Genomic DNA, 56,953 nt, shown 5'->3' with positions numbered 1-56,953 from the left:
CTTATGTTAAATATTCGACACATAGTAGGTGCAGTCCTTCTTTTTTGTAACGGATTAATAAAAATAATCAATGAAAGCAAAGATTTTTATGAACTCGAAAAAGGAGTATATGAACTCTGCCAACAAGTTTGTAACCAGATTTTCATATGGGCACTGGAGCAAATGGATACACGTTTGATGAATGAACGCGACCGTGAAACCCGGGAAGTAATAGGATTCAGGGAAAAAGATGCTATAAGCACCTTTGGCGAATTTACATATAGTAGAAGACGCCTTTACAGAAACAAAAAGACAGGTGAGACCAGGTTTTTGTTGGATGATCTATTGGGTCGGCCAATAAGGGCAAAGATAACTCCAAGGTTAAGAGAGATAGCAGTGAAATTGAATACGGAGATGTCCTTCAGGCGCGTTGCCGAAACTTTAAGCCAACTATTTTCCAATATCAGTACAATGACGATCTGGAAAATCGTTAAGGATTTAGGAGAAACTTTAAAACAAGAGAGTGAAGAAAAGAGAAGTACTTATTTTTTTAAAGTTCGTTTTGGCTCATTTTCGCCCATTTTAAATCATTACAGGAATGCTCTTATTTCCTATAAATTATTTACGTATGTATAAAAATAAAAGATAGAGCATACACAGTATTCTGTGTAGCCTATCTATTATCATAGTTTAGTTAATCGCCACCCAATTTTATCAATTATTTCAATCTTCATAACGTTTTATGTTTTATTTTATTTCGTACTATATAAATTAAGGAAACAGCAACAATAACGCCAAAAGATAATGCAATATATATTATTTCATTGTTATTTTTAATATTTACCGTTTTGTTATCATTTTTACTGACATTGGCGACACCACCACCGGTGGGCAACTCTTCGCCCCTTAAGACTTTTTCCATAAGAGGAGCAAATATTGCTTGAAATTGGTCTCTTGTGTACACTTTTAATAGTTCTGTGCCGAAACCTTTTTCCAAGGGTATAAAATATTCCTTGTTATCAGATAATGTATACAAAAAGTCATAACCCCGATTTAGATTTACAAGCATATATTTATCAACGGTCTCTATTCCTAAACTTTTGAGCAATTCAACAACTTTTTCTGGCTGACTTACAATATAGCTGATTTCTGGGTCCATATAACAGGGATACAATGTAACCTCCCAGACTCCATTCTCTTTTTTAAGCTGAACAGATGAAACAGGCGTATTATTTTTCTTGGTTAAAACAGGAACTTCATAATAATAAGGTGCATTTTGCAAAATATCTATAACTTTTTCTCCGTTAATAAAGCCTTCAAAACACGCCCTATTATTATCAAGAGTGGGCGAGGGAAAATCAACAACTTTATATGGTTGGCCAAGTATTAAGTCCTCTTCTGAACTTACATCTGTGTTTTGTATCACCTTAAAGTCTTTTTTAAATTTAATCAAATATTTTAAAGGTTGCATTCCACTCTTTAATAGACTATCCTTAACGACATTTTTTTCTTCAACATTACCGTCAAATTTTTCAATGACTTCTTTCATAGGTACATTAGCGGCATATGTGGTACTGATGCTAAGAGAAAATGCCATTAACACCGTTAAAATTAAACACATTATTTTTTTCATAATTAACACCCCTAAGAAAATATTAAGCTGTCAGACCACATTGAAACAAATTGTTTATATGATTCCATGTGAGAACCATCAGCAGGATCATTATAACCAACTTGATCCTCTGTTATTTCTGTTCCAGGCTTTGGTCCGTCAATATAATATCTTAATACAACAGCATGTTTACCAATGTCAAGTTGTAACCGTGCCAATATGGGAGCATTATTATTAAATTGATATTTAATTGCTGTTTCGCTACATACTCCATACGTTAGATATTTTGCCGGTTTTACTGGAGAATCTTTTACACCGAATTGTATACCCTTAATTATATCATCCCAGCCATCTGCATATGCTGGATACGTTCCTTTAACATAGTTGCAAATGTCCACTGTCCTATCTTTTACATCATCGTGATAATGTGCAGCTATCATGGAATCACAGACTGCCCAACAAACAATTTCATAATCCGACATACCAAACCCACCTTTTACCTATCTAATTGCCTTATTTAAATTTTAGTAAATTCTTCAAAACTATAATATTACTTTTTGAAAACATTTTCAAAGTTCGTATTTACCTAAATTTATTTGTTTTTCCTTAATTTATTTGTTTTTCTAAATATTGCTCGCATTTTCTCGCTTTATCTCCATTTTTCTCCTGTTTTTGTTTAAAATAGTTTTATCTCCATTTAAATTGCTTTCTATCTTAATTCACTTCGTTAGTTTCAATCTATGTTTTATATATCAAACCTTTTACGGTTTCTTCATGAAGAAATGGAAAGATGATACTTGAAATCGTTTTTATATGTATGTATAATTTAAGTTAAACAACCAAGTTTTTTGCCAGATAACTTAAATAATTTAATTAAAGAAAGAAGGGATGTCTATAAATTTTTTTGATTTAAGCAATGCGGTGATTTTGTGTCCGGGGGAAATGAGCCGCAGGAATCAAAAAGCCATAGATTTGTTGATAGATGAAATAAAAAAACGCACCGGTCTGAAAATGCAGCTTGTGAAATCCATGCCTTCAGAAGGGCTGCCGATCATAGAAATAAAGAAGGTTGATTCAAACCAATTGCATTCAGAACAAATCTTACCAGAAGGCTATTCTATTCAAATAAACAGAGATCAAGGCTGTATGCCGCGTGTTATCATCACAGGAAATGACGAAAGAGGGTTGCTGTTCGGCATAGGGGGTTTCCTTAGAAAGTTGCATATGACAGGAGGGAAAATAGAAGTCGATGCAGATCTGGATATAGTAACAGCACCACGCTATCCTTTGAGAGGGCATCAGTTGGGTTACAGGCCTAAAACCAATTCCTATGACGCATGGACCCCTGAATTTTTTGAGCAATATGTGCGCGACCTTATAGTCTTTGGAACCAATGCTATTGAGATATTGCCACCACGGACTGATGACGAAGATACAAGTCCTCACATGAAAGTGCCGAAATTGGAGATGATGTCCTTTCTTTCAGAAATGCTTGATTCCTATGGATTGGACGTATGGATTTGGTATCCTGCTATGGCATCAGATTATTCAGATTCTCGAATTGTGGAGAAAGAACTGGGTGAATGGGAGGAGATATTTAAAAATTGCAGACGAGTAGATGCAGTTTTTGTGCCTGGCGGAGATCCAGGCGATACCCCTCCGCACGTGCTATTTCCCTTCCTAGCTAAAGTATCAGAGAGATTACATAAACATCATCCATCTGCTCAAATATGGGTTTCTCCACAAGGATTTAGCGCTGAATGGCTTGATGAATTTTACAACATCCTGCGCAAAGAAAGTCCGGAATGGCTATATGGCGTTGTTTATGGGCCATGGATTCGCACTACTCTGCCAGAGTTGAGAGCAAAGGTCCCCTTAAAGTACCCCATACGACATTATCCTGATATAACCCATACCATAAGCTGTCAGTATCCTGTGCCACAATGGGATTATGCCTATGCGGTGACGCTGGGACGAGAACCTATAAACCCCAGACCCGTAGATGAATCCAAGATATTCAAGGCCTCATGTAAGTACACCATAGGGTTTATAACGTATTCTGAAGGCTGCAACGATGACGTAAATAAAATAGTATGGAGCTCATTGGGGTGGAATCCGGATGCTAAACTTATAGATATTTTAAGAGAATACAGCCGTTATTTTATAAGCGAGCGCTTTGGCGATTCGCTGGCCCATGGAATAATGGCATTGGAAGAAAACTGGAGAGGGCCGGTTATTGCGAAGAGTTCAATATACACGACTTTGATGCAATTTCAGGCGATGGAAAAAGAAGCGGGTGAAGAGCTTACTAAGAATTGGAGATTTCAGCAATTGCTTTATCGTGCATATTACGATGCTTATGTGCGGCGGCGATTGATATACGAGACAGAACTGGAAGAAGAGGCTATGGACAGGTTAAGAGAAGCTGAGAAAACAGGAGCTGAAAAAGCTATATCTGAGGCAGAAGCGATATTAAACCAGGCAGAGGAGAAAAAAGTTGGGGTGGATTGGAGGCAGAGGATTGAAGAGCTGGCAGCAGAGCTTTTCAAAAGTTGTGGGATGCAGTTGAGCGTAGAAAAATATGGCGCCATAGGAGAAGAAAGAGGGGCTACACTGGATACCGTGGATAGGGCTATTAATAATCGGCAGTACCTTAAAAATGCCTTAAAGAAATTGAAGCCCTTGGGAGATAAAGAAAAATTGGAAGGCATAAAGAAGATTTTACATTATGCCAATCCAGGACCTGGAGGATTTTATGATGATCTGGGCAATTTTATGAATGAATCGCACCTGGTCAGAAAATTCAATTATGAGGATGATCCATATTATCTCAAATCGCCGTTAGATGCTTTTTTGATAACTGAAGGCATGCCGATTTCGTGGCAGAGAATGGCTGAAACCCGTTATGGGGCGCCTCTTGAGCTGCATTATAGCGATCTGGACCCGGATGCTCGATATAGTCTTAAGATTATCTACTATGGGAGATATAAGGCTACGGTTTTTCTGACGGCCAATGGAGGCATACCAGTGCATGGGCCCATAGATATAGGTATGGCGCCCAAAGAAATTGCAGTGGATATACCTGAGGAGGCCACGAGTTCAGGAGAATTGACACTTGCGTGGAATTTAGTATCAGGTCGGGGCATACAGGTTGCTGACGTATGGTTGATAAAAAAATAATTGTGTTTTTAAACACAGATTATTGGAGGGGTGGTTACTGTGAAGGAGAGGATTATGTTAAATAAAATCGAACAAATAAAAGGTTACATGTATAAAAAAGCTATAGTATTAGATGAATGGCAGACAAGGGAAGGTATATACATCCAGCCTGGCCAGTATAAAGTCGAGGATGAAGAGTGGAAGACCATTAAGATAGGCGAAGAGTGGGTAGCAAAAGATGATACTACAAGGTGGTTTAAGAAGACGGTAGTGATTCCTCAAGATTTTGATGGGCAAAAGGTTGTGCTGGACATAGAGGTAGGCGGAGAGGGTCTTGTATATATAAATGGGGAGATAAGACAGGGTATAGTAACATATGTCCAGCCAAGGGATGAGAAACGCAGTCGCGTCTTGATAGCTGAAAAGGCTAAAGGTGGTGATACCTTAGAGATCCTGATAGAAGCCGGCCTAAATTATGGGGAATATGCCGGGTACAGGGCTCGGGGTATACCTTTTATGAAGTATACATTTAGAAAAGCGCTTTTGGCTGTTGTGGATCCTTTGGTGGAAAAATATTATTTTGATGCCAGGGTTACATACGACGCACTGGAGGTATTAAGAGGGAGCATATATAGTATGTGGTTGCCCAGAGAAGTGGTGCAGGCCCTGTCACTTTTAAGAAAAGATGATGTGCTTAGCTTGAAGGTTCTCGATGCCCTGGAGAGTTCGCTGGCAGCGGTAGACATAGATTTTGACAGAGAAAGGCTTGTATCCACATTGGAAGAAGCAGATAAGATCCTCATGGATAAATTAAATGCCATCCATTATATTCCTGAAGCGACAGTGCTTCTGGTAGGACATTCCCATATAGATACAGCGTGGCTGTGGCCATTAAAGGAAACAGTCAGGAAGTGCGCCAGAACATTTTCCAATACCGTCGCATTGATGGATGAATATCCTGAACATCACTTTGTCCAGAGCCAGCCCCAGCTTTATGAATATACAAAAGAGTATTATCCTGAGCTGTATAAGAAGATAAAAGAAAAAGTGGCAGAAGGCCGGTGGGAATTGATAGGCAACATGTGGGTGGAGTCAGACACCAACGTGCCATCAGGAGAATCGCTGGTAAGGCAGATACTATATGGCCGAAAGTTCTTCCAGAACGAATTTGGAAGGTTTTCCAGGATCCTATGGATGCCGGATGTATTTGGTTACAGCTGGGCATTACCTCAGATTATAAAGCGCTCAGGCATGGAATATTTTATGACGAGTAAGTTGCTAAATAACGATACAAATAAATTCCCTTATACATTATTCTGGTGGCAGGGCATTGATGGTACCAGGATACTGGCGTATTTGCAGCAGGTTTCATATAACGGCAATATAAATCCTAGGTACATAAATGACGCCTGGGCGAGATTCAATGAAAAAGCCAGCTTTAATGAGGCAATGGGCACTTACGGATTTGGCGATGGCGGCGGTGGTCCCACATATGAGATGATGGAATACAGCCGAAGGCTCAAGAATTTCCCTGGTCTTCCCAGGACAGAGATATCCAGTGCCGAAAAGTTTTTTGATGATGCCAGGGAAAGGGCTGTGGATTTACCGGTATGGAATAATGAGATGTACTATGAATTTCATAGGGGTACCTATACGAGCCAGGCTAAAAACAAAAAGAACAACAGAAAAAGCGAATTTTTATACAGGGATGCAGAAATCCTTTCATCATTGGCATTGCAGTACGGAAAGAGTTATCCTGCCAAGGAGATTGAATACGGTTGGAAGAAGATACTTTTAAATCAATTCCATGATATCCTACCAGGGTCATCGATACATCAGGTGTATGAACAGTGCGCTGAAGACTATCGCGAGATACTTGAGAAAGGCAGCAGGATAGAAAAAGATGCTCTTATGGCTGTGGTAGACAATATCAATACCAGCGGATGTAAGGGTATACCGCTAATTGTATTCAATTCCCTGTCATGGAATAGAACCGATGTAGTAAAAGCGATTTTAGAGGGTGACGTAGTAAAACAGCTATCACAAAGAAATGATCTGGTATTGGTAGACGAAAAAGGTAAAGAGGTTGCCTTTGAGTTGGATGGGTTGGGAGATGAAAAAGCGGCTATTATATTTGAGGCCGTTGATGTGCCCTCAATGGGATATAAAGTATATGAGCTAAAGGCTGAAGCCAAGACAAAGGAAGATGATTCATTAAATAGAGAGACAGCTATAAAGGTATCAAAGAATGCCCTGGAAAACAGATTTTTTGAAATTCAGCTGGATGATGATGGGAACATAAGGAGCATATACGATAAAACGGCCAAAAGGCAGGTATTGTCGCCGGGCGGTAGAGGCAATGTCTTGCAGATCTTTGAGGATAAACCTGAGAGGGAGAGTGCCTGGAATATTGATCTGGAGTACCAGAAAAAATCCTGGGAAGTCAACAATGTAGTATCTGTGGATGTCGTGTGTTCAGGTCCTGCAAGAGGTGTGTTGAGAATCGCTAAAAAATTCAGCAGCTCCACCATCACCCAGGACATCGTGATCTACAATACTATACCTCGCATTGATTTTGAGACAAAGGTAGACTGGCAGGAGACAGAAAAAATGCTGAAAGCGGCTTTTGATGTGGATGTGCTGTCACCAGAGGCCACCTATGAGATAGCTTATGGCAATATAAAGAGGCCCACCCATTGGAACACCAGCTGGGATAAGGCTCGATTTGAGGTTCCGGCTCATAAGTGGGCGGATCTATCCGAAGGAGGATATGGTGTCAGCATACTCAACGACTGCAAGTATGGATATGATATTAAGGATAATGTTATGCGTATAACGCTTTTGAGGGCTCCAGTATATCCTGATCCTGTTGCCGATAAAGGGTATCATGAGTTTGTGTACTCTCTTTACCCGCACCAGGGCGATTGGAGACAGGGAGATGTGGTCCATAGAGGGTATGAATTGAATGTACCATTGAAGGCCGTTATAGCTCGCAGCACAAAAGAAGGACTGTTGCCTGGAAGCTACTCCTTCTTGAATCTGGATAAGCAAAATGTAGTTATAGAGGTTTTAAAGAGGGCAGAGGATGGCAATGGGCTGATACTCCGCGTTTACGAATCCCAGGGGATAAGGGGCGATGTCACCATAACATGCAGTATACCGTTTAAAAAGATAGTAGAGTGTAATCTTATGGAAGAGGACGAACGGGACGTAGATGCTTGTGAAAATTCCTTTACATTTTACATTAAGCCCTATGAGATAAAGACATTCAGGATTTTATAAAGAATTTTATAACGACAGGAGAAACTTAATAAAAATGAGTGAAAAAAGGATTTTAAGAGGCGATATATGATGAAGGTTCAGGATCTGTATTTTAAGGTTTTCCCTAAGGTTGTTAGAGCTGACAAAGAGGCGATCATTAACATCAAACCCCTTTACGATCATGTTAGATTCAATGAAAATTCCACCTATGAGGTAGTTTATTTTCCTGTTGATAATAGATCTGTTTACTCGCAGGGAGAAAAGACAATAGTAAAGCCTGAAGATGGAATTATAAGTGTAAAGCGCCTCTTTGAAGGCGAACAGGAGCACATATTGTATTTATATGAAGTTGTGGGAGATAAGCCCCGGCTTGTTGCGGATTTCAGGATATACTCACTGAGAGAAGATTTATTTGAGCTGAAGCCCTACAAAGGAGATATGCACATTCATTCTAATTTTTCAGATGGCAAAGAAGATCCTGCACTGGTAGCAGCTGCGTGCAGAAAGATAGGCTTAGATTTCATGGCTGTAACGGACCATGGGAAGTATGCGCCTTCAATAAAAGCGCAAGAAGCCTTTGAGAATGTCGATATAGACCTCAAGATATATAGAGGCGAAGAAGTACACCCTCCTCAAAATCCAGTGCATATGATTAATTTTGGAGGTTGCTTCAGCGTCAATGACCTTTTTAAAGAAGATGTTTATATGAAGGAAGTAAAGGAAATAGAAAAAGCTCTGGTAGGTTTTCAAAATGATGAGACCAGGTACCAGTACGCTTCTTGTAAATGGTGTTTTGATAAGATAAGGGAAGGGGGCGGTCTGGGGATATTCTGTCATCCTTATTGGCTGGTCAGCGGTGGATATAATGAATCTACCGCTATAACGCACCGGCTTATGGAAGATCAGCCTTATGATGCGCTGGAGTTATTGGGTGGCTATTTTAAGCATGAGATGGAGTCAAATGTGCTGCAGTTAGCCTTATACAGTGAATACAGATCAAAGGGTAAGGACATACCTATTGTGGGTGTTAGTGATGCCCATGGCTGTTTTACCGGTTACTTATTTGGCTGGTATTATACGATAGTTCTGGCAAAGGATTCTTCATTAAATAGCCTCATAGAAGGCATAAAGGGATTAAACAGTGTGGCTGTTGAAGAGGTAAAAGATGAAACGCCCAGGATATATGGGCCGTTAAGATTGGTAAAATACGCGTACTTTTTGTTTAGAGAAGTGCTGCCACTACATGATGCCATGTGTGAACAGGAAGGCTCCCTTATGATGAGGTATCTGGAAGGAGACGAAAAGGCAGCTGAAATGCTTAAGAATCTAAAAGGGCAAACAGAGAAGCTTTATACTGAGTTGTGGTCCTTTTAACCACGCATATAGGGCATATCGGGATTGAGCCGATATGCCCTATGTAGTTAGGTATTTATATGTAATTTTATAAAGTGCCGTCTTTTAAGAATTTTTTAGTAAAGCTCTTGCGGTGAAGATATGTTATTCCATATTGTTTAATAGCCTCTATATGTGCTTTGGTGCCATATCCCTTGTTGTTCTTAAATCCATATTGAGGAAAGTCCTTATCATATTCCACCATGAGCCTGTCTCTGTACACCTTTGCTATTATTGATGCTGCAGCTATTGATACGCTCTTTTGATCTCCCTTTATAATGGGAATCTGGGGTATGGATATATCAAGTTTTATGGCATCAGTAAGGATGATGTCGGGTTTTACACGCAGGTTTTCTATGGCCATTATCATAGCCTTCTTTGTAGCGTTTAGTATATTTATTTCGTCTATTACATCCTGATGTACTATACCGATTCCTATATCCAGCGCATGCTTTTGTATTTCCAGGGACAGTTGCTCTCTTTTAGATGGAGACAATTTTTTTGAATCGTTTAGACCTTCTATATAAAGTTTATGGGGCAAAACAACACATGCTGCGACCACAGGACCAGCTAATGGACCTCTGCCAACTTCGTCTACCCCTCCTATAATTTGATATCCGCTATTTCTAGCCTGTGTTTCATAATACATCATGGCATCAAGCCTGTCCTTTTCTTCTGCTTTCAAAAAAATCACCCTCTCATCAATTGCATTCGACAAAATTTCTTTAAATCCTTCTGAATTCCACACTAAAATCCTGCTGTATTAATGGTATAATAGAAGTCGAACTTTTAATATAAAGGTGATTTTAATGGGAGATGAAAAATACATTCTTTTATTGAATTTATGTAAAGGAGTAGGTCCAAGGCGTTTTTTTGCTTTGATGGATCACTTTAAAACAGCTCAGAATGTTTTTAATGCTTCTTACAGTGAATTACTTGAGGTACCTGGAATAACTGATGAAATATGTAATAATATAATTAGAAACAGGGATTATGACATCGACTTTTACATTAAAAGGATGAATTTAAAGGGAATAAATTATGTCACATTCTATAGCGATGATTATCCGGAGCTTTTAAAAAATATATTTGATCCGCCACCGGTTTTGTTCTATATAGGGGATATTTCTATTCAGGGTATTACTATTGCAGTAGTTGGTTCTAGAAAGCCTTCATATTATGGAATAAAAGCAGCGAATAAGATCGCAGGGGATCTGGCGGCTTCAGGTGTAATCATAGTGAGTGGTATGGCAAGAGGGATAGACAGCACTGCGCAGTGGGCGGCGGTGAATGCAGACGGGAAAACCATTGCTGTTTTAGGCTGTGGTGTTGATGTGATATATCCACCAGAAAACAGGGGACTGTATGAAAAGATTATAAAAACAGGGTTGGTGATATCTGAATATCCCCCTGGAACTCAACCTATAGCAGGATATTTTCCGCAGAGGAATAGGATTATAAGTGGCATTTCTAGAGGTGTGCTGGTAATTGAGGCAGGAGAGAAAAGCGGCTCGCTGATAACCGTGCAGATGGCTTTGGAGCAGGGGAGAGATGTGTTTGCTGTCCCGGGCAATATCTTTAGTGCTATGAGCGTCGGATGTAATAGACTGATAAAAGACGGAGCAAAGCTTGTAGCGTCAGCGCAGGATGTAATGGAGGAGTACCAGTGTTATGATGAGATAGACGGCAGTTTTGATGACAAAAATAAAAGTGAAAATGACTTGACCGCTGATGAGAGAAAAATTTATGATGTGATAAGGTCTCTGCAGGCAATGAATATAGATGAACTGGCAGCTGTAGTAGATATGCCTGTAGAGAAAATAAATTCGATTTTAACCATTTTAGAATTAAAGGGGAGAATAAGGAGATTACCCGGTAAAAATTTCGAAACATTATAGTTTGGATTTTAATTATTCTTTTGATATAATATACACTTGTATTGATCGAGGTGGTATTATGAATAAAACACTGGTAATAGTTGAATCACCGGCTAAAGCTAAGACCATAAGTAAGTATTTAGGCAGAAATTACAAAGTGGCAGCATCTATGGGCCATGTAAGGGATTTGCCCAAGAGCAAAATGGGTATAGACATAGAAAATGATTTTGAACCCACATATATAACTATAAGGGGAAAGGGAGAAATAATCGACAAATTAAAAAAGGAAGCAAAGGCTGCTGACAAGGTATATCTGGCAACAGATCCTGATAGAGAGGGCGAAGCCATTTCATGGCATCTGGCTCAGATTTTAAATATCAATCCAGAGGATCCCTGCAGGATTGAGTTCAATGAAATTACCAAAAACACTGTTAGGAATGCCGTGAAAAACCCCAGAGCTATAAACCATGACCTGGTAAATGCTCAGCAGGCACGGAGGGTACTTGACCGATTGGTGGGCTATCTTATAAGTCCGCTGTTGTGGGAAAACGTCAAATACGGGTTAAGCGCAGGAAGGGTTCAGTCGGTAGCGGTTCGCATAATATGCGACAGGGAAAACGAAATAAAAGAATTTAAACCCGAAGAGTATTGGACTATAACAAATGTGTTGAGCAACGGTGCGAAGGTTTTTGAAGCCAAATTTTATGGGACGGATTCAGAGAAAATCGATCTTAAGAACCAGGAACAGGTAAATGAGATAATAGAAGAGCTAAAGAATGCCCAGTATGTTGTGACAAATGTAAAACGTGGAGAAAAAAAGCGCAACCCGGCACCTCCTTTTACAACCAGTACGCTACAGCAGGAAGCGTCCAGAAAGTATGGCTTTACGGCTAAAAAGACGATGTTACTGGCCCAGCAGCTTTATGAAGGCGTTGAGATTCAGGGAGAAGGATCTGTCGGGCTGATAACCTATATAAGAACCGACTCCACCAGATTATCGGATGACGCTAAAAACGAAGCTTATAAGTTTATACAGGAACAATACGGCAGTGATTATGCGGGGGAGTATAAGGTCAAGGTCAAAACTTCTGGGAAAATACAGGATGCCCATGAAGCTATAAGGCCTACGTCGGTTTTAAGGAAGCCTGAAGATGTTAAATCGTCGTTGAGCAGAGATCAGTACAGACTGTATAAGCTCATATGGGATAGATTCGTGGCCAGTCAGATGGCACCAGCGGTATACGATACGCTTACTGTGGACATAAAAGCAGGCAAGTACCTGTTCAGAGCGTCAGGATCCACCATAAGATTTCCTGGCTTTATGCACGTGTATTTAGAGAGCACAGAGGATGCGCCAGAGGAAGATAACAGCATGATACCGGAGCTCAAAGAGGGAGATATTTTAAAGCTTATAGAAATAAGACCGCAGCAACATTTCACACAGCCACCCCCGAGGTATACAGAAGCTTCCCTGATCAAAACGCTGGAGGAAAAAGGCATTGGCAGGCCCAGTACTTATGCTCCTATCATTTCCACCATACAGGAAAGAGGGTACGTGGTCAAAGAGGGCAAGGTGCTTGTACCTACAGAATTGGGCTATATAGTTAATGACATAATGCTTAAATATTTTAAAGATATCGTAGATATCGGTTTTACGGCCGATATGGAAAGCAAACTTGACGCTGTAGAAAGCGGTCAGATCCAGTGGAAGGATATAATCAGAGAGTTTTATGAGCGTTTCAGTCAGGAGCTCAATGATGCTAAAGAAAAAATGGGTTCATATACTATACAGGATGAGGAGACCGATATAAAATGCGAGTTATGCGGAAGAAATATGGTGATAAAACACGGCAGATATGGAAAGTTTTTAGCCTGTCCAGGATATCCGGAATGTAAAAATACTAAACCTTTCTATGAAGAAGCAGGCGTTGCATGTCCTGAATGTGGTGGAAGAGTGCTTATTAAGAAAACCAGGAGAGGCAGGACGTACTATGGGTGTGAGAACAACCCTACCTGTGGCTTTATGACATGGGATAGACCTACGGGTGAGAGGTGCCCCAAGTGTGGTGGCATTCTGGTTGAAAAAGAGTTAAAAGGCGAGAAAATGATAAGGTGCAGCAACAAAAACTGTGATTACCAGGGAGATATCAAATAATAAGAAAATAAAAAAGATTTTATAAATATTGCAAATTGTGCTGATTTGTGTTAATATTTATGTTGTTTGAAATCAAGGGGGTGTGATTTTGATAAAAGCTACGACGATTGTCGCGGTTAAAAAGGGCGATAGCGTTGCTATGGCAGGTGACGGCCAGGTTACTTTTGGTGAGAATACCATATTAAAACATACAGCTAAAAAGATAAGAAAAATATATCATGGCAAGATATTGGTGGGGTTTGCGGGATCTGTTGCCGATGCTTTTACCCTTTATGATATGTTTGAAGAAAAGCTTGATAAAGCTGATGGCAATTTAAGAAAAGCTGCGGTTGAACTGGCATCTGAATGGAGATCTGATAGGGTGTTGAGAAAATTGGAAGCCCTCTTGCTGACGGCCGATAAAGAGCAAATACTTTTAATATCCGGCAGCGGCGAAGTTATACAGCCTGATCACGACGTCATTGCTATAGGTTCGGGAGGCAATTACGCTTTTGCCGCGGCAAAGGCGTTGATTGAGAATACGGATTTATCGGCGAGAGATATAGCAGTAAAAGCCATGGAGATAGCGGCAGCAATATGTGTATATACCAATAACAACATCAGCGTGGAAGAGCTTTAAAGCTTGAAAGGGGGACCAATTTTTGAAAAAAGAACTTACTCCAAAAGAAATTGTTCAGGAACTGGATAAATACATTATCGGACAGACTGAGGCTAAAAAAAGCGTAGCAGTTGCTCTCAGAAATAGGTACAGGAGATCGTTGCTGCCCGACGATTTAAAGGAAGAAGTGACACCACATAATATCATCATGATAGGACCGACCGGTGTAGGCAAAACGGAGATAGCCAGGCGGTTAGCAAAACTGGTGGGAGCACCTTTTGTCAAAGTTGAGGCGACCAAGTACACAGAGGTCGGTTATGTGGGCAGGGATGTGGAATCCATGGTAAGAGACCTGGTAGAAGCGTCTATAAGGCTTGTAAAAGAAGAAAAATTAAATGAGGTGAGCGATAAAGCTGCGAAACTGGCTGAAGAGAGGCTGATTAAGGAACTGGTGCCTTCTAAAAAGCGAGCAAAACCGCAAACCAATCCCATGGAATTTTTGTTTTCCTTTGGGGCTCAACAAAGTGAAAATGAAGAATTTGTAGACGAAGAGATCCAGCTTAAGAGAAGACAGGTAATGGAAAAATTAAGAAATGGCGAGCTGGAGGATGAGCTTATAGAGATTGAAGTTGAAGATACGTCCATGCCGTCCATCGAGTTTATGACGAATCTAGGGCCAGAGGAGATGAATATCAATTTCCAGGATTTATTTTCAGGTATTTTAAATAGAAAGAAAAAGATAAGAAAAGTGATGGTGAAGGAAGCAAGGCGTATATTCCAGCAAGAGGAAGCGCAAAAACTTATCGATATGGATGAAGTAATATCAGAAGCTATTAGAAGGGCAGAGCAGGAAGGAATTATATTTATCGATGAGATCGATAAGATAGCGGGAAGGGAGTATTCAACAGGGCCGGACGTTTCAAGGGAAGGAGTTCAACGGGATATACTGCCTATTGTGGAAGGCAGCACTGTTATGACCAAGTACGGACCTGTGAAGACGGATTATATCCTGTTTATTGCGGCTGGAGCCTTTAACGTTTCAAAAGTTTCTGATTTGATACCCGAGCTTCAAGGAAGATTTCCTGTGAGGGTTTATCTGAACAATCTGACAGTCGAAGATTTCAAGAGGATATTGACAGAGCCTGAAAACGCGTTGGTTAAACAGTACAAGGCGCTGATGGCCACAGAAGGTATTGATGTAAATATAACTGATGAAGCCATTGAAGCCCTGGCTAAGATAGCTTATGAGATGAACGAACAGTATGAAAATATAGGTGCCAGGAGATTGTATTCAATAATGGAAAAGTTGTTTGAGGACATTTCTTTTAATGCTCCTGATGTGGATAAGGTTATAACGATAGATAAGGACTTCGTAGAAAAGCAATTAGACCAGATAATGCCGCGAAGTGATATAAACGATTTTATACTTTGATGAGGTGGTTTACTAATGAGTGATTTACTGGAAAAAACACGAAAGGTCAATAAAATACTGCAGAAGTCTGGCGGACAGCCTGTGGACTTTAATGACATAGCCCGGATCCTTAACGAGGTGCTTAATGCCAATGTGTATATAGCAAGTCGAAGGGGCAAGATATTGGGACAGATGACATTATTTGGCGTACCGGATAATTTTATTGTTGAAGGTAATAAGCTTATGGATGAATATAACACAAAACTGATGGAGATAGATGAGACTAGAGAAAACGTCATGGTAAAGGATAAATTTATTACCGTTGTCCCTATCAGCTGCGGCGGCGAAAGGCTGGGTACGCTTTTGATGACCCGAGACGAGCGATTTACAGATGACGATCTGGTGCTGGCTGAATATGGAGCTACTGTGGTAGGTATGGAAATACTCAGATCAAAGAACGAAGAAGTTGAAGAAGATGCGCGAAAAAGAGCTGTGGTACAGATGGCAATTGCCACACTGTCCTATTCTGAGCTGGAAGCCATTCAGCACATATTTAAGGAATTAAACGCCAGTGAGGGTTTACTGGTAGCCAGCAAGATAGCTGATAAGGTAGGTATAACCCGATCGGTTATAGTAAATGCGCTGAGAAAGTTTGAGAGCGCTGGTGTTATAGAGTCAAGATCTTTAGGTATGAAGGGTACATATATTAAAATATTAAACGATAAACTGCTTGATGAATTAAATAAAATTAAATAGGTAAAAACCAGGGGCCACGACAGCTATGGAAGGTCGTGGCGCTTTTTGTATCTTTGAGTATAAAAAAATGTTTCAAATTGTAGCAGATGATTCAACATGTAAACACATGAAGGAATTATAGAAGTTATGTCGAATACTAATATTCATAAGGGGGATCAGGTTATGTTTGCTAATTCAATAAATATTTTGTCAGATGCGTTAAATGCTGCCTGGATTAGAAATCAGGTTATCTCCAATAATATTGCTAATGTGGACACGCCTAATTTTAAAAGATCTATTGTGAAATTTGAAGATATCCTTGCAAGTGCTTTAGAAGGCAAAAAAGTTGTGGGGTATACTACAAATCCCAGGCATATACCCATAGGCGATGGCGTCAATGTGCAGCCTGTGATAGAGAAAGTAGATGACACATCATATCGAATGGATGGCAATAACGTCGATATTGATAATGAAATGGTTCAGCTGGCTAAGAATAATTTATGGTACGATTCGCTGATTACGCGTTTATCCGGGGAGTTCAACAGCATAAAGTCTGTCATAAATAGCGGGAGGTGAGAGATTTGTTTTTAACCGCTCTTGATATAAGTGCGACGGGATTGAGTGCTCAGAGATTGAGAATGGACGTTATATCTGACAATATAGCCAATGTAAACACCACCAGGACAGCCAATGGCGGGCCATATAGGCGAAAGGTTGTGGTATTTCGTGAGAATCAGAATACGGCATTTGATAGGATTCTCGGTAATTTAAGGGAAAGTTTTGATGGAGCGGGGGTGTCCGTGGATTCTATTCAGGAAGATCGATCTCCGTTTAAGAGGATATACCAACCGGGCAATCCCGACGCTGATGCTCAAGGGTACGTTTTAATGCCAAATGTAAATATCGTGACTGAAATGGTTGATATGATATCTGCTACAAGGGCTTATGAAGCCAACGTAACTGCAGTCAATGCTACGAAAGATATGGCGATGAAAACATTGAATATTGGCAAATAGAGGTGAATTGAGATGATCCAGCCTGTGTCGACGATAGGATTAAATGGAGTATATAATGTAAGCACTACAGGTACTTTAAGCGATGTCAAGAATAATGATGTCAATTTTTCAGAGATTTTGAGCAAAGCCATAAAAGAAATCGATAATTTGCAAAAGATATCATATAATGACGATATTTTGTTGGCTGCAGGTAAAATATCATTGCCTCAGGTCATGATAGATGCAGAAAAAGCAAATGTTGCGTTACAGATGGCATTGAGCATAAGAGATAAAATCGTAAGTGCCTACCAGGAAATTATGAGGATGCAGATATAGTAGCTGGATGGGAGTTAATATGAAAGATATATTAAATAAATATGGTGCTCAACTAAAAGAATATTGGAATAACCTGAATAAATCCCAGAAAATAAAGATCGTATTGATTCTGGCTATTACTCTTGCATCGGTATCAACTCTTATGGCAATTGTGACAAGGCCTCATTATGTGGTCCTCTATAGCGGGTTAAGCCAAAAAGATGCTGGGGCCGTGGTAGAAAAGCTAAAAAGCGATTTTAAAATACCCTATAAGATAGAAAATGGCGGCAGTACAATATTGGTTCCGCAGCAATACAGGGATGAGATAAGGATGCAGCTGGCCACGCAGGGTCTTCCGCAAAGTGGGTTTACCATTGATGATGCTTTTAAAAACTCTTCTCTGGGCATGACGGATATGGAGAGGCAGAAGCGATATATATATTTTCTCCAAAACGAAATCGCCGATGCGATAAGGACTATAAATGGCGTGCAGGACGCTCAGGTACTTATAGTAGTACCCGATGACAGCACTTTTGTCTTATCCAGTGATAGGCAGGAGGCTACGGCCGCTATTAAGGTTACATTGCAGCCAGGTGCAACTTTAAACAGACAACAGGTCAACGGTATTGTTCAGTTCGTATCAAAGAGCATACAGCAGTTAAAGCCCCAGAATATAACACTGATAGATCAAAATGGGACCATATTGAATTCATCGGATAATGGCGAAGGTTATGACATAGGCGCAGTGAATTCACAATACGAGCTGCAGCGAGAGATTGAGACAAATATAAAGAATAATGTGCAATCGCTGCTGGAACAGGTATTTGGTCCTGGCAATGTGGCAGTAAGGGTCAATGCAAGGTTGAATTTTGATACTCAAAAAGAAAATTCCGTCGAGTATTCGCCTGTAGTAGACACCAACGGTATAATAAGAAGCATACAGGATATAAAAGAAACTCAATCCAACGGCAACGGAACTGGTGGTCCAGTGGGGGCGTCATCCAATGGTACAGCTGGAAACACCCAGGTGACGGGAAATCCGTCCAGTAGCAATTATACCAAGACGGATAGGACTATAAATTATGAGATCAATGAGATAAGAAGGGAGATACAAAAAGCTAAAGGCAGTATTCAGAATTTATCTGTGGCCGTGGTGATAAACAAAAACAACCTGTCTCCTGCAGTAAAACAACAGGTGGCACAGCTGGTTGCCAATGCTACAGGTGCCAGAGTTAATGATGTAATGGTGGATTCTATACCTTTTAACAGAAGCCTTGCCAATCAAATGGCTCAACTGGCACAGCAACAGGCTATGGCGAGAACGCGGACGAATATAATCTTTGGGATTTTAGGAGCGGCATTATTGTTTGGTGGTATATTTGCGTACAGTTTTTTAAAGAAGAGGAGGACCTCAAGTATTCAGCCGCAGGTTGCGGCTCCTCTGGAAGCTGATACCGGGATATCTGAAGACAATGTTCTGGTGGACAAGTTGAGTCAGACTAGCGTATACAGAAAAGAGCTGGAGAAGCTCATAAAAGAAAAGCCCGACGTTATAGCACAATTGATAAAGACGCTATTGCAGCAAGATTGAGGTGATTTGAGCGTGGCAAAAAGTTTTAGCGGAAAGGAACTGGCTGCAAAGGTGCTTATAGCCCTGGGGCCGGAATATGCTGCGGAAGTGTTTAAGCACCTGGGAGAGCAGGAAATAGAACAGCTCACGCTGGAAATAGCCAATATTAGGTCCATATCTGCTGAAGAAAAAGAGGAGGCACTCAAGGAATTTTATGACATGTGTCTGGCGCAGGGATATATCAATGAAGGGGGAATTGAGTATGCCAGGGAAGTACTGGAAAAGGCCCTGGGCACTCAGAGGGCGTTGGAGATAATAAACAACCTTACATCGTCCCTTCAGGTAAAGCCTTTTGACTTTATGAGGAAGGCAGACCCTTCACAGATCTTAAACTTTATACAAAATGAGCATCCACAGACAATAGCTCTTGTTCTATCCTATCTCAGGCCCGAACAAGCTGCTATGGTGCTTTCGGCTTTGCCCCATGAGAAACAGGCTGATATAGCATATAGGATTGCTAAAATGGATAGGACTTCTCCTGAGATCATAAGGGAAGTGGAAAGCATATTGGAAAGAAAGCTTTCTAATATCGTGGTGCAGGATTATGCTGTAACCGGTGGAATTCAAACTATTGTCAACATCCTTAATGCTGTAGACAGATCCACTGAAAAGAATATCATGGACAACCTTGAAGTGATGGATGTGGATCTGGCGGAAGAAGTTAAGAAGCGAATGTTTGTATTTGAAGATATTGTAACCCTTGATAACAGGTCTATCCAGAGGATTTTGAGGGAAGTGGACAATCACGATATTGCGCTGGCGCTTAAAGGGGCCAGTGACGATGTGGCGAGAGTCATATACAACAATATGTCCAAGCGTCTTGCAGATATGATCAGAGAGGATATCCAGTACATGGGTCCTGTAAGGCTGAGGGATGTGGAAGACGCTCAACAGAGAATTGTCAGCATCATCAGGAAGCTGGAAGATGCTGGAGAGATCATCATTTCAAGAGGCGGTGGTGATGAGCTAATTGAGTAAGATTATAAAAGCTCCAGCGGTCGAGTACAGAGAGGTATACTATGTAACTCCATTGGTGGATAGAGGCGATGACATTAGGGCAGATGATGAAAAAGAGGACAACGAGCTTTCAGAGGCTAAAGCCCAATATGAACGGATAGTAAGTGAAGCCTTATCGCAAAAGGAAAGAATATTACAAGAGGCTGCTAAGATAGCTGAAGCGCAAAAAAAGGAGTCAGAACAGAGAGGATACCTGGAAGGAAAAGAAAAAGGTTATAATGATGGCTATTTAGAAGGCTACAAGAAAGGACTGGAAGATGGAAGAAAGGAAGCTCAGGCCATTGTAAATGAGGCAAACAGATTGAAACAACAGGTTGAAGAAGAAAGAAATAGATTGCTGAGACAGTTAGAAGTGGATGTAATAGAACTTGTATCCAGCTGTGTAGAAAATATCATAGGTGATATGGATTATAGAGAATTGTACGAAAAGGTGGTTCATGAAGCTATAACCAGATTAGATATAAGGGATACGTATGAAGTGAGGATTAGCGAAGATGATTATAAGCTATTAGATAGAGAGTATATCAATACATTACATTATAAAATAATTGCCGATCCTATGTTGAAGCACGGTGATATAGTGATAGATACTCCCAATGGCAGTATTGACTGCAGTATGATGACGCAGATAGATAATATTAAAAAAGAGCTAAGGAGTATATTGCTTGATGAGTAGGAGTATAGAGCTGGATAAATATAGCCGAATTAAAAATAAATTGTTCTACGATTACATAGGCTATGTGACGCAGGTTGTAGGGCTTACCATAAGGTGCAATCTGCCTAGAGCTGAGGTAGGCCAGTTATGTGAGATCGTAAAGGGCGATGGGCGACATGTGCTGGCAGAAGTCGTAGGTTTTGAAGAAAAGGGAGTTATTTTAATGGCGATTGGGGATACGGAGGGCATAAGGCAGGGTTGCCCTGTTAGATCCTTTGGTGAGCCGTTAAAGGTGCGTGTAGGGGCAGAGCTTAAAGGGAGGATTTTAAATGGGCTGGGGAAGCCTATTGATGGCAATGGCGATATCATCATGGGAAGTTGGAGGCGAATCCACGCTGTTCCTCCTAATCCTCTGGCAAGAAAGCCCATAAAAGAGCCGTTTTTTACCGGGATAAGGGCTATTGATGGTCTTATAACCTGCGGCAAAGGCCAGAGGTTTGGCATTTTTGCGGGAAGCGGTGTCGGTAAGAGCACCCTTATGGGTATGATAGCGAGGTCTTCGTCAGCTGATGTAAATGTCATTGCGCTGATCGGAGAGCGGGGACGAGAGGTCAATGACTTCATAGAGAAGTCGCTGGGGCCTGAGGGCATGAAGAAATCGGTGGTCGTCGTATCAACTTCAGATGAGCCTGCGATGCTGAGAATAAAAGCTGCGTATACAGCTACAGCTATAGCCGAGTATTTCAGGGATAATGGCTGCGACGTGATGTTCATGATGGATTCGGTCACCAGGTTTGCCATGGCTCAACGCGAAATAGGATTGGCAGTAGGGGAACCTCCTGTTTCAAAGGGCTATACTCCTTCGGTTTTTTCAGTGCTTCCAAAGCTCATGGAGAGGACCGGCAACGGAGATGTGGGTTCGATAACCGCTCTTTACACCGTTTTGGTAGATGGAGATGACTTCAACGAACCGGTTACAGATGCGGTCAGGAGCATATTAGACGGCCATATAGTGCTGTCAAGGAAGCTGGCTAATAGCAATCATTATCCGGCAATCGACGTGCTGGCCAGTGTGAGCAGGGTTATGTCGGATGTGGTAACGGAAGAGCACCTGGAACTAGCGGCGAAAATAAAGAACATCATGGCTGTATACCGGGATTTTGAAGACCTTATTTCCATAGGGGCTTATAAAAAAGGAAGCAATCCAGAGGTCGATTATGCAATAGAGAGAGTGAATAAAATAAATGACTTTTTAAGACAAAAGGTTAATGAGATAACTGATCCGGCGGATATTATAGAGCGGATGAAAAAGATAATAGGTGATTGATATGGGATATGTGTTCAGGTTGAAAAAAATTGCTGATTTAAATGTTCAGCGGCAAAAAAAATTAAAAATTGAATTTTCCAGAGAGATGATGAGATTACAAGATGCTGTGGAGCTTTTAAATACATATATCAGCAGAGAACGAGATATAATGGATTATTTAAAACGAATGGAGAGCAACTCTTCTTTGAGTGCTCTTGAGTATCAATACTCGTATAAAAGCCTTGAAGGTGTAAGGGGAGATATTGCGGCGCAGTATGACGTGGTAAGAAAAATACAGGAAGATGTGGACAGAATACGACAGGAGCTTGTCAAGATATCACAGGATGTAAAAATGTTGGACAAACTGGACGAAAAGTGCTATAAAGAATATATAGGCAATTTGACCAAAATAGAGCAGAAAAATATAGATCAATTTATCTGCAATAGATATAAAGTAAAAAAGGTGATATAAATGAAAAAGGTCGCTGTAACTCTCTCTATTGTAGCAGTAATTGCATTGATTTCGGGAGTATTGGTCTATTTTAACTTTTTTAATTTAAAAACGACGATCGTAAAACAATTTTCGTCAATACCCGTTGTTAAAAATATTGTAGCATCTAATTCACTGTCCTCTGCTCAGGATAAGATAAATAAAGAAATGGATTATATAAGAAACGAAAAGATAAAGTTGCAGCAGAAAGCAGACCAGCTCAATGCTAAAGAAGCTGCGTTAAAGGCAAAAGAGGATAGCCTGGCCAAATTGCAGAAATCTCTTGATGAACAGAAAAGTATGTTGCAGTCGCAGTCGGTACAAATAAAAGACCTTGTAAAATACTATGAAAACATGGATCCACAAGCAGCTGCCGGCATACTGGAAAAAATACAGGATAGCAATAAAGTGGCCATTATATTAAAGAATATGCAAAAGCAAGCAGCTGCTCAGATTATGGAAAATATGAATCCGGATACGGCGGCTAAGATCACTCAGATCATGATGGGTCAGATTGGACCGTAAAGAGGTGAGCAAATGATAAAAGGCGGATTGGTTTGTACTGTGAAAAACGATAAAATGTCGACGGTTGCAGCCAAAGATTTACAGGGTATCACAGTTAAAGAATACACGGAACCAAATATTAGCTTTAGAAAGATTTTGACATTGTCCATGGATAACCAAAAAGGTGATTCAGGTGATTCTATAGAGGATTTTGTTAATATCCTTAAATCTCATGGAATAGAGATCATGTCTTTAATAGGATTATTATTTAATAATAATAGTATTGACAATAAAATGCCATTAATAGAAAAGATGCTGACAGATAACGGCATTGAGGTAAATCAGTCTCTAAGAAATATCATATTGAAATTTATAGAAAATCCTGAGCTTTTGTTAGAAGTGACGGAAGATTTTTCGCAATTTAATAGGCTAAGCGGTGAAATGTCACAGGTTACTAATAGCGAATTTCAAAAGCGGCAGAGCGAGGATGTGCACAACGATGATAAAATTACCGCTAAAGGAACAGACATGCCATCGGATTCTGTGATTAGATTGGACAAGGATATACTGGACGCTGAGGGTCAGCAAACACCCAAAGTACATATTGAGATAAAAGGGAATCAGCAAAATGAAAAGAGTGAGATATTATTGCATCAAGGGACTAAAGAGATTTTTTTGGAAGACATAAAGGGCGAAAATAAAAAGCAAGGTGAAACGCAATATAAGGGCATCTTTGGTGGAGACAGGGTTTTAAAGGTTGTTCAGGATTTCATTCAGGATTTCAAAGCGGTAATCGATGATAAGACGGCTCCTATTGTAAATGTCTTAAAAAATCAAGGTAATATTTTGCAACAGAGTCAAGAAAGTGTGTTGCCGGTAAAGGCACAGGATGTGATCTCACAGATAGTGAACGGCGCAAGAGTATCTATAGATATGGGTGCCAGCAAGTATAGCGCTGATATAAAATTAAAGCCGGACTATTTAGGAAATATTTCCTTGAAGATTGAAATAGATAAAGGAGTTATGATAGCAAAGTTTGAGGTACAGAATTATCAGGTAAAGCAGATTATTGAGTCAAACCTTGTACAACTGAGGGATGCACTCCAGAGCCAGGGTATAAACGTTCAAAACATAAATGTGACGGTAGATACGGGAATGGGAGGACAGCTAGCCCAGGACCATGGCAATAACCAATGGAAAGAAACTGGAAGATACCGCTTTAACGAGGGTAAAGTGGCGGCGAGGAATTTTGATGATATGGTTATCGCTTTTAAAGGTGAGTCTGGTATAAATTATCTCGTATGAAGGGAGTAAGATAAATGAACGTCAATTCAGTAAATTCATCATCTTATTCAGTGGAACCTGATACATCGGTTCAAAATAATCAAATACTGGGTAAAGATGATTTTCTCAAATTGCTCATAACTCAGCTGAGCAACCAGGATCCGTTACAGCCTGTGGATGACAGAGAGTTTATCGCTCAAATGGCGCAATTCAGCGCTTTAGAGCAGATACAAAACATTAATGTCAATATGGATATGATGAGAGCTACAGCTCTCATAGGGAAGACCGTAGATGCGGGAAGTATAAGTGGGATTGTGGATGGTGTATCTATTGCCGGTAGCAAGGTGTACTTATCTGTTAATGGCAATTTAATATCCATAAGCGATGTAAAGAATGTAAAATAAAAGGGGTGGATATAAAATGATGCGTTCAATGTTTTCTGCGGTATCGGGTTTAAAAGCAGAACAGGCAGCTATGGATGTCATTGGAAATAACGTGGCTAATGTAAATACTGTTGGATTTAAAGCGAGTAGAGTTACTTTTAAGGATGTAATGAGCCAGCTTATAAAGGGTGCGTCGATGCCTCAGGACAATAGAGGCGGTACCAATCCGCAACAGGTAGGATTGGGTGTGGCTATAGGCTCTATTGATACGTTGTTTTCTCAAGGGAGCAGTCAGAGAACTGATAATCCGTTGGATGTCATGATAGATGGAAATGGATTTTTCACTGTAGGGGATCTTACTGGCAGTAAAAGCTATACAAGGGCAGGCAATTTTGGGGTGGACAGCAATGGCAATCTGGTTACAGCAGGTGGACTTTATGTGTACGGTTGGCAGGCCGATAGCACGGGAAAAGTGGATACCTCAGGGAATCTTGTTCCGCTGAATTTATATAACAAAATATCAAAGGAGGCAAAAGCCACTCAAAATATAACAATTGGCGGGAACTTAAACGCGAACCTTGCTGTTAATGACTCCATGACATATAACGAGATGATCTATGATTCACAGGGTAGGACTCATATTATCAATTTAAAATTTACCAAAACAGGTAATAATACCTGGAATTTAGAGGTTACCTCCTATGATCCGGCTCTGGGAGCTACGCTAAATCAGAACGGCACTATAACACCGGTCCAGATATTACAGCCCACGCAGATTTCATTTGATGCCAATGGCAATTTGATAAATCCTAACCCGAATCAGAATAATGGAAGATATATTATAAATTTAAGCGTGTCAGACAGCGATGGCGCTGCCAGTCCACAGAATATCAACCTCGATATAACACCACTTACCCAGTTTGCAGGGGTTGGCAATGAGAAAGATACTATAAAAGAAGTAAGCAAAGACGGCAATCCAGCGGGGACGATGGAGGGATTTAAAATCGATCAATATGGTAACATCATTGTCACCTATTCAAATGGTCAAAATTTCATTATAGGACAGCTGGCTATTGCCAGTATAAGTAATCCTATGGGTTTGGAAAAGGTTGGTGATAACCTTTATAAGTTAACCCCGAATTCAGGTGAGGCAGAATATGGGGCCGCAGGTACCGGCGGTCGAGGAGTATTAAATCCAGGCTCGCTGGAGATGTCTAATGTGGATCTGGCGCAGGAGTTTACAAATATGATCATAACACAGAGGGGATATCAGGCTAATTCCAGGGTTATAACCGCATCAGATACTATGTTACAAGACCTTATAAATATCGTAAGGTAATCAAGGTGATATTCTTTGATAAAAGTCAACAGGTTAAATGGTAAGGAATTTGTCATCAATGCCGATCTCATAGAGTGCATTGAGGCCACGCCTGACACAGTGATAACCCTTACAACAGGGAATAAGTACGTGGTACAACAAAGCCTCGACGAAGTTATAGAGATGGTATTAAATTATAAAAGGCAAATAAATGGATGCTTTAAGGTGGTGGAATAGTTGGATGTAGCATCGCTTGTAGGTTTAGTAGCCGGTTTCACAGTCATTATCTGGTCAATAATGATGAGCGGCAGTATTGCCACCTTTATTGATATTCCATCTGTATTGATAACAATAGGTGGTACTATTACGAGTACTCTGCTTTCCTGCCCGATGTCAGTAATTATCCAGGCGTTTAAGTCGGCAAAAAGGGTATTTTTTCAAAAATCAATGAAATCTGAAGAGATCATAGAAAGGATAATTCAACTGGCTAATGTAGCCAGGAGGGAAGGCCTGTTAGCGTTGGAGGATGAAGCTAATGGGATTGAGGATGAATTCTTAAAAAAAGGCATACTTTTGGTTGTGGATGGTACGGACCCGAAACTTGTAAGGGATATTATGGAAACGGAGTTAACCTTTATTGAGGAAAGGCGTAAGGCTGAAAGCGGGGTATTTAAAACAATGGCTACTTTTGCCCCTGCCTTTGGAATGATAGGAACTCTTATCGGCTTGATAAACATGCTCAAGAATCTTAACGATCCATCAAAGGTTGGTCCGGGTATGGCGGTTGCCCTTATAACCACCTTTTACGGTTCAATACTGGCATATGTGTTATTTATACCTATAGAGAAGAAAATGGACAGCAGGAGCAAGGAGGAGTCATTAATAAGAGAAGTGATGATTGAAGGCATTTTGTCGATACAGGCAGGTGAAAATCCTAGAATAATAGAGCAGAAATTAAGGGCATTTTTTGATAGACCCAAAAGAAGACAAGCAGATGAACAATTAGAGGGTGAGCTGGATGCGCAAAAATCGCAGGTTTGAAGAGGATGAAGGAGTTTCCAATGAATGGCTCAACACTTACGCGGACTTGATGTCGCTTCTTTTAACATTTTTTGTTTTGCTTTTTTCAATGGCTACGATAAATATCAACAAATTTCAAACCCTTATATTATCTATAAACAGAGGTTTAGGCATTGAGCAGATCAGGAGTATTGATCTGAAATCAGGAGAACAGCTTAACACGAGGATATTTGAAGATAAACCTCCTAATCAGGATGAGTTAAAAAAAATTTACGAAAAATTGGGCAAATATATAAATGAAAACAAAATGAACGATAAAATAAAGCTGGTGCTGGATGAAAGAGGTTTGACCATAAGGTTTGTAGATACAGTGCTTTTTGATACAGGTAAGGCGGATTTAAAGCCGGAGTCGTTAGAGATATTGAGCAAAGTTTCTAACATAATCAAGAATGATAATCATCCGATTAAAATAGAAGGGCATACAGATAATGTGCCTATAAATAATAGCAAATATCCCAGCAATTGGGAGTTATCAACAGATAGAGCTGTGACCGTTTTAAAATACCTGGTGAACGTACATCATTTTCCACCGGAAAGGTTATCGGCTGAGGGCTTTGGCGAGTATCGCCCTGTTGTGCCTAACAACAGCGATGCAAACAGGGCCAAAAATAGGAGGGTTGATATCGTCATACTTAGAAATCGCTCAGAGTAATCGTTAAAAATCGCTAAAGGAGGTGTATTCCGTAATAGCTACCGTTGGTAGTGCATACGGTTGTATAATATGAAGAATGTTTATCTTGTAATAATAATAGTACTGCTCATGATAATAGCCGGTGGTTTTGCTTATTTTATGTATATGCAGAATACGGGCAATGCAGCAAAAGCCAATATCCAACCTCAAACCTATTTTTATGTTCTCGAGGGCGATCTTATAACAAACCTTAAGGATGCAAACAGGTATATAAAGGTGAATATAGAACTGGAGTTTGCGGATAAAAAAGTTGAGAACGAGCTTAAAGAAAAGAATGCGGTGATCAGAAATGCTATTATATCTATTTTGAGGAGTCAAACATCAACCCAGGTATCCGGAGCAGAAGGACAGGAGAGGATGAGAAAGCTGATACTTTCAAAGATAAATGAGATTTTACAAAAGGGTAAAATCGTCAATGTATATTTTGATAATTTTATAGTACAGTAGGTGAATTTTATGGCAGAGATATTGTCACAGAGCGAAATCGATGAACTCCTCAATGCTCTGAAGTCTGGAGAACTGGACATAAATGAAGCTAAGAACATTCAAAGAGAGCACGCGTTAAAGGTATATGATTTCAGAAGGCCTAATAAACTCTCAAAAGAACAGCTGAGGACAATAGGCTTTATTTTTGAGAATTTTTCGCGATCTCTTTCTACTTTTTTGTCAGGTTATCTTCGCACCAATGTAGAGATGGAAGTAAATACCCCAGAACAGATAACCTATTATGAATTTATAGCGGCGGTGTCCAATGTGGCTCTTTTTGCGATAATAGATTTTGCGCCGCTTAAAGGGTCTATTATAATGCAAGTGTATAATGACACGGTGTACACGATGGTCGATAGGATATTGGGCGGGAATGGTGAAGGTTCTGTTATTGAGAGAGATTTCTCGGAGATCGAGTTAGCACTCATGCGCAAGGTAATCAACAGGATCCTTATTATACTCGACGATGCGTGGCAGGTGATGGTTGATGTAAAATCGAAGGTAGAGAGGATAGAGACCAATGCGCAGTTTATACAGATAGTTTCACATAATGAAGTAGTTGTTGTGGTCCCCATAAATGTTAGAATAGGTAAAAAAGAGGGATTTATCAATTTTTGTATACCCTATGTGGTTATCGAGCCTATTGTGCCCAAGTTAACCGCAAAGTCGTGGTTTTCAGGGAGCAGCGAAGTTGCAGACCAATGGGTTGTTGAGAAGATAGAAAATCGCATAAAAAAAGCTTATATAGATATCAGGGCTATTTTGGGCAGCACTCATATTAGTGTATCCGATTTTATAGATCTGGGTGTGGGAGATGTAATCAGGTTGGACAACCGTGCAAATGACGATATAATAATAATGGTAGATGGCAAACCAAAATTTAGGGCAAGACCAGGCTTACACAAAAAAAAGCTTGCTGTAAAGATTACAGGAATTATTGAAGGAGGTGAAGACGATGGACGATAATATGCTGTCCCAGGAGGAAATTGACGCACTTCTTAAAGCAGTAAACAGTGAGCAAAATTCTTCAGCACCAGTTGAAGATTTGACGGACCAGGAAAAAGACGTTCTGGGTGAAATAGGAAATATAAGCATGGGTACCTCTGCCACTACCCTTTATACATTGCTCAGAAACAAGGTGTCCATAACCACACCCCAGGTTAAGGTGATGACATGGGACGAACTTAGAAGTGAATACGCCATACCTTATGTAGGAGTACTGGTAGAGTATGTTGAGGGCTTAAAAGGATTTACCATGTTAATTTTGAAAATAGAGGACGCAAAGAAAATAGCCGATCTTATGATGGGTGGAGATGGTACCAATGCAGATATGGAATTATCGGAGATAGTATTAAGTGCAGTAGGCGAAGCTATGAATCAGATGGTAGGTTCTGCGTCTGTGTCCCTCTCTAATATGTTATATACCAAAATTAATATATCGCCACCCAAGGTTTATGTGGTCAATTTTGACTCTGATGAAATAAAAGATATCCCTATATATGGGCAAAAAATTGTCAGAATATCTTTCAAGATGATAGTAGGAGATATAATTAAGAGCGAAATCATGCAATTATTGCCTTTGGATTTCGCTAAAGCTCTTGTTGAAAAACTTTTAAGTGGCCAACAGAGCCAATCGTCACCAGAGTCAACAGCTGAAGAAACAGGTTCTGCGGCGGAGGAGAGCACTTATAAAAGGATTGACGATGTTGAGATGAGGCCTTCAAAAGCGGAGGAGAAGGAGGCAATTACATCTACAGAAAAATCCAATAATGCTATAAAGAGCAGTGACAAAACAGTAAAGGTTTCCCCGGTGAAATTTCAGGAACTGGAAGATGAGCGAGTAGAGAATATTTCTAATAAAATTACGCTTATAAAGGATGTGCCGCTTGAGGTGACTGTAGAATTGGGTAGAACCCATAAACTCATAAAAGAGATATTGGAACTGGGTCCTGGATCTATTATAGAGTTGAATAAGATGGCGGGAGAACCTGTGGATATACTGGTAAATGGGAAGAATGTGGCAAAAGGCGAAGTGGTTGTTATTGATGAAAATTTTGGTGTTAGAATTACTGAAATTTTATAAAATGGAGGTTGAGGGGATATGAAGAAGATTCTCGTTGTGGATGATGCAGTTTTTATGAGGATGATGCTTAAGGATATATTAAAGAAAAATGGTTATGAGTCAATTGTGGAAGCTGAAAATGGTGTTGTGGCAGTGGAAAAGTATAAAGAGGAAAAACCTGATCTAGTATTAATGGATATAACCATGCCTGAGATGGATGGTATACAGGCGGTAAGAGCTATAAAAGCTATAGATCCAAATGCAAAGATCGTCATGTGCTCAGCTATGGGTCAGCAGGCTATGGTTATAGAAGCGATACAGGCTGGCGCCAGGGATTTTATCGTAAAGCCCTTTCAACATGACAGGGTAATTGAGGCTGTGAAAAAGATATTAGGGAGTTGAACATGCTTTTACAGATTTTGTGGACAATATTTTCTCTTGGGATAGTAATAGCCATAGCGTATTTTATCCTGCTGTTATTAAAGAAAAAGGGATTTGGTAAAGTTGAAGGCACATATATAAAGGTTCTGGATGTTGTGCAGGTAGGTCAGGACAGGCAGTTGCTGTTGGTTGAGGTAGAAGGTAAACGCCTCCTTATTGGGGTTACAAACAGCAACATAAGATTGATATCAGAATTGAGAGAATCAAAAGATATTCATTACACAGGTGACAGAGATGAACAGTTTTAGTTTATTAAAGAATATTTTAGATAATCCCGGCAACATGTCAACGGCTATACAGCTTATGCTGGTGCTTACTGTATTAACCCTTGCACCGTCTATTTTGATAATGGTGACGTCTTTTACGAGGATAATTGTGGTATTTTCATTTTTGAGAAACGCTATGGGCACACAACAAATCCCGCCGAACCAGGTACTTATAGGGCTTTCGCTTTTTCTGACATTTTATATCATGAGCCCTGTGGCAGCGGATATAAATAAGAATGCGCTGCAGCCGTATATTAAGGGCCAGATAACACAGGATGTGGCATATCAGCGTGCTATGCAGCCCTTACGGCAGTTTATGTTTAAGCAGACGCGTAAAAGCGACCTGGCTCTTTTTATGAATATAAAAGGTCAGAAGGCATCTTCGCTGGATCAGGTACCAAACACCGCTTTAATCCCTGCATTTATTATCAGCGAATTAAAGACGGCTTTTGAAATCGGATTTATACTTTATATTCCATTCCTGGTGATAGATATAGTAGTATCCAGTATATTAATGTCGATGGGTATGTTTATGCTTCCACCTGTGCTTATATCGCTGCCTTTTAAACTACTGCTGTTCATAATGGTTGATGGTTGGAATCTTGTGGTTAAATCTATTGTCATTGGCTTTAGGTGAGGTGGTGTAAGTGGATCAAGCTACGGTTATCGATCTAGCCAGAAAAGCATTGTACACGGCCTTGTTAATTGGAGGTCCTATAATGCTATTGTCTATGCTTGTGGGTTTAATTATCAGCATATTTCAGGCCACGACGCAGATACAGGAGCAGAGTTTAACATTTATACCTAAAATCGCTATTGTGGCCATCGTATTGTTGATCTTTGGCCCGTGGATGATGACAGTAATGAAAAATTTTACTGAAGACCTCTTACTCAATATACAGAGGTATATAAGATGATTATGCCTGCGGTCTTAAAGTACGTTTATATCCTGGTTAGAATTTCAGGCCTTTTTGTCTTTGCGCCATTTTTCAGCTCAAAAATTATTCCTGTGTACATAAAAGCGGGACTTGTTGCCTCGCTGGCTTATATTGTAAGCCAGTCAGTTCCTATAACCATTGAACCTGTAGATGATGTTGTGGCATTTTCGCTTATAATTGCTAAGGAATTTATTGTCGGGATGGCACTGGGGCTTGTAAGTGAGATGTTGTTTGATGCCCTCTATGTGGCAGGAGAGATCATGGATCTGGAATTGGGATTTGGTATAGTCAACGTATTTGACCCTTTTACACAGGCTCCCAGGCCGCTGATGGGGAATTTTGTATTTTATTTATCTCTCATGGTTTATCTGGTGATCAATGGCCATCATAGGCTCATAGAGGCTGTAGTGACAAGTTATAAGTTTGTTCCCGTCAACGGGATGACAGTCAGTGGCTCTATGATAAAAAAACTGGTAGAAGTTTTTGGCGAGATGTTTGTACTGGGAATCAAGATAAGTGCCCCTGTTTTGATAGCCATATTTTTAACAGATGTAAGCCTTGCCCTGTTGTCCAGAGCGGTACCTCAATTAAACGTATTTATAAATGGAATGCCTGTAAAGATACTTATAGGTTTTGGGGTGGTAATGCTTATGCTACCTATGTTTCTCGTGTTGCTCGATGTGCTTTTCAATAGCATAGACTATAATAATCTTCAGATGATGAGGCTGATGCGGTGAAACTTCAATTATTTGCAGAAGAAAGAACGGAAAAGGCCACCCCGAAAAAGAGGCACGAGGTAAAGAAAAAAGGGCAGGTATTTCAAAGTAAAGATTTAACGGCAGCGGCCATAATTCTTGTATCAATACTGGCTATAAATGCCATGTTGCCGTTCATATTGGTGACCACAGAGAATTTTATAAAAGATATACTTACGACATACATAGTCAATAGCCATGACCTGTATACAGTAGCTAACTTACAAAAATTTTTTACCTTCATCCTGGGGGCGGTAGCAAAGATCGTTGTGCCTATAATCATATTGATTGCTGCCACAGGTCTTCTGCTTACCTATGGACAGGTAGGTTTTGTGTTTACAGGTGAGACCCTGGGATTTAAATTGGAGAGGATTAACCCTGTGGAAGGTTTTAAGAGGATTTTTTCTATGAGGGGAATAGTGGAGCTTATTAAGGCTTTGTTGAAGACCACCTTGATAGGTTATATGCTTTACAGTACTATCAGGTTACAGATAAATAAGCTGCCACAGCTCTTAGATATGAGCGTAATAGACATCATGAATTACCTTATGAGAGCATTAGTAGATATAGGTCTAAAATCTGGTATGCTGATTCTAGCCATATCTGTTTTAGATTATCTTTATCAATGGTGGGATTTTGAACGCAGCATCAAGATGACGAAACAGGAAATAAAAGATGAAATAAAGGAAATGGAAGGTAATCCTCAAATAAAATCTAAGATAAGGGAAAAACAGCGCAAAATGGCATTAAAGAGGATGATGAGTGAGGTGCCAAAGGCGGATGTAGTGATAACCAATCCTACCCATTATGCTGTAGCTCTTAAGTACGATATTTCAGTGGCCAGCGCACCTGTAGTGGTAGCAAAAGGTGTGGACTTTTTAGCCCAGAGGATAAAGGAAGAAGCCCAAAAAAATCATGTGCCCATTGTGGAAAACAGAGAACTCGCCAGAAATCTGTACAATATGGTAGATGTGGGCGACATGATACCGGAAGAGCTATACTATGCGGTTGCAGAAGTGCTGGCGTTTGTCTATAGTATAAATAGAGATAAGAAGGTGAGAGGTTGAATGGAAATTTGAAGTACGGGGATATTGCGGTATCCGTCATTATACTTGTTGTCATTTTGATGATAATAATACCCCTTCCTCCACGCGTATTGGACGTCATGATAACGCTTAATATATCGCTTTCAATTATGATATTGCTTACAACCATGTTTATAAACAAATCCCTGGACTTTTCCATATTTCCGTCTCTGTTGCTTATAACCACCTTATTCAGACTGGCGCTAAATATATCCAGCACGAGGCTTATCTTGAAGGATGGGTATGCCGGAGATGTCATACAGGCCTTTGGTAGCTTTGTAATAGGAGGGAATATCGTCGTAGGCCTTATTGTGTTCCTGATTATCATCGTAGTACAGTTTATCGTTATAACAAGAGGAGCTGAAAGGGTTGCGGAGGTAGCCGCCAGGTTCACACTTGATGCTATGCCTGGGAAACAGATGGCAATAGACGCAGACCTCAATACCGGGATTATAAATGATGCTGAGGCCAAAAGGAGGAGGCAGGAAATACAAAGAGAGGCAGATTTTTATGGTGCAATGGATGGCGCCAGTAAATTTGTAAAAGGGGATGCCATAGCCAGTATAATTATAACACTTATAAATATCATAGGAGGCATAGTTATAGGTCTCGTTTTCAATACGGGGATGGACATAGCAGCGGTATTTAATAAGTATACCATATTGACGGTGGGAGACGGGCTTGTATCCCAGATACCTGCACTTCTCGTATCTACAGCCACGGGTATAATTGTGACCAGGGCTGCTTCTGATTCTAACCTGGGAAATGATGTATTAAAGCAATTGCTTGTACAGCCCAGGATTTTGATGATCGCGTCAGCGTTTCTGTTTGCTATGGGCTTAATAGGATTACCCAAATTGCCTAATTTTATAATGGCAGGTATCTTTGGCTATCTTGGCTATACTTTAAAACAGTCGTATAAGGTAAATGAATTGAAGGAAACGCAAGCAAAAGGTGCTAAAGAAGCGGAAGAGATGAAAAAAATTGAAAATGTGCTGCCGCTGGTGAAAGTTGACCCTATTGAACTGGAGTTTGGATATGGACTTATACCTTTTGCTGATGCCAACCAGGCCGGTAATCTCCTCGATAGGGTTGTTATGATAAGGAGACAGCTGGCCCTGGAGCTGGGCGTTGTGATTCCTATGGTTAGATTAAGGGATAATATACAACTTGGTAACAACGAGTATGCCATAAAGATTCGAGGCAATGTCGTTGCAAAAGCCAGTGTCATACCCGATAGTTATTTGGCTATGAATCCAGGAGGTGCCAAAGAGGACATTATGGGCATCAAGACCGTCGAACCTGTCTTTGGGCTTCCAGCTATTTGGATAAGTCAATCGCAGATCGAAAAAGCTGAAATGTCAGGGTATACCGTGGTCGATCCTACATCTGTTATAGCAACGCATCTGACAGAGGTCCTAAAAAGGCATATTCATGAGATACTGACAAGACAGGATGTTCAGCAGCTCATAGATAATATTAGGCCGGATAATAATGCCTTGATAGATGAACTTATACCTAAAAATATGTCTTTGGGAGACGTACAAAAGGTATTGTGCAATCTCTTGAGGGAGCGAATACCCGTAAGAGATATGGTGACCATATTAGAGACGTTGGCTGATTACAGCCCTATCGTAAAGGATGTAGACCTGTTGACGGAGTATGTAAGACAATCGCTTAAGAGGACGATTACAGGTATTTATGCAGTTGATAACAAGATCTATGCTATAACGTTGGATCCAAATCTGGAAAAACTTATTGCCGATTCTATAAAAAAGACAGAGATGGGGTCTTATTTATCACTGGATCCCGGCAAAATCAATGCTATAGTAAATAATATAGCAGAGGGACTAAAAAAATTTGTCTCGGCAGAACAGCAGCCTGTCATTCTCACATCACCGGTAATAAGACCCTATGTTAGACAGATCACTGAACCCGTATTCAGGGACTTACCAGTATTATCGTACAATGAATTATTGCCTGAAATTGCAATTAATGTGCTATGGAAGGTGAATGTACCATGATGATAAAAAAATATATTGTAAGCGATATGCTTGAGGCACATATGAAAATAAAAGCTGAGCTGGGGGAGGATGCCATAATCCTTTACACAGCGAGGCGCAGAGAAAAGGGCATAAAGGGTCTATTCAAAAAGGCTAAAATCGAGGTTATAGCTGCGGTGGAAAATAAACAGGATGATTTGAATTTGAGGTCCATTAAAAAGGATATAGAGATTATAAAAAGAGAAATACATGTTCAAAAAAGTGCGAATGATGCCGATGATAATATATATGATAATTTATTAAAGAAAGGATTCAGTCCCAATGTAGCAAGGGAAATCTCAGCAATGTATAAGAATGGCGAGGATACGAGCGATTTGAAAAATTATTTCATCAGAAAGATTGGTTTTGCCTCACCGCTAAAGCTGAATTCAAAGCCTACTGTTGTGCTTTTTGTGGGGCCTACAGGGGTAGGGAAAACCACTACTATTGCCAAAATGGCTGCTAACTATGTGTTAAATTACAATAAAAACGTAGCATTTGTAACGGCTGATACTTATAGGATTGCTGCCGCTGAACAGCTCAAAATCTATGCAGATATGATTGGTGCGCCTATCAAAGTGGTTGACAATAGCTTTGAATTGTCTCTTGCTATAAAGTCTTTCGAGGATAAAGATATTATATTTATAGATACAGCGGGAAGAAATCACCGAAGCCAGTATCAGATGCAAAATCTCAGAGAACTAATTAAAAATGTCAAAATAGATGAAGTATACCTGGTGATCAACTCATCAGCTAAATATATTGATATTTCCAGGATTCTTAAGGAATTTTCTTTTTTAAAATATAAGATCATTTTTACAAAATTAGATGAAGCAGAAAATCTTTGCGGTATATTGGAGACAAGGTATTTGACAGATGCCCCTTTTTCATATGTCACAACAGGTCAAAGCGTTCCCGATGATATTGAGCTGTTGAATCCGGCGAAGGTTGTAGAGGAGATTTTGGGAGGAGATTAATTATGGATCAGGCAGAGAGCTTAAGGCGAAAAGTCAAAGAGAGGAGATCATCCAGGCTATTGACCATTACCAGTGGGAAAGGCGGAGTTGGCAAATCAAATATCGCAGTAAACCTGGCCATATTTCTTTCCAGAATGGGCTACCGGACAGTCATCGTCGATGCGGATTTAGGCTTAGGAAATGTAGACGTCATCATGGGTTTAAACCCTAGATATAACCTGTCGGATGTTATAAGGGGGGAAAAAAGTATACTTGATATTATGGTAGATGGACCCGGAAACGTCAAAGTAGTTCCGGCCGGAAGTGGTATTGAAGAGCTGGCGGATATAAAAAAAGAACAGCTGGATTTTTTGATACAAAATTTTTTGCTATTGGATTATTGTGCAGACTATGTCATTGTAGATACTGGTGCAGGAATATCTGAAATGGTAAGAAAATTTGTATGTGCTGCTGATGAACCTATACTGGTTGTTACTCCCGAGCCAACATCTATAACGGATGGATATGCACTGATAAAATCCATCAGAGGAATAAATGGGAACAAGGTATTCAGTTTCATAGTGAATAGAGTTGAATCTCCCAGAGAAGGACAGCAGATAGCAGAAAAGTTATCGGGTGTAGTTGAAAGGTTTCTATCTATGGACATTAAAAACCTAGGGTATATATTAGATGATAAAAGTGTGGTCAAATCAATTAAAGCTCAAGAACCACTTGCTATAGGGTTTCCCAAGAGCAATGCAGCCAGGTGTATCTATGATATAGCACTAAAGGTAGCTAATATAACTGAAAGCAAGAGTGGAGGGATAAAGAGGTTGTTGAGCTTTTTCCGGAAGGAGGAAAGGGTTTGGATTTAACCGTTGGAGAGAGATTGGAGATTTCATTTGAAGGAAATACGTATATATCCCAGGTGCAGGATGTTTATGACGATGGCAGGTATATAATATCCGTTCCTATTTCTAGAGGGTATACTGTTTTTATACCTCTAGGTGAAAGACTTAAAGTGAGATTTTTCAGACCTAATGGGATTTATGAATTTGAAGCCGTGCTGGATTCTAGAGAAAAAAAAGAAAATGTCGAGGGGCTTGCAATAAGAAAGAGCGGCAGTATAATCAGGATACAGCGGAGAGCGTACTATAGGTTTCAAACGGTGATGGATATCAAATATAAGAAAAATGATGATGAAGACTATCGCTATGGAATCATAAAAGATATAAGCGGTGGAGGAATGAGGGTGGTCGTAGATACAGCATTAGAGCCAGATGATATTATCGATATCTTGCTTCCACTGGGCAAGGATGAACTGAACCTGAAAGGAAAAGTAATAAGGTCTAATAAGCTTGATAATGGTATTGAGTTGGGTATTTGCTTTATAAATATTGACAAATGGGATAGAGAAAAAATAATCAAATTTATATTTGAAAATCAGAGAAAAAGAATCACGAAAGGGTGAGAACTGTGGATATGAAGTATTTGCAGGTCTTTGTAGATGAAGGGGAAGAACATATTGAGAGGCTCAATGAAGGCATAATGAGCTTAGAATCCAGTCAATCACCTGACATCATAAATGAGATATTCAGATCTGCTCATACATTAAAAGGAATGGCTGCATCTATGGGATTCAACAGATTGGCAGATCTGACCCATGGTATGGAAGACCTTTTGCAGGCTATAAAGAATGGTCATATATCTGCAGATAGTCATGTCATAGACATGCTCTTTAATTGCCTCGATGCTATCGAAAGGTTTATGGACAATATAAAGCAAACAGCGCAAGAAGGTGACATTGATGTAGCCCCATTGTTAAAGGAATTAAAGCGCTATACAGGGGATGATGCTCCTCAGAATGGTCAAATGGCGAAAAGGCAGGATATAACGTCCAACGAAGACTATGAAAGGGACGTCGTGGAGGCTGCACTAAAACAGGGATATAATGTTTATAGAATAAATGTAAGTATATCTAAAGAAAGTCAGTTGAAAGCTGCCAGGGCTTTTGTGCTGTTTAATGTGTTGCAAGGTATGGGCGATATAATTAATTCAGAGCCGGGTGTTGAAGAAATAGAGAAGGGGAATATGGGTGATCAGCTTTTGCTCGATATTATAACAAAAGCTGATGAATTGCAGTTGAAACAGGCCATAGAAAATATTTCTGAAATCGAGGGTGTGGATATAGCACCACTGAAATATGTCAACAGCTCTAAAGCAGGCGAAGAAGATGCTAATAAAAGAAATAACAATACCACAATAAAGCTTAGTAAGTCTATAAGGGTTGATATAGGCAAGCTGGATGCGCTTATGAATATGGTTGGAGAGTTTTTGATTACCAAGTCGAGGTTAAGGACGTATTTGAAAGATATAACAGAAGAGACTGCCATGACATTAGATTATCTTGATAGAATAACGTCGGATATGCACGATATGGTGATGAGCCTCCGTGTAGAGCCAATAGAGAGGGTTTTTAATAGATTTCCACGCATGGTAAGGGATTTATCCAGGACATTAAATAAAAAAATTGAATTTACGATGGAAGGCCAGGAAACTGAAGTGGATATGACCATTATTGATGAACTCTCGGATCCGCTTGTGCACCTTATAAGAAACTCAATAGACCACGGTATAGAGCAACCCGATGAGCGCTTGAGGGCAGGAAAGCCTGAGGTGGGTACAGTATCTCTTAAAGCCTACCATGACGGCAATAAAGTCATAATCCAGGTATCCGATGACGGACGAGGTATAGACATGGATAAAGTGGTGCAAAAGGCCATAAGCCGTGGACTTGTAGAAGCTTCAGAAGTAGAAAGCCTGACAAAAAGTCAGATCATTGACTTTTTGTTTATGCCTGGTTTCAGCACATCTGACCAGGTCACAGAGATATCTGGAAGGGGCGTTGGCCTGGATGTAGTGAAAAGCAAAGTAGAAGAATTAGGGGGGAACATAGAGGTTATAACAGAAAAAGGGAAAGGCACGACATTCTTGTTGAGCTTTCCACTCACCCTTTCAATGATAGATGCACTTCTGGTAAAAGTTGCTGGCGAGATCTATGCGGTACCCCTCAGTACAATTATCGAAATTGTGGAAGTAAAGCGAGAAGAGGTTAAGAAGGTAAGAAACAGAGATTCATTTATATACAAAGGAAATGTCACGCCATTGATTAAATTGAAGGATTTATTGAAACTAGAAAGCACATCTGATGAGGGAGATTTTCAGGTGTTTGTGGTGAGAAAAGGCGAACGGCTGGTTGGGATTGTCGTTGACCAGGTATTGGGGCAGCAGGAGATCGTAATAAAATCGCCGGGGAAGTATTTGTCTGATTACAAGTTTATATCAGGAGTTACTATCCTGGGTGATGGTGGTATTTCGCTTATTATCGATGTAATACTGTTGCTGTAATAGGGGGTGTATTTGATGAAATATGTAGTTTTTAAAGCATCGGGCGACACATTTGGAGTGGATATTCAGTCGGCCGTTTCTATTGAAAAGATTTTGCCTATTACCAGAGTTCCATTAGCTCCTTCATATCTTCGTGGTATCATCAATTTGAGAGGAGAAATTATTCCTGTTATTGATTTATCCAGGGCGCTAGAACAGTCTACGAGCGAGGAGTCAGCGGGTTTTAAAAATATTGTTATCATAAAAAGAGAGGATTATAAAATAGGTTTACTCATAGATAGCGATGTTTCTATAATTGATATCGATGATAATCTAGTACAAAAAGATGTAAGTAATCTGAGTGAGGTTGATAAGGCCTACATAAGCGGTATCGTAAAATATGAAAACCAGATCATAAACATTTTGAATACCGTCAAATTGACGACACCTGAGAGAGCGGTGATATGATGAAAATTGATGATATAAGCAAATTAAATAGTCTTTATTTAGACGTGCTGAGAGAACTAGGAAATATTGGTACAGGCAATGCGTTGACGGCTCTTTCTTCAATGACGGGAAAAAGGCTGAATATGCGTGCGCCTCTTGTAAAGATATTGAAACTGAGCGATGTGCCTGATTTGCTAGGTGATCCAGAGAAAAAAGTTGTAGGAGTATTTTTTGAGATGTCTGGAGATGTTAAAGCAAACATATTGTTTGTCTTAACCGTAAATTCAGCGAAACAGATAATAAACATGATATTGAATACAGAAGCGGTCAATGAGGAATTTGATGATATGGAGATTTCTGTTATTTCTGAAGTTTCTAATATCCTTGTGGCCAGTTATGTAAATGCCCTTTCCCAATTGATGAATTTGAAATTGGCGATAACTCCTCCTGCGTATTCGATGGATATGGCCGGTGCGATTTTAAGTGTTCCTGCTGTACAATTTGGCGAGATAGGTGATTATGCCTTGTACATAGAGACTGATTTTTTAGAAGATAATGACAGAATAAACGGTTATATTTTCATGATTCCGGATGTGGGTGGCCTCGAAAAGATTATGAGAAATCTCGGGGTAGATTACTGATGAACCGCATCAAAGTAGGAATGGCAGACTATAAGGTGGCCGTGGCTCCTGATATACTTATGACTATAGGTTTGGGATCGTGTGTGGGTATAACCCTTTATGATCCTGTTTTAAAGATCGGAGGAATGGCCCATATCATGCTACCGTGTAGCGCTCACTATAGCAATAACTTCAATAAAGCCAAATTTGCGGATACCGCAATTGAAATACTCTTAAAAGAGCTGATTGAAATGGGAGCAGTGACACGAAGGCTTGTCAGTAAAATTGCTGGTGGCGCGAGGATGTTTGAGATAAGGTCGACGGACGAAAGAATGAAAATAGGGGAAAGAAATGTGGAGGCTGCAACAAAGGTGCTGGAATCAAAAGGGATACCTATAGTGGCAAAAGATGTAGGGGGAACATATGGGAGAACCATTGAACTCAACTTAGAAGATGGATCCCTTTTAGTAAAAACCATCGGTCATGGAGAGAAAATCCTATGACTCTGAGGGGTGATAAAGATGCGGGATGTCGATATCAATAAATTATGGCGCGAATACGAGGCAACACGCAGCGTGGAATTGAGGAATCAGATAGTTCTTTATTATGTGCCGCTGGTAAAATATATAGTAAACCGCATACTTATAAAATATAATAACTGGGAGTATGATGATATATTAAATCAAGGCATACTGGGTCTTATAGACGCCGTGGAAAAGTATGAGAGTTCAAAGGGTGTGAAGTTTGAAACATATGCTACGTACAGGATACGAGGTGAAATACTAGACTATCTAAGAAAAAAGGACTGGTTGCCCAGGTCATTGCGCAAAAAGTATAAAATCCTCCAGGAAATTATCGATAGTTCTTCAGATAAAAGCGATATAGAAATTGCATCAGAAGCAGGGGTGTCTTTAGATGAGTATTATAAATTATTGAATTATGGTAATGCCTGCAATATCCTTTCCCTTGATGAAATGCTTGAAAACGGCGTTATGAATATTTCCCACTCATCGGATACACCGGACAGAATAGCCGAAGACCATGAAATTAGAACTTTGCTGGAAGAATTTATAGATGGACTTCCGGAGAAACAGAAGCTCGTATTATCGCTTTATTATGTTGAAGGGTTGACCTACAAGGAAATAGCAATGGTGCTGGGAGTCACAGAGTCCAGAATATCTCAAATACATTCCCAGGCTATAAAAAAGTTAAAGGAGTTCTTTTATAAGGAAAAACTCGTAAATCAGGTGATATAAATGGATGGCATAAAATTATATATATCTGAAAATAATATGAAAGCGTATATATGTTTGGATAAAGGTGTAAAACCTGATTTTAAAGATATTTATGCCTTTCTTGCAGATAAAAAAATTGTATACGGAATAAAAAGTAATGTTATCAAATCATTGGGGGAGAATCCTGTATACGACCAACAAGTATTAGTAGCTCAAGGGCTTGAGCCTCAGGATGGAATTGACGCCATGATACATTTCAAGAAAACTATAGAAGGCGGGAAACCACAAATACTCGAGAACGGAAATGTGGATTATAAGTCCCTTAATATTGTTAAGAATGTTAAGAAAGGGGATATTATAGCGACGGTTACCGATGCTACCCCTGGTGTCGAGGGTAGGGATATTTTCGGGAACACAGTTAAGCCGAAACCTGGTCAGCCGCTTAAGATGAAATGTGGAAGGAATGTAGTTTTTGAAAATGGTGCCTTTATAGCGACGATAGACGGCCAATTATTTGTTAAAGATAATAAGATAAGCGTATTGCCTGTTTTTGAGGTAAAAAATGTTGACATGTCGGTAGGTAATATAGACTTCGTAGGGAATATTATTGTACATAACGATATATATTCAGGTTTTGAAGTAAGGGCAGAAGGCGATATAGAGGTGGGAGGCAATGTTGAGGACAGTGTAATCCGAAGCGGTGGAGATATTGTCATAGGCAGAGGTGTAAATGGTAAAAGCGGTGCGTATATTGTGGCGGAAGGAAATTTGACTGCGCGCTATCTGGAAAATGTCAGAGTTGAGGTGAATAAGAATATACGTTGTGACACTATAATGCATAGTGATGTCAAATGCAATGGAAACATAATAGTTGATGGAAGACGGGGATTGATTGCAGGCGGAAAAGTTTCTGCTTATGAGTTTGTTGAGGCAAAGGCCGTAGGTTCGCCCATGTCTACTTATACAGAGATAGAAGTAGGTATTAATTTTCGTGAACAAGAAGAATGTGAAGTTATAAAAAGAGATATGAAAAAAGTAGAAGATCAAATAGAAGAGTTGACGAAGGTAAAAAATCACCTTATCAAAAAAACAAATATGACATCTGCAGAAAGAGAAATTTTAAAGCGCACATTGTTGACACTAAAAGTGCTTATAGGGAAATATGATGAGTTAAAAGAGCTGCTGGAAAATGTAATTGTAACAGAGCACGAAAATCCATATATACTGGTGAGAGAAACTCTTTATTCAGGGGTTAAAATAAATATAAAAAGGGAAATTTTATTTATAAAAGATGAGATGAAACATTGTAAGATAATTAATCACAATGGAAACATAAAAATACTTGCCTTGTAGAGAAATTGATGGTATCATAATTAAGGATAAAAATACAGAACACACATAGTCCAATCTGTGCAGTGGTGCCGCTGGTCCTGCGCAGAGGTGCGGATTATGGAGGAATAACCATTGGAGGTGCTTTGATGTCTATTATTTCAATGAAACAGCTGTTAGAAGCAGGTGTGCATTTTGGACACCAGACGAGGCGCTGGAATCCCAAAATGGCAAAGTATATATTTACCGAGAGAAACGGTATATATATCATTGACCTGCAAAAAACCGAAAAGAAAGTAGAGGAAGCCTACGAATTTATAAAAAATGTGGCTGCGGATGGAGGCACTGTTCTTTTCGTTGGTACCAAAAAACAGGCTCAGGACGCGATAAAAGAAGAGGCTGAAAGATGTGGTATGTATTATGTCAACCAGAGATGGCTTGGCGGTATGTTGACAAATTATAAGACGATAAAAACCCGTATTGATTATTTAAAACAGCTTGAGGCGATGGAGGAAGACGGAACATTTGACCTATTGCCAAAAAAAGAGGTCAATGCTCTAAAAAAAGAGAAGGAGAAGCTTGAGAAAAATCTCGGCGGTATAAAGAATATGCCTGGATTACCTACGGCGCTATTTGTGGTTGATCCGCGCAAGGAGCAGATAGCTGTTAAAGAAGCGAGGAGCCTTAATATACCTATTGTTGCTATTGTGGATACCAACTGTGATCCTGATGAGGTGGATTATCCGATCCCTGGTAATGACGACGCCATAAGAGCTATTAAATTGATAGCTCAAAAGATGGCTGATGCGGTGTTAGAAGGAAGACAGGGAGAGCAGATGACGCCTGAATCAGAAGAGCAAGAATGATAAAAATTGGAGGTATTTCAAATGGAGATAACTGCATCAATGGTTAAAGAGTTAAGAGAGCGCACAGGTGCCGGCATGATGGACTGTAAAAAGGCATTGACAGAAGCTAATGGTGACATGGACAAGGCCATTGAAATATTAAGAGAGAAAGGCCTTGCTGCTGCTGCTAAAAAAGCCGGCAGAATCGCTGCGGAAGGTATTATTGATTCGTACATCCATGGTGGCGGAAGGATTGGTGTACTTGTTGAAGTCAATTGCGAGACGGATTTTGTGGCCAGGACAGATGATTTTAAGAATTTTGTACACGATATAGCTATGCAGATAGCGGCAGCCAATCCTCAATATGTGAGCAAAGAAGATGTGCCAGTAGAAGTTGTAGAAAAAGAAAAAGAAATCTATAGAGCTCAGGCGAAAAATGAAGGAAAGCCTGATAAAGTGATAGAAAAGATGGTGGAAGGCCGGCTTGAAAAGTATTATAAAGAAGTTTGCTTATTGGAGCAGCCCTTTATAAGGGATGACAGCAAAACCATAAAGCAGCTCTTAAACGAATTGATAGCAAAGATCGGAGAGAACATAGTTATAAGAAGATTTGTTAGATTCGAATTAGGCGAGGGTATCGAAAAGAAAAAGTGCGATATAGTAGAGGAAGTAGCCCGAGCACTAAATTCGTGAAAAAGGGAACACCATGGTGTTCCCTTTTTCACGAATTTAAAAAGGATTTTTGTCGTTTATATAGAATATAATATACTGTTGAGGAGGGCTAAAATTGAAAAATCCGGTATATAATAGAGTTATACTTAAGATATCCGGGGAGGCATTGGCAGGAGATAAAGGTTTTGGTATAGATTTTGACACCGTAAACCAGATAGCCGATGAGATTGCGGAGGTAAAAAAGCTTAACGTAGACATAGGCGTGGTAGTAGGAGGAGGCAATATATGGAGAGGTAGAAGCGGCATAGGTATGGATAGATCCACTGCTGATCACATGGGTATGCTAGCTACGGTTATAAATGCTTTAGCCTTACAGGACTCTCTGGAAAAGAGAAATATTCCCACGAGAGTCCAGACAGCTATTGAAATGAGGGCTATAGCAGAACCATATATAAGGAGAAGGGCTATAAGGCACCTGGAAAAAGGCAGGGTGGTTATTTTTGCGGCAGGCATCGGGAGTCCTTTCTTTTCCACAGATACTACTGCTGCTCTGAGGGCAGCTGAGATAGATGCAGATGTTATATTGTTGGCAAAAAAGGTTGACGGTGTGTACGATAGCGATCCCAAGCTTAACAGCGATGCAAAAAAGTTTGACAAACTGACGTATAAAGATGTGTTGAATATGAGGCTGGGAGTAATGGATTCGACAGCTACATCATTGTGCATGGATAACAATATACCTATAATCGTATTTGATCTCACCCAGAAGGGAAATATTAAAAGGGCAATTCTAGGAGAAAATATAGGGACAGTGGTAAAGGAGTGATAAAATGTTAAAAGATGTATATTCGAAGGCTGAAAAAGGGATGAAGATAGTGGTGGAGAATTTTAAGAAAGAGCTCACATCTATCAGAACAGGGAGAGCTAATCCAGCTATTCTGGAAAGGGTAAAAGTAGATTACTATGGAACCAGTATGCCTGTCAATCAGCTGGCAACCATTACGGTTCCTGAGGCCAGGGTCTTGCTGGTTCAACCATGGGATGCTTCTGCCCTTAATTTGATTCAAAAGGCCATTCAGACATCGGATCTGGGTGTCAATCCGACCAATGATGGGAAGGTTATAAGGATAGTATTACCGGAATTAACTGAAGAGCGCAGAAAAGAAATGGTAAAGATGACTAATAAAATTGCAGAGAGCAGCAGGGTAGCTATAAGAAACATCCGCAGAGATGCAATGGATGAAGTAAAAAAGATGGAGAAAAATAAAGAAATATCTGAAGACGAGATGAAAAAGGGACAAGATGAAATACAAAAATTAACAGATAAATACATAAAACAGATAGATGAGATAGCTGCCAAAAAAGAAGCAGAAATCATGGAAGTATAAAACAGGTGATGTTGATGGATGAAATGATGGGCATAGATAAAAGCAAATTACCAAAGCACATCGCCATAATAATGGACGGTAATGGGCGATGGGCGCAAAAAAGAGGTATGCCCAGAACTGCGGGTCACAGAGCGGGTATAAAAACAGTAAAAAAAGTTATTGAGTTCTGTTCGCAGCTAGGGATTGAATATTTAACGCTATACGCTTTTTCCACGGAAAACTGGAAGCGCCCAGAAAAAGAAGTAAATGCTCTTTTTAAATTGTTGGTTTATTATTTGAGGCGCGAGATAGACGAGCTGGACGAAAATAATGTTAGATTGAATTTTATTGGCGATATATCATCTTTTGATAAGGACATAAGATCGGAGATAGACAGGGCGAAAACAGCGTTAGCGGATAATGACGGGCTTATCGTCAATCTAGCGTTAAATTACGGCGGGAGAGCTGAGATATTAAATGCCGTAAGGGGTATTGTCAGAGATATGAAAAAATTAAATATAACTGCAGATGAAATAGATGAAGCGTTGTTTTCTAAATACATTTATACTGCGGGGATGCCAGACCCCGATCTTTTAATACGGACGGGAGGAGAATACAGGGTAAGTAACTTTTTACTCTGGCAGATTGCTTATTCAGAACTGTGGTATACAGATGTATTATGGCCGGATTTTTCAGAAAAGGACTTATTGTCGGCAATTGCGAATTACCAGGATAGGAATAGGCGTTTTGGAGGATTATAATGTTAAAACAGAGGATTATAAGCGCTGTTATAGGAATACCTTTATTGATCATCGTTGGAATATACGGTGGGATACCATTGAAGATAGCTATGCTGCTGCTGGCGATTATTGCTTATTGGGAATTTAATAGAGCTAATAATAACGGCGTGGGTTTGAGCTATGTAGATTTAATCGGCTATTTATACATAATTGCTTTTTTTGTATTAGATAAAATAATAGCTTCGAGCATCTTAATATACGTTTATTTTATTATACTTATGGCGATTGCAATACTCAATAAGCAAAGCGCAAACAGTGTTTTTACCAGAGTTGCCGGTTTTATATATACTGTTATTCCATTTTTAATACTCCTGAAGATAAGGGATGTGGATATAAAGTATTTCTGGCTTGTGTTCATAATAGCATTTGCGACAGATACGTTTGCTTACTTTACAGGCAGATTTTTTGGGAGGCGTAAACTTTGTCCTGATGTAAGTCCAAATAAAACTGTTGCGGGCTTTATCGGTGGCACTTTAGGTTGCATCATCGTAGCGTATTTTTATATTTTGCTCTATCTACACAGTAAACATATTTTTTTGCTTATTGCGTTAATCGGATCTATCATATCTCAGTTAGGAGATTTGAGTGCGTCATATATTAAAAGAAATTGCAGGATTAAAGATTTTAGCAACATAATACCAGGTCATGGAGGCATATTGGACAGATTTGACAGCATATTGTATGTAAGTGTGATAATTTACATTTTCGTTGAACGCAATATAACATTTATGTAAAAGAGGTATAGTATGAAGAGAATTTTACTGCTGGGTTCAACAGGTTCTATAGGTACGCAGGCACTGGATGTGATAAGAAAGCATCCCGACCTGTTTAAAGTCGTTGGATTAGCGGCTTATAGTAATGGGGAATTGCTTGCAAGACAGGCCAATGAGTTCAGACCATCAATGATTGCGCTGACAAAAGGGATACATGACTTAAAAGACATGGTAAAATACCCCTGCGAGGTTATAACAGGGGAGGACGCAGCGGTGCGCCTTGTGGAAAGCTGTGATGCAGATATCGTATTAAATGCAATTGTAGGTGTGGCAGGGCTTTTGCCTACCATTTCTACGATAAAAGGTGGCACGACGCTGGCTTTGGCCAATAAAGAGTCAATGGTTACAGCAGGTGAGATAATCGTTAATTTGACAAGAGAAAAAGGTGTAGACATCTTACCGGTGGATAGTGAGCACTCGGCGATTTTTCAGTGCCTTCAAAAAAAGGGTGCACAAAAAGAGATCAGGAAAATCATCCTGACGGCATCGGGTGGCCCATTTAGGGATTATAGTTGCGATATGTTAAAAGATGTTACTGCTGAGCAAGCATTAAAACATCCTACCTGGAGTATGGGAAAGAAAATCACTGTAGATTCAGCAACACTTATGAATAAGGGCTTTGAGGTCATAGAAGCACACTGGTTTTTTGGTGTAAAATATAGAGATATTGAAGTCGTGATACACCCTGAGAGCATCGTACACTCCATGGTAGAATTTGTAGATGGTGCTGTTCTTGCCCAGATGGGGGTGCCGGATATGAGGCTTCCCATTCAATACGCCTTATCCTATCCTGAAAGAATTGAGGGATTGACCGAGCGTCTGAATTTATACGGGCTTTCTTTGACATTTAGAGAACCTGATACAAGAACATTTAGATGTCTGAAATTAGCTTATGATGCAGCAATTGCAGGAGGAACATATCCAGCGGTTTTAAATGCTGCTAACGAAATCTGCGTAGAGCTTTTTTTAAAGGGTATGATAAAATTTCTTGACATCCCGTTGCTCATAGAGAAAGCACTTGATGGTCATAAACCGATTTATAATCCTACTATTGAGGACATAATATATGTAGATTCGCAGACGCGAGATGCGGTAAAGAAGATGGTGGTGAATTAATTGATAATTATTTCAATAATAGTTTTAGGCGTCTTAATAATTTTTCATGAATTCGGACACTTTATAGTAGCTAAACTTTCAAATATTAAAGTGGAAGAGTTTTCTGTAGGTATGGGCCCGAAGTTGTTAGGGTTTAAAAAAGGTGAAACGGTTTATTCCATCAGGTTGTTCCCCATGGGCGGATACTGTAAAATGCTCGGGGAAGATGAATCGTCTGATGATACCAAGGCGTATTCCAATAAGTCAATCCCAGTAAGATTTGCGGTGCTAGCTGCGGGGCCGTTTATGAATTTCCTTCTGGCAGTATTAATATTTGTTATAATGGGATTTATCACTGTAACGCCTATACCGGTAGTTCAATCGGTAATTCCCGATTATCCGGCCGCTGCAGCCGGCATTATGCCTGGAGATGTTATACTAAAAGTGGGTGATTATAACATAAAAACATGGGAGGACCTTCAGGCGGCGGTAAGCAAAAGCGTTAACCGCCCGGTTTTACTGGAGGTTAAAAGAGGAGAAAGATTGCTCTATATAAAACTTACGCCTATATACGATGCAAAGAATAAAAAGCCGATGATAGGTATATCGCCCAAGGGGAAAATAGGTTATAATTACAAAGCTTCTTTGATAACGAATATAAAAAACAGCATAGTTCAGTCAGGCCATATAACCTGGATGATGTTGACATCTTTATTAGGGTTGATAACTGGTAGGGTATCTGTTAACGAATTTATGGGTCCTGTGGGGATAGTCAATGTGGTTGGAGAAGCGGCTAAATCTGGATTTTACAGTTTATTGGGTTTGACGTCCCTTATAAGTCTCAATTTGGCCATAATAAATCTCCTGCCCATACCGGCCCTTGACGGCAGCAGATTGATGTTCTTGATAATTGAAGCAATAAGGCGAAAGCCTATAGACAGAGAAAAAGAAGGTTTGGTCCATTTTATAGGATTTGTATTTCTCATTTTGTTTATGATCTTTATGACGTATAAGGATATACTCAGGTTAAGCAGGTGAGGGTGTTGAGTAAAAAAACCAGAGAGGTTAACATAGGCGGTGTCAGAATAGGAGGCGGGCAGCCTATTGCTGTTCAGTCCATGACCAATACGTATACAGCGGATATAGAAGCTACCTGTAAACAGATTGATAGATTGCAGGAGGCGGGTTGCCACATTGTGCGAGTTGCCGTACCCGATGAAAAATCTGCCGCAGCTATTGCCGAGATAAAAAAGAGGATAAATATACCTTTAGTAGCAGATATACACTTTGATTATAGGCTTGCAATAAAATCTATAGAGAGCGGGGCTGATAAAATAAGGATTAATCCGGGCAATATTGGGTCTGCCGATAGGGTAAAGGCAGTAGTTGATGCAGCAAAGGATCGCGGTATTCCTATACGTATAGGTGTAAATTCTGGTTCCATTGAAAAGGAGTTTTTAGAGAGATACGGCAGGACTCCGAGGGCCCTCGTGGAAAGTGCATTGAAGCATGTGCACCTTCTTGAGAAATTTGGATTTTATGACATTGTGCTTTCTTTAAAGGCTACTGATGTAAATACCACAATAGATGCTTATATGATGATATCGGAGCAGGTTGATTATCCGCTACATATAGGTATAACAGAAGCTGGTACCCCGTGGGCTGGTACAATAAAATCCTCTGTAGGTCTGGGGATTTTGCTATGGCAGGGTATTGGCGATACAATGAGGGTTTCGTTGACAGGGGATCCTGTGGAAGAGGTAAGGGTTGGTCATCAGATACTGAGGGCTCTTGGTCTTGAAAGAAGAGGGGTTGAATTAATATCATGCCCTACCTGTGGCAGATGTAATATAGATCTTATCAGCATTGCCAGCGAAGTAGAGAATAGATTGCAAAACGTGGATAAGGATATAAAAGTGGCTATTATGGGCTGTGCGGTCAATGGGCCGGGGGAAGCCCGCGATGCAGATATAGGTATTGCGGGAGGAAAGGGCTTTGGTGTATTATTTAAAAAAGGGGAGATAGTAAAGAAGGTACGCGAAGAAGATATTGTCGATGAGCTCATGAAGTATATAAATAATCTGTAAGGTGGATGAACATATGGTATCTATAATTATTCCAGCGTATAATGAGGAAAATACGATAGAAAATGTCTTGAAGGTGGTAGTGGAGTCCAATGCTGGTGATGAGGTAATCGTGGTAAGTGACGGTTCTACGGATAAAACAGCGGATATCGCCAGAAGGTATGCGAAAGTCATAGAGCTAGAGAGAAATCTTGGCAAAGGCGGCGCGGTTAAAAAAGGCGTGGAGGCAGCCCGCGGCGATATCATTCTGATGCTTGATGCTGATCTCATCGGTTTAACAAAAGAGCACATATTTGACCTGTTGCGACCGGTATTGGATGGAGAGGCCGATATGACCATAGGGCTTTTCTCTAGTGGCCGTTTTTCCACAGATTTTGCCCAGGTAGTGGCGCCGCAGCTATCAGGGCAAAGGGCTCTCAAGCGGTTTATTATCGAGGATATATCGGCATTGGATGCTACAAAATATGGCATTGAAATAGCGCTGACTAAATACGCTCGGCGCTCCAGGATAAAGGTGAAGAATGTATATTTAAAAAACCTCACCCATGTAATGAAAGAAGAAAAGCTGGGATTTATTCCAGGAGTAAAGGCCAGGATAAAAATGTACTGGGACATCATCAGGTGTATTTCTTCTCCATAGGGGAGGAACAAAAGATGATAAAGGGTGTAAGGTTTAATTTAGCTGATAGGGTGCTGGAAATTGATACAGATGGTTATGAAGACCCTGAGTTGCTAAAAGAAGATATAAAAAAGAGATTTCACTTTGTCAGGGAAATTGTTGTAAAAGCACCCAGGGTGTTATACAGCTCCCTGGATGAGTGTTTGAAATGCCAGTGGGGACAACTTTTAAATAAGCTACTTTATAAGTATCCCATTATGAAGGAGTTTATAAAGGGCGATTATAGGATCGTCGATGATAAGCTCCTCATTACCATCTGTAGTAGATTCGGGCTGGAGTTTGTAAAAAAGAAAGGCATAGATAAGTTCATATCTGCAGTGCTTTACAATTACACTGGAAGCCTTGTTAAAGTAGAATTTGAGTTAAACGAGTCAGAAGTTGTTTTAGATAATCCTGATATATTTGTTGAACTACCGAAAAAAGAGGAGAAAAAAGCGCAGCCCAAACAAACCGATGATATGCTTATTTTAGGTAAACCCATCAAAAATTCGCCAATTCCGATAAATCAAATAAGTGAAGAATACGATGAAGCGGTGATAGCCGGAAATATATTTGATATAGAGGAGCGGCCATTAAAAACCGGTAAGTCCTTATTGACGCTGAAGGTGACTGACTATACCGATTCTCTGTACGTCAAGATGTTTTTGGATGAAAAAAATATGCTGGTTAAAGAGAAGTTAAAAAAAGGCTGCTGGTATAAGTTTAAAGGGTTTATAAGATACGATAATTTTGTTCGAGATACCGTGATGATATGTAATGACGTAGAAATATTTGCATATAAAGAACGGGTGGATAACGCGGCTGAAAAAAGGGTAGAGCTTCACCTCCACACTAGAATGAGCTCCATGGATGGTGTAAATTCTGCCGAAGACCTTATAAAGAGGGCTGCACAGTGGGGCCATAAGGCTATCGCCATAACAGATCACGGTGTTGTGCAGGCGTATCCGGAAGCTGCTGATGCTGCTAAGAAATACGGTATAAAGGTGATTTACGGCATAGAAGCGTATATTTATGACGATGGCATTCCAGTGGTATATGGCTCTACAGATGATAGGACACTGGATTCTGAGTTTGTGGTTTTAGATATCGAGACCACGGGGCTAAATTCCAGAAAGGATTGCATAACAGAGATAGGGGCTGTTAAGATAAGGGGCAAAGAGATCGTAGATAGATTTTCAACTTTTGTCAATCCTGGTGTAAAAATTCCGGATAATATTGTAAAGCTCACAGGTATAACCGATGATATGGTAAAAGATGCTCCTTCGGTAGAGCAGGTGATGAAAGAATTTAAGGCTTTTGTAGGAAAAGCCGTTTTGGTGGCCCACAATGCTGAATTTGATATAACCTTTATAAAAGGCAAAGCGCAGATGTCGGGAATACAATTTGACAATCCTGTACTGGATACGCTGCAGCTGGCAAGGGGTATGTTTCCTGACTTAAAAAATCACAAATTGGATACTGTGGCAGAGTTCCTCAATGTAGATTTAAAAAACCATCATAGGGCGGTGGATGATGCTCAGGCTACAGCGGATATTTTTATAAAGTGTCTTAAGATATTGCAGGATAACGGGATAAGTACTCTAAAAGAGCTCAATGATTATTTTTTGGGTAAAGTAAACAATAAAAACGAAAGCTATCATGCGGTCATATTAGTTAAAAACATGGTAGGCCTGAGGAATCTGTATAAACTGGTTTCTAAGTCGCACCTGGAGCACTATTACAGGAAGCCTCGAATTCCCAAAAGCCTTTTGAATGAATATAGAGAAGGTTTGATCCTTGGGTCTGCCTGTGAAGCAGGAGAGTTATACAGGGGTATCATAAACGGGCTGGACGAGAAAAAACTCATGAGGATAGCCCAATTTTATGATTACCTGGAAATAATGCCTGTGGGCAACAACAAATTCATGGTAAAAAAACAGATAGTGCAAAGCGAAGATAATCTTAGGGAAATTAATAAGAAAATATACGAACTGGGTAAGAAGTTAAAGAAAATCGTCGTGGCAACAGGAGATGTGCATTTTTTAGATCCCCAGGATGAGGTGGCCAGAAGGATCCTGATGTACGGGTCTGGTTTTGACGATGCTGACGATCAAGCGCCCTTGTATTTTAAAACCACAGAGGAGATGCTGGAGGAATTCTCGTACCTTGGACCTGATATAGCGAAAGAGGTGGTAATAGAAAATACAAATAAGATAGCCGACATGGTAGAGGTTATAAAGCCCATACCCGATGAGACTTATACACCTAAGATCCCCGGTGCGGAAGAAGAGCTTTGGGAGATGGTGATGAAGAAAGCCCATCAGATTTATGGCGATCCGCTGCCGGAGATCGTGGAAAAACGGTTAAAGAGAGAGCTGGACTCTATAATAAACCACGGCTATGCGGTTTTGTATATTATAGCTCAGAGGCTTGTAAAAAAGTCTAATGATGACGGGTATCTGGTGGGTTCCAGGGGTTCGGTGGGGTCGTCCCTGGTGGCTACCATGAGCGGAATCACAGAAGTTAATCCATTGCCGCCGCATTATGTGTGTCCTCAGTGCAAGTACTCAGAATTTTTTACTGACGGCAGCGTGGGGTCAGGACCGGACTTGGAAGATAAGAATTGTCCGGTTTGTGGCACATTGTTAAAAAAAGATGGTTTTGATATACCTTTTGAGGTTTTTCTGGGCTTTGATGGAGATAAGGAGCCTGATATCGATCTCAATTTTTCAGGGGAATATCAGCCGATTGCCCATAAGTACACGGAGGAACTCTTTGGGAAAGGCCATGTTTTCAGGGCGGGTACGATTGGAACTCTGGCGGACAAGACAGCGTATGGTTTTGTCAAAAAGTACATCGATGAGCATAACTTAAAGGTACACGCTCCGGAAGTAGACAGATTGGTTCAGGCCTGTACGGGTGTAAAGCGCACTACAGGTCAACACCCTGGAGGGCTTATGGTAGTGCCTAAAGACAATGAGATTTACGAGTTTACACCTATCCAGCACCCTGCTGATGACAGCAGCTCGTCGGTTATTACCACCCATTTTGATTACCATTCATTGAGTGGGAGATTGCTGAAGCTGGATATATTGGGCCATGATGATCCCACTGTCATCAGGATGTTAGAGGATTTAACTGGTGTCGATGCGCGTTCCATTCCTTTAGACGATAAAGACACTATGAGGTTATTTACCTCTACAGAACCACTGGGGATAAAGCCAGAAGATATAGACTGCGAGGTAGGCACGCTGGCGTTGCCTGAGTTTGGCACGAAGTTTGTAAGGCAGATGCTTGTGGATACACAGCCCACTACTTTTGCTGAATTGATAAGGATAAGTGGACTGTCCCATGGCACCGATGTGTGGCTCAATAACGCTCAGGATTTGATAAGAGATGGAATAGCCACCTTGAAGGAGGTTATATGTACCAGAGACGACATTATGCTTTACCTTCTGCAAAAAGGAGTGGAACCCAAGCTGTCATTTAAGATCATGGAGAATGTCAGAAAGGGCAAGGGGTTGACCGATGAGGACATAGCAGCCATGAAAGCAAAAGATGTCCCCGATTGGTTTATTCAGTCTTGCCAGAAAATAAAGTATATGTTCCCCAAAGCCCATGCGGCAGCCTATGTCATGATGGCGTTCAGGATTGCTTATTTTAAAGTACACTATCCTAAGGAATTTTACGCTACGTATTTCACTGTGAGAGCAGACGATTTTGATGCAGATATTGTTGTAAAAGGAGAAGAGGAGATAAGGCGGGTTATAAGCCAGTTGAACAATAAAGGGAATGAGATGACGCCGAAAGAGAAGAATATGCTTACCATATTGGAAGTAGCGCTGGAGATGTATATGAGGGGGATAAAGCTCTATCCTGTGGATATATATGAATCCGATGCTGTAAAATTCATAGTAAAAGAAGATGGGCTTTTAGCACCGTTAAACTCACTGGCTGGCTTAGGATTAGCCGCTGCGCAAAACATCGTCAAAGCTCGAAGCGAGGGCAGATTTGTTTCGATAGAAGATTTACGCGAAAGAGCGAAATTGAGCAGAAATGTCATAGAGATATTGATGAAGCACGGTTGTTTAAAAGGCATGCCAGAAACCAGTCAACTGTCGTTGTTTGATAATATTTACAAATAGGTTGCTTCTGAAAAAATTCAACGGCATCGGCAAGTGACTTTGATGGGATGCGCTACGCCAATCTTTCACAAGGTCACTTGCCTCAGAATATTTTTTTCTCATATTTGCATTATTATAGAATACTTTTAGTGTGACAATATCATAGAATGGCAACAGGATTTGGCAGTAAACTATTGACATAAATATATTATTATGATAGACTAAAAGGTAATAAACATTAAACGTGTCAACATCCAAGCATTTTTACATCATCAGAGGTTGACGATAATTTTATACCATAAGAGGGTATCAAAAGCCCTCATATATAAGCGTTTTTTACTGGGGGTTTCAATCGGACCATTGTGGAATTGAAATGTAGCCACTTTTCTTTTTCTATCAGTTCAGGTTGTGGTTTCAATCGGACCATTGTGGAATTGAAATGAATGATCTGTTTGTAGTGCTTGGTTGGCCCTCTCAAGTTTCAATCGGACCATTGTGGAATTGAAATAAGAATCTCAAATGACAGAACAAGAGAAGCTACAGGCGTTTCAATCGGACCATTGTGGAATTGAAATTTGCGAAACTACACATAACCTTGCCATGCCATTACTGTTTCAATCGGACCATTGTGGAATTGAA

At 40.1% G+C, this 56,953-nt stretch carries 56 protein-coding genes and 1 pseudogene; 54 read left to right on the top strand and 3 right to left on the bottom strand.

Going from position 1 to position 56,953, the window contains the following annotated elements; translation table 11 throughout:
• Nucleotides 1-3: 3 nt before the first annotated feature.
• Nucleotides 4-528: pseudogene (locus tag BUB87_RS05285) on the top strand (UPF0236 family transposase-like protein); the annotation flags it as partial.
• Between the two features lie 181 nt (nt 529-709).
• On the opposite strand, the gene BUB87_RS05280 reads toward BUB87_RS05285, so the two are convergent.
• Both BUB87_RS05280 and BUB87_RS05275 read right to left on the bottom strand, forming a co-directional pair.
• Nucleotides 710-1,612 (bottom strand): hypothetical protein, encoded by a 903-nt coding sequence (locus BUB87_RS05280; RefSeq protein WP_073342422.1) that lies wholly within the window; start codon nt 1,610-1,612, stop codon nt 710-712.
• An 11-nt stretch (nt 1,613-1,623) separates the two neighbouring features.
• On the bottom strand, nt 1,624-2,073 hold the full coding sequence (locus BUB87_RS05275; protein WP_073342420.1) for a papain-like cysteine protease family protein: 450 nt from the start codon (nt 2,071-2,073) through the stop codon (nt 1,624-1,626).
• Between the two features lie 460 nt (nt 2,074-2,533).
• Between BUB87_RS05275 and BUB87_RS05270 the strand changes: the two genes are divergently transcribed.
• The 3 genes from BUB87_RS05270 to BUB87_RS05260 all read left to right on the top strand — a co-directional run bounded on the left by BUB87_RS05270 (nt 2,534) and on the right by BUB87_RS05260 (nt 9,385).
• Complete coding sequence (locus tag BUB87_RS05270; RefSeq protein WP_143156620.1) at nt 2,534-4,771, top strand: beta-N-acetylhexosaminidase family protein; 2,238 nt, start codon at nt 2,534-2,536, stop codon at nt 4,769-4,771.
• Nucleotides 4,772-4,810: 39 nt separating this feature from the next.
• Nucleotides 4,811-8,032 carry an alpha-mannosidase gene (locus BUB87_RS05265; RefSeq protein WP_143156619.1) on the top strand — a complete coding sequence of 1,074 codons (3,222 nt, stop codon included), beginning with the start codon at nt 4,811-4,813 and terminating at the stop codon, nt 8,030-8,032.
• 66 nt (nt 8,033-8,098) lie between these two features.
• Nucleotides 8,099-9,385 (top strand): PHP domain-containing protein, encoded by a 1,287-nt coding sequence (locus tag BUB87_RS05260; RefSeq protein WP_073342412.1) that lies wholly within the window; start codon nt 8,099-8,101, stop codon nt 9,383-9,385.
• Nucleotides 9,386-9,452: 67 nt separating this feature from the next.
• Here the strand turns inward: BUB87_RS05260 and BUB87_RS05255 are convergent, their stop codons facing one another.
• A complete protein-coding gene (locus tag BUB87_RS05255) occupies nt 9,453-10,097 on the bottom strand; it encodes a ribonuclease HII (RefSeq protein WP_407641825.1) in 645 nt (214 codons plus the stop codon).
• 115 nt (nt 10,098-10,212) lie between these two features.
• Between BUB87_RS05255 and dprA the strand changes: the two genes are divergently transcribed.
• The 50 genes from dprA to BUB87_RS05010 all read left to right on the top strand — a co-directional run bounded on the left by dprA (nt 10,213) and on the right by BUB87_RS05010 (nt 56,335).
• A complete protein-coding gene (gene dprA, locus BUB87_RS05250; protein WP_073342407.1) occupies nt 10,213-11,301 on the top strand; it encodes a DNA-processing protein DprA in 1,089 nt (362 codons plus the stop codon).
• 58 nt (nt 11,302-11,359) lie between these two features.
• Nucleotides 11,360-13,435 carry a type I DNA topoisomerase gene (gene topA, locus BUB87_RS05245; RefSeq protein ID WP_073342404.1) on the top strand — a complete coding sequence of 692 codons (2,076 nt, stop codon included), beginning with the start codon at nt 11,360-11,362 and terminating at the stop codon, nt 13,433-13,435.
• A gap of 88 nt (nt 13,436-13,523) precedes the next feature.
• A complete protein-coding gene (hslV, locus tag BUB87_RS05240) occupies nt 13,524-14,054 on the top strand; it encodes an ATP-dependent protease subunit HslV (protein WP_073342402.1) in 531 nt (176 codons plus the stop codon).
• Nucleotides 14,055-14,076: 22 nt separating this feature from the next.
• On the top strand, nt 14,077-15,465 hold the full coding sequence (gene hslU / locus BUB87_RS05235; RefSeq protein ID WP_073342399.1) for an ATP-dependent protease ATPase subunit HslU: 1,389 nt from the start codon (nt 14,077-14,079) through the stop codon (nt 15,463-15,465).
• A 15-nt stretch (nt 15,466-15,480) separates the two neighbouring features.
• Entirely contained in the window at nt 15,481-16,200 is a 720-nt protein-coding gene (codY, locus tag BUB87_RS05230) for a GTP-sensing pleiotropic transcriptional regulator CodY (protein ID WP_073342397.1), read from the top strand.
• 162 nt (nt 16,201-16,362) lie between these two features.
• Nucleotides 16,363-16,755 (top strand): flagellar basal body rod protein FlgB, encoded by a 393-nt coding sequence (gene flgB, locus BUB87_RS05225; RefSeq protein WP_073342394.1) that lies wholly within the window; start codon nt 16,363-16,365, stop codon nt 16,753-16,755.
• A 5-nt stretch (nt 16,756-16,760) separates the two neighbouring features.
• The gene (gene flgC / locus BUB87_RS05220) at nt 16,761-17,195 is read left to right on the top strand and encodes a flagellar basal body rod protein FlgC (RefSeq protein WP_407641824.1); all 435 of its coding nucleotides are present in this window, start codon (nt 16,761-16,763) and stop codon (nt 17,193-17,195) included.
• A gap of 12 nt (nt 17,196-17,207) precedes the next feature.
• Complete coding sequence (fliE, locus tag BUB87_RS05215) at nt 17,208-17,510, top strand: flagellar hook-basal body complex protein FliE (RefSeq protein ID WP_073342389.1); 303 nt, start codon at nt 17,208-17,210, stop codon at nt 17,508-17,510.
• 19 nt (nt 17,511-17,529) lie between these two features.
• Nucleotides 17,530-19,080, top strand: coding sequence for a flagellar basal-body MS-ring/collar protein FliF (fliF, locus tag BUB87_RS05210; RefSeq protein WP_073342386.1), 1,551 nt, complete (start codon nt 17,530-17,532; stop codon nt 19,078-19,080).
• Nucleotides 19,081-19,092: 12 nt separating this feature from the next.
• The gene (gene fliG, locus BUB87_RS05205) at nt 19,093-20,097 is read left to right on the top strand and encodes a flagellar motor switch protein FliG (RefSeq protein WP_073342383.1); all 1,005 of its coding nucleotides are present in this window, start codon (nt 19,093-19,095) and stop codon (nt 20,095-20,097) included.
• Complete coding sequence (locus tag BUB87_RS05200) at nt 20,090-20,812, top strand: FliH/SctL family protein (RefSeq protein WP_073342380.1); 723 nt, start codon at nt 20,090-20,092, stop codon at nt 20,810-20,812. Before fliG ends, BUB87_RS05200 begins: the two co-directional genes overlap by 8 nt.
• Entirely contained in the window at nt 20,805-22,118 is a 1,314-nt protein-coding gene (gene fliI, locus BUB87_RS05195) for a flagellar protein export ATPase FliI (RefSeq protein ID WP_073342378.1), read from the top strand. Before BUB87_RS05200 ends, fliI begins: the two co-directional genes overlap by 8 nt.
• A 1-nt stretch (nt 22,119) precedes the next feature.
• Nucleotides 22,120-22,569, top strand: coding sequence for a flagellar export protein FliJ (locus BUB87_RS05190; protein ID WP_073342375.1), 450 nt, complete (start codon nt 22,120-22,122; stop codon nt 22,567-22,569).
• Nucleotides 22,570-23,112: a MotE family protein gene (locus BUB87_RS05185; RefSeq protein WP_073342372.1), complete on the top strand. Its 543-nt coding sequence runs from the start codon at nt 22,570-22,572 to the stop codon at nt 23,110-23,112.
• A 12-nt stretch (nt 23,113-23,124) separates the two neighbouring features.
• Nucleotides 23,125-24,396, top strand: a complete 1,272-nt coding sequence (locus BUB87_RS05180) for a flagellar hook-length control protein FliK (RefSeq protein ID WP_073342370.1) — start codon at nt 23,125-23,127, stop codon at nt 24,394-24,396.
• Between the two features lie 14 nt (nt 24,397-24,410).
• A complete protein-coding gene (locus BUB87_RS05175) occupies nt 24,411-24,779 on the top strand; it encodes a flagellar hook capping FlgD N-terminal domain-containing protein (protein ID WP_073342367.1) in 369 nt (122 codons plus the stop codon).
• A 16-nt stretch (nt 24,780-24,795) separates the two neighbouring features.
• The gene (locus BUB87_RS05170; RefSeq protein WP_073342364.1) at nt 24,796-26,097 is read left to right on the top strand and encodes a flagellar hook protein FlgE; all 1,302 of its coding nucleotides are present in this window, start codon (nt 24,796-24,798) and stop codon (nt 26,095-26,097) included.
• Nucleotides 26,098-26,112: 15 nt separating this feature from the next.
• Nucleotides 26,113-26,313 carry a flagellar FlbD family protein gene (locus BUB87_RS05165; protein ID WP_073342362.1) on the top strand — a complete coding sequence of 67 codons (201 nt, stop codon included), beginning with the start codon at nt 26,113-26,115 and terminating at the stop codon, nt 26,311-26,313.
• Complete coding sequence (locus BUB87_RS05160) at nt 26,314-27,117, top strand: flagellar motor protein (RefSeq protein WP_073342359.1); 804 nt, start codon at nt 26,314-26,316, stop codon at nt 27,115-27,117.
• Nucleotides 27,095-27,808 (top strand): OmpA/MotB family protein, encoded by a 714-nt coding sequence (locus BUB87_RS05155; protein ID WP_073342356.1) that lies wholly within the window; start codon nt 27,095-27,097, stop codon nt 27,806-27,808. The genes BUB87_RS05160 and BUB87_RS05155 overlap by 23 nt, the downstream gene beginning before the upstream one ends.
• 69 nt (nt 27,809-27,877) lie before the next feature.
• Complete coding sequence (locus BUB87_RS05150) at nt 27,878-28,294, top strand: flagellar basal body-associated FliL family protein (RefSeq protein ID WP_073342354.1); 417 nt, start codon at nt 27,878-27,880, stop codon at nt 28,292-28,294.
• A gap of 9 nt (nt 28,295-28,303) precedes the next feature.
• Complete coding sequence (gene fliM / locus BUB87_RS05145; RefSeq protein ID WP_073342351.1) at nt 28,304-29,299, top strand: flagellar motor switch protein FliM; 996 nt, start codon at nt 28,304-28,306, stop codon at nt 29,297-29,299.
• On the top strand, nt 29,289-30,416 hold the full coding sequence (gene fliY, locus BUB87_RS05140; RefSeq protein WP_073342347.1) for a flagellar motor switch phosphatase FliY: 1,128 nt from the start codon (nt 29,289-29,291) through the stop codon (nt 30,414-30,416). The genes fliM and fliY overlap by 11 nt, the downstream gene beginning before the upstream one ends.
• An 18-nt stretch (nt 30,417-30,434) precedes the next feature.
• Complete coding sequence (locus BUB87_RS05135; RefSeq protein ID WP_073342344.1) at nt 30,435-30,797, top strand: response regulator; 363 nt, start codon at nt 30,435-30,437, stop codon at nt 30,795-30,797.
• A 2-nt stretch (nt 30,798-30,799) separates the two neighbouring features.
• The gene (gene fliO, locus BUB87_RS05130; protein ID WP_073342341.1) at nt 30,800-31,084 is read left to right on the top strand and encodes a flagellar biosynthetic protein FliO; all 285 of its coding nucleotides are present in this window, start codon (nt 30,800-30,802) and stop codon (nt 31,082-31,084) included.
• A complete protein-coding gene (fliP, locus tag BUB87_RS05125; protein ID WP_073342339.1) occupies nt 31,071-31,739 on the top strand; it encodes a flagellar type III secretion system pore protein FliP in 669 nt (222 codons plus the stop codon). The genes fliO and fliP overlap by 14 nt, the downstream gene beginning before the upstream one ends.
• Nucleotides 31,740-31,749: 10 nt before the next feature.
• Nucleotides 31,750-32,019, top strand: a complete 270-nt coding sequence (fliQ, locus tag BUB87_RS05120) for a flagellar biosynthesis protein FliQ (RefSeq protein WP_073342336.1) — start codon at nt 31,750-31,752, stop codon at nt 32,017-32,019.
• On the top strand, nt 32,016-32,777 hold the full coding sequence (fliR, locus tag BUB87_RS05115) for a flagellar biosynthetic protein FliR (RefSeq protein WP_073342333.1): 762 nt from the start codon (nt 32,016-32,018) through the stop codon (nt 32,775-32,777). The genes fliQ and fliR overlap by 4 nt, the downstream gene beginning before the upstream one ends.
• A complete protein-coding gene (flhB, locus tag BUB87_RS05110) occupies nt 32,774-33,862 on the top strand; it encodes a flagellar biosynthesis protein FlhB (protein ID WP_073342331.1) in 1,089 nt (362 codons plus the stop codon). Before fliR ends, flhB begins: the two co-directional genes overlap by 4 nt.
• Before the next feature lie 8 nt (nt 33,863-33,870).
• Nucleotides 33,871-35,904, top strand: coding sequence for a flagellar biosynthesis protein FlhA (gene flhA, locus BUB87_RS05105; RefSeq protein WP_073342439.1), 2,034 nt, complete (start codon nt 33,871-33,873; stop codon nt 35,902-35,904).
• On the top strand, nt 35,901-36,899 hold the full coding sequence (locus BUB87_RS05100; RefSeq protein WP_073342328.1) for a flagellar biosynthesis protein FlhF: 999 nt from the start codon (nt 35,901-35,903) through the stop codon (nt 36,897-36,899). Before flhA ends, BUB87_RS05100 begins: the two co-directional genes overlap by 4 nt.
• 2 nt (nt 36,900-36,901) lie before the next feature.
• Entirely contained in the window at nt 36,902-37,753 is an 852-nt protein-coding gene (locus BUB87_RS05095) for a MinD/ParA family protein (RefSeq protein WP_143156617.1), read from the top strand.
• A complete protein-coding gene (locus BUB87_RS05090) occupies nt 37,744-38,349 on the top strand; it encodes a flagellar brake protein (protein ID WP_073342322.1) in 606 nt (201 codons plus the stop codon). Before BUB87_RS05095 ends, BUB87_RS05090 begins: the two co-directional genes overlap by 10 nt.
• Before the next feature lie 11 nt (nt 38,350-38,360).
• Nucleotides 38,361-40,286, top strand: coding sequence for a chemotaxis protein CheA (locus tag BUB87_RS05085; protein ID WP_073342436.1), 1,926 nt, complete (start codon nt 38,361-38,363; stop codon nt 40,284-40,286).
• Nucleotides 40,287-40,301: 15 nt separating this feature from the next.
• Nucleotides 40,302-40,733 carry a chemotaxis protein CheW gene (locus BUB87_RS05080; protein WP_073342321.1) on the top strand — a complete coding sequence of 144 codons (432 nt, stop codon included), beginning with the start codon at nt 40,302-40,304 and terminating at the stop codon, nt 40,731-40,733.
• On the top strand, nt 40,730-41,353 hold the full coding sequence (locus BUB87_RS05075) for a chemotaxis protein CheC (RefSeq protein WP_234945962.1): 624 nt from the start codon (nt 40,730-40,732) through the stop codon (nt 41,351-41,353). Before BUB87_RS05080 ends, BUB87_RS05075 begins: the two co-directional genes overlap by 4 nt.
• Nucleotides 41,350-41,835, top strand: coding sequence for a chemotaxis protein CheD (locus tag BUB87_RS05070; RefSeq protein ID WP_073342319.1), 486 nt, complete (start codon nt 41,350-41,352; stop codon nt 41,833-41,835). The genes BUB87_RS05075 and BUB87_RS05070 overlap by 4 nt, the downstream gene beginning before the upstream one ends.
• An 18-nt stretch (nt 41,836-41,853) precedes the next feature.
• Nucleotides 41,854-42,588 (top strand): sigma-70 family RNA polymerase sigma factor, encoded by a 735-nt coding sequence (locus tag BUB87_RS05065; RefSeq protein WP_073342317.1) that lies wholly within the window; start codon nt 41,854-41,856, stop codon nt 42,586-42,588.
• A complete protein-coding gene (locus BUB87_RS05060; RefSeq protein WP_073342315.1) occupies nt 42,589-43,920 on the top strand; it encodes a DUF342 domain-containing protein in 1,332 nt (443 codons plus the stop codon).
• A 125-nt stretch (nt 43,921-44,045) separates the two neighbouring features.
• The gene (rpsB, locus tag BUB87_RS05055; RefSeq protein WP_073342314.1) at nt 44,046-44,762 is read left to right on the top strand and encodes a 30S ribosomal protein S2; all 717 of its coding nucleotides are present in this window, start codon (nt 44,046-44,048) and stop codon (nt 44,760-44,762) included.
• A gap of 21 nt (nt 44,763-44,783) precedes the next feature.
• Entirely contained in the window at nt 44,784-45,434 is a 651-nt protein-coding gene (gene tsf / locus BUB87_RS05050) for a translation elongation factor Ts (RefSeq protein ID WP_073342312.1), read from the top strand.
• 94 nt (nt 45,435-45,528) lie between these two features.
• Entirely contained in the window at nt 45,529-46,239 is a 711-nt protein-coding gene (gene pyrH / locus BUB87_RS05045; protein WP_073342310.1) for a UMP kinase, read from the top strand.
• A gap of 40 nt (nt 46,240-46,279) precedes the next feature.
• Nucleotides 46,280-46,801, top strand: a complete 522-nt coding sequence (gene frr / locus BUB87_RS05040; RefSeq protein WP_456059094.1) for a ribosome recycling factor — start codon at nt 46,280-46,282, stop codon at nt 46,799-46,801.
• 14 nt (nt 46,802-46,815) lie between these two features.
• The gene (locus tag BUB87_RS05035) at nt 46,816-47,541 is read left to right on the top strand and encodes an isoprenyl transferase (RefSeq protein ID WP_234945961.1); all 726 of its coding nucleotides are present in this window, start codon (nt 46,816-46,818) and stop codon (nt 47,539-47,541) included.
• Nucleotides 47,541-48,314 carry a phosphatidate cytidylyltransferase gene (locus BUB87_RS05030; protein ID WP_073342307.1) on the top strand — a complete coding sequence of 258 codons (774 nt, stop codon included), beginning with the start codon at nt 47,541-47,543 and terminating at the stop codon, nt 48,312-48,314. Before BUB87_RS05035 ends, BUB87_RS05030 begins: the two co-directional genes overlap by 1 nt.
• Nucleotides 48,315-48,326: 12 nt before the next feature.
• Nucleotides 48,327-49,469, top strand: coding sequence for a 1-deoxy-D-xylulose-5-phosphate reductoisomerase (gene dxr / locus BUB87_RS13995; RefSeq protein WP_084110921.1), 1,143 nt, complete (start codon nt 48,327-48,329; stop codon nt 49,467-49,469).
• Nucleotides 49,470-50,486 carry an RIP metalloprotease RseP gene (gene rseP / locus BUB87_RS13990; protein ID WP_084110918.1) on the top strand — a complete coding sequence of 339 codons (1,017 nt, stop codon included), beginning with the start codon at nt 49,470-49,472 and terminating at the stop codon, nt 50,484-50,486. It abuts the gene before it with no gap.
• 5 nt (nt 50,487-50,491) lie between these two features.
• Nucleotides 50,492-51,535, top strand: coding sequence for a flavodoxin-dependent (E)-4-hydroxy-3-methylbut-2-enyl-diphosphate synthase (ispG, locus tag BUB87_RS05020; protein ID WP_073342427.1), 1,044 nt, complete (start codon nt 50,492-50,494; stop codon nt 51,533-51,535).
• A 13-nt stretch (nt 51,536-51,548) separates the two neighbouring features.
• Complete coding sequence (locus tag BUB87_RS05015; protein ID WP_073342306.1) at nt 51,549-52,172, top strand: glycosyltransferase family 2 protein; 624 nt, start codon at nt 51,549-51,551, stop codon at nt 52,170-52,172.
• 14 nt (nt 52,173-52,186) lie between these two features.
• Nucleotides 52,187-56,335: a PolC-type DNA polymerase III gene (locus BUB87_RS05010; RefSeq protein WP_073342304.1), complete on the top strand. Its 4,149-nt coding sequence runs from the start codon at nt 52,187-52,189 to the stop codon at nt 56,333-56,335.
• Nucleotides 56,336-56,953: the final 618 nt, after the last annotated feature.

It is taken from the genome of Caldanaerobius fijiensis DSM 17918 (assembly GCF_900129075.1).
Taxonomy (GTDB): domain Bacteria; phylum Bacillota; class Thermoanaerobacteria; order Thermoanaerobacterales; family Caldanaerobiaceae; genus Caldanaerobius; species Caldanaerobius fijiensis.
This window is presented reverse-complemented; position numbering and strand designations above follow the sequence as displayed.

Bases quoted from the DNA above. Each gene is read 5' to 3' on its own strand.
- BUB87_RS05280 (WP_073342422.1), bottom strand. From the start codon at position 1,612: ATGAAAAAAATAATGTGTTTAATTTTAACGGTGTTAATGGCATTTTCT.
- BUB87_RS05275 (WP_073342420.1), bottom strand. From the start codon at position 2,073: ATGTCGGATTATGAAATTGTTTGTTGGGCAGTCTGTGATTCCATGATA.
- BUB87_RS05270 (WP_143156620.1), top strand. From the start codon at position 2,534: ATGAGCCGCAGGAATCAAAAAGCCATAGATTTGTTGATAGATGAAATA.
- BUB87_RS05260 (WP_073342412.1), top strand. From the start codon at position 8,099: ATGATGAAGGTTCAGGATCTGTATTTTAAGGTTTTCCCTAAGGTTGTT.
- dprA (WP_073342407.1), top strand. From the start codon at position 10,213: ATGGGAGATGAAAAATACATTCTTTTATTGAATTTATGTAAAGGAGTA.
- topA (WP_073342404.1), top strand. From the start codon at position 11,360: ATGAATAAAACACTGGTAATAGTTGAATCACCGGCTAAAGCTAAGACC.
- codY (WP_073342397.1), top strand. From the start codon at position 15,481: ATGAGTGATTTACTGGAAAAAACACGAAAGGTCAATAAAATACTGCAG.
- flgB (WP_073342394.1), top strand. From the start codon at position 16,363: ATGTTTGCTAATTCAATAAATATTTTGTCAGATGCGTTAAATGCTGCC.
- fliE (WP_073342389.1), top strand. From the start codon at position 17,208: ATGATCCAGCCTGTGTCGACGATAGGATTAAATGGAGTATATAATGTA.
- fliF (WP_073342386.1), top strand. From the start codon at position 17,530: ATGAAAGATATATTAAATAAATATGGTGCTCAACTAAAAGAATATTGG.
- fliI (WP_073342378.1), top strand. From the start codon at position 20,805: ATGAGTAGGAGTATAGAGCTGGATAAATATAGCCGAATTAAAAATAAA.
- BUB87_RS05190 (WP_073342375.1), top strand. From the start codon at position 22,120: ATGGGATATGTGTTCAGGTTGAAAAAAATTGCTGATTTAAATGTTCAG.
- BUB87_RS05185 (WP_073342372.1), top strand. From the start codon at position 22,570: ATGAAAAAGGTCGCTGTAACTCTCTCTATTGTAGCAGTAATTGCATTG.
- BUB87_RS05180 (WP_073342370.1), top strand. From the start codon at position 23,125: ATGATAAAAGGCGGATTGGTTTGTACTGTGAAAAACGATAAAATGTCG.
- BUB87_RS05175 (WP_073342367.1), top strand. From the start codon at position 24,411: ATGAACGTCAATTCAGTAAATTCATCATCTTATTCAGTGGAACCTGAT.
- BUB87_RS05170 (WP_073342364.1), top strand. From the start codon at position 24,796: ATGATGCGTTCAATGTTTTCTGCGGTATCGGGTTTAAAAGCAGAACAG.
- BUB87_RS05155 (WP_073342356.1), top strand. From the start codon at position 27,095: ATGCGCAAAAATCGCAGGTTTGAAGAGGATGAAGGAGTTTCCAATGAA.
- BUB87_RS05150 (WP_073342354.1), top strand. From the start codon at position 27,878: ATGAAGAATGTTTATCTTGTAATAATAATAGTACTGCTCATGATAATA.
- fliM (WP_073342351.1), top strand. From the start codon at position 28,304: ATGGCAGAGATATTGTCACAGAGCGAAATCGATGAACTCCTCAATGCT.
- fliY (WP_073342347.1), top strand. From the start codon at position 29,289: ATGGACGATAATATGCTGTCCCAGGAGGAAATTGACGCACTTCTTAAA.
- BUB87_RS05135 (WP_073342344.1), top strand. From the start codon at position 30,435: ATGAAGAAGATTCTCGTTGTGGATGATGCAGTTTTTATGAGGATGATG.
- fliO (WP_073342341.1), top strand. From the start codon at position 30,800: ATGCTTTTACAGATTTTGTGGACAATATTTTCTCTTGGGATAGTAATA.
- fliP (WP_073342339.1), top strand. From the start codon at position 31,071: ATGAACAGTTTTAGTTTATTAAAGAATATTTTAGATAATCCCGGCAAC.
- fliR (WP_073342333.1), top strand. From the start codon at position 32,016: ATGATTATGCCTGCGGTCTTAAAGTACGTTTATATCCTGGTTAGAATT.
- BUB87_RS05100 (WP_073342328.1), top strand. From the start codon at position 35,901: ATGATGATAAAAAAATATATTGTAAGCGATATGCTTGAGGCACATATG.
- BUB87_RS05095 (WP_143156617.1), top strand. From the start codon at position 36,902: ATGGATCAGGCAGAGAGCTTAAGGCGAAAAGTCAAAGAGAGGAGATCA.
- BUB87_RS05085 (WP_073342436.1), top strand. From the start codon at position 38,361: ATGAAGTATTTGCAGGTCTTTGTAGATGAAGGGGAAGAACATATTGAG.
- BUB87_RS05080 (WP_073342321.1), top strand. From the start codon at position 40,302: ATGAAATATGTAGTTTTTAAAGCATCGGGCGACACATTTGGAGTGGAT.
- BUB87_RS05075 (WP_234945962.1), top strand. From the start codon at position 40,730: ATGATGAAAATTGATGATATAAGCAAATTAAATAGTCTTTATTTAGAC.
- BUB87_RS05065 (WP_073342317.1), top strand. From the start codon at position 41,854: ATGCGGGATGTCGATATCAATAAATTATGGCGCGAATACGAGGCAACA.
- BUB87_RS05060 (WP_073342315.1), top strand. From the start codon at position 42,589: ATGGATGGCATAAAATTATATATATCTGAAAATAATATGAAAGCGTAT.
- rpsB (WP_073342314.1), top strand. From the start codon at position 44,046: ATGTCTATTATTTCAATGAAACAGCTGTTAGAAGCAGGTGTGCATTTT.
- tsf (WP_073342312.1), top strand. From the start codon at position 44,784: ATGGAGATAACTGCATCAATGGTTAAAGAGTTAAGAGAGCGCACAGGT.
- frr (WP_456059094.1), top strand. From the start codon at position 46,280: ATGAAGATAGTGGTGGAGAATTTTAAGAAAGAGCTCACATCTATCAGA.
- BUB87_RS05035 (WP_234945961.1), top strand. From the start codon at position 46,816: ATGGATGAAATGATGGGCATAGATAAAAGCAAATTACCAAAGCACATC.
- BUB87_RS05030 (WP_073342307.1), top strand. From the start codon at position 47,541: ATGTTAAAACAGAGGATTATAAGCGCTGTTATAGGAATACCTTTATTG.
- dxr (WP_084110921.1), top strand. From the start codon at position 48,327: ATGAAGAGAATTTTACTGCTGGGTTCAACAGGTTCTATAGGTACGCAG.
- BUB87_RS05015 (WP_073342306.1), top strand. From the start codon at position 51,549: ATGGTATCTATAATTATTCCAGCGTATAATGAGGAAAATACGATAGAA.
- BUB87_RS05010 (WP_073342304.1), top strand. From the start codon at position 52,187: ATGATAAAGGGTGTAAGGTTTAATTTAGCTGATAGGGTGCTGGAAATT.